The sequence below is a fragment of the Microcoleus sp. D3_18_C4 genome, assembly GCF_036702355.1.
Taxonomy (GTDB): domain Bacteria; phylum Cyanobacteriota; class Cyanobacteriia; order Cyanobacteriales; family Microcoleaceae; genus Microcoleus.
Genome location: NZ_JAUBTF010000001.1, coordinates 136,623 through 194,293, shown reverse-complemented (window position 1 = coordinate 194,293; position 57,671 = coordinate 136,623). Strand labels below are relative to the sequence as shown.

The following is a 57,671-nucleotide window of genomic DNA, read 5'->3' as shown; positions in this document are numbered from 1 at the left end:
TTAGCACCATAAAAGTTGCATTAATTGTGATGGAAAGCTGTCAAATTTGCATACCCTTTAACAAACTCCAGAGTTTATTTTAGGGGGCTGTGGTCATTTACACGCAATATTTGGGGAATTGTACCAAAAATTAACTGGATTCTTGATTGTGCAGATTTCTGTCTGGAGTTTTCTTTGTGAGTCCACAATAAGAGCCCCCCTAACCCCCTTTTTTAAGGGGGGAACCGGATTATTCTCAAAGTTCGCCTGATTAAGGGGGATTTAGGGGGATCGAGACTTCTCCTTTTTGACGATTAACTGCCACTTGGGTCGAGAAGTTTTAATATAGAAGGTGGCTTTAAATTTTCTGATGACCTATGTCTCCTACTTCCGTTTCTCAAGTGTACTCTTCTGGTAATTCCAAGGGTGCGAATCAGTCTCGCAAGACTGCTGCTTTGGCTGTTGAGTCGCATAAAATTCCGCCTCTGTTGGGGGCGAGTTTGGCTGAGTTAACGGAGTGGGTGCAGCAAAACGGGCAACCTGCTTATCGCGGAAAGCAGTTGTACCAATGGATTTACGAGAGAGGTGCGCGATCGATCTCTGACATTTCTGTATTCTCGAAACAGTGGCGCGAGACTGTTGCTAAAATCCCGATCGGGCGATCGACCATTCACTTTCGATCGGTCGCACCAGACGCCACCGTAAAGTATCTCTTAAAATTGGCAGACGGTCAAATCATTGAAACAGTAGGCATTCCCACCGATAAACGGCTGACTGTGTGCGTCTCAGCCCAAGTTGGCTGCGCGATGGGCTGCGACTTTTGCGCTACCGGAAAAGGTGGTTTCAAGCGCAATTTAGAAGTAAACGAAATCGTCGATCAAGTCTTGACAGTACAGCAAGATTTCGGCCGCCGAGTCAGCCACATCGTATTTATGGGAATGGGCGAACCCCTGCTGAATTTCGATAATGTTGTAGCTGCTGTCAAGTGTTTGAATCAAGACGTAGGAATTGGACAGCGAAACATCACCATTTCCACAGTCGGGATTCGCAATCGCATCAGCCAACTAGCTGAACATCAACTGCAAGTTACCCTCGCCGTCAGCCTCCACGCTTCCAATCAAAGATTGCGCGAAGAGTTGATTCCTAGCGCCCGCCCTTATCCTTTGGGTGAGTTAATCGCAGAATGCCGGGAATATGTGCGATCGACGGGGCGCAGATTAAGTTTTGAATACGTACTTTTAGCAGGTGTGAATGACTTACCAGAACACGCATCCGAGTTAGCTAGTCAGTTGCGCGGCTTTCAGTGTCACGTCAATTTGATTCCTTACAATCCGATTCAGGAAGCTGAATATAAGCGACCGACTCCCAATCGAATTAACAGTTTCGTTGCGACTTTGAAGGAAAAGAAAATTGCAGTTAGCGTGCGGTATTCTCGCGGCTTAGAAGCAGATGCCGCCTGCGGACAATTGCGGGCTTCCGAGGTTGAAAATTGAATTTTTAATCCCTAAAAATTGTCGTAGGGTGCGTTAGGATTGAGATGTTGCACCATTCTCAATTAGCCTTTTGCGGGCGGGCAGGATGCCCAACCCCTACTCCCCACAAGAAGAAAACTCCATCTTTGTGGAACAGGCATCTTGCCTGTTCTTAAGAATGGTGCAAGATGTGAGTTAGACCGCGTTATTTTATCAATCATGGATCAACTACATTGTGACGCACCCTACTAACTCTTTACAAGCGTTTAACAAGTATCCACCGCAACTCTAACGGCGGTGTTTGTTGCACAGAAAATAAATCGCGCCCGCTAGCCCAACTGACAAACCAAGGTGTCGGCGGCCACGCAGAGTCAGGCAAATGTTTCTGTTCGTATTCAATCACAGATTCATCAGAAATAATTTCTAACGGCAAACCCTCTATTGCTGCTTGCAATTCTTGTCTGGTAATCAGATAAGACCAACACAATTCAGACATTTGTTTTGCCATCTCGTCGGGTTCGTAACCCTCTACAGCTAAGAAAGCACTGAATAATATAAACCCGCCACTTAAAACGGCATCGGACATTTTGCCCAGGAACAAACGAATTTGTTCGGGGTAGCGGAAATGAGAGAGAACTTCGGTAGCAATGGCTAATTTGTACCGATAAGTTTTCATCCTCAATAATGGATCTAAAACGTCGCCTTGGGTGACATTTATCGGTAAGTCTTCGGCGGTTGCGGCGGATGATAGCTTCTCGGCAAATATCGGTGTTAGTTCGATCGCATCCACGGAATGGCCTAACCTTGCTAAGGGCAAACTATTGCGCCCTGGGCCCGCACCAACATCTAAAATAGGTGCTTTTCCCGGTTCGCCTAATTCGGCGGCAATGGCGATGACTTTGGCATCGGGATGGCTGCCGAATAAAGGTTCGGGGCGAATATCCGGCCAGCTATGATATTTCTGGGCCATTGATTCGATTTGAATCTTGGTATTCAGAGTAATGCCGCCAGCTAAACCGCTTTGGGAATTGGCGGGAAAGTATGAGACTATGAGATTAGCATGGGGGGAATTTTTGAATCCTTCTGCTAAGGCGTTGGCGATTAATGTTCGCAAGTTTTCGGCTTGGGCAGCGTCGATATTTTGTCCGAGAATGTTTAAGAAGTCTGAGAGTAATTTAAGATAGTCGTCTAGCATCGATGGCAAGCAAGGCAGATAGAATTCTCCCTTGAGGCCGATGCTCCTTTTGAGTCTTTCTTTGAGAATTAATTTCAGGCGATTGGAGTCTGTCAGCGGCGGGCCTGTTTCCGGTGATTCGCTGACAGGCAATTCGGGGATAGATGCGGCACTGGCAAGGTTTTTAGTCACAATATTTTCGATTAGATTCGGCAATAAGTGCGACCGCACCGAGCATAATCTTGTGCTCTTGCACCTGAATTCGAGCGTGCAGTGTTTCTGCGGTATCATCAGGCAATACCGGCACCGCAGCCTGCATTAAAATCGGCCCGCTGTCTACTTCTAAACGGGCGATATGCACCGTACATCCGGTGATTTTAACCTTGGCAGCTAGTGCTTGCTCGACGGCCCGAATTCCTGGGAAACTCGGCAGTAAGCTGGGGTGAATGTTAATAACGCGATCGGGAAAAGCATCAAACAAAACTTTGGTAACAATTCGCATCCAACCCGCCATCACGACCCATTCTACATCATAATCTTGGAAAGTTTTGACAATTTTTGTATCTAATTCTTCGCGGCTTTTGCAGTCGCGGTGATTGAGTAGAATCGCGGGAATGCCGTATTTTTCGGCTCTGGCTGCGGCTTTGGCTTCGGGGTTGTTGTAAATTAATACTGGGATTTGAGCGTTGAGTTGTTGGTTTTGGATGGCTTGGGCAATTACCTCGAAATTGCTGCCGCTTCCTGATGCCAAAACTCCTAATTTTAACGGAGTGTGAGCGGGAGCGATCCTCTTCGAGGGCTTCGCTAACGAACTTTTGCCAATCTCAGGAGAAATCAGGCAGGCATTGGAATTAACAGATACTGGATTAGCGGTCATTCGATTTTAGATTTTAGATTTTAGATTTTGGAGGCGACCCCACGCATCAATTCGGGGGCTTGAGGATTTTAGATGTTAGATTTTGGATTGATTCCACGGATAAATCACGTGGCGGGTACCATCAAGAAATTCGCTTGTCATAAAGATAAAAACTATTCACTCGTATTCTACTATAGAGGTAAAGGGTGCTTGGTCGCACTCTACATGGAGATATTGGCTAAGTCCTAAGTATATTTGGTTATGTGACTTACTGATTCAACCCTATTCTACAATATTACCAAAAAACTCTTCCCTGAGAATCGAATAAAGTTTTAGATCCCAATATCTGCCTTTTACAAATAGCTGCTGTCGCAATATCCCTTCCAATTGCATCCCCACTTTTTCCATCACCCTAGCTGAAGCAATATTGTTAACTTCACATCGAGCCACAATTCGATTCAGCAACATCTCCCGAAAACCGAATTCAATCACTGCATTGACAGCCTCGCTCATGTATCCTTCGCCCCAATATCTTCTAGAAAGTGCGTAGCCAATTTCCGCGCGGCTGTGCGTCATGCTCCATTCCACAAATCCGCAAGTGCCGATAAATTTTTTCTCGGCTTTGTGGACGATTCCCCAATCTACCAGCTCTCGTCTTTTGTACATTTTAGTAATGGATTTTAGAAAGTATTTAGTATCTTCTATCGATGTGTGAGTTGACCACATTGTGTATTCTGATACTTCCGGGTTGCAAGCATACTCAAACATATCGCTAGCATCGTTTAAAGTAATTTTCCTGAGCAGGAGCCTTTCAGTTTCTATAGTGGGTAAATGAGCTAATATATCGAGAAGATTCATTTTGACATTGACCTATATTGTGATACCATTTAAAACTAAAAGCTAAAATTTACAAGCCAATGGTTCGGATTAAATTTGGGCGTTTTAACTGGTTGGATAATGATGCGATCGCAGCTTGGACTTTCTTGGCCCCAGCTTTGCTGTTTTTGGGTACTTTTTTGATTTGGCCGATCGCCTATTTATTTTACCTCAGCTTTACCAGCGGCAGCTTTACCCAGTCGGGAGTGCGTTGGATTGGCTTCAACAACTACTGGCGTCTAGTCACAAACCCGGATTTCTGGCAAATTCTCCAAAACACGCTCTATTTTACTACTGCAACAGTCATTCCCAGTTTAGTGATTCCATTGGGTTTGGCAGTTTTGCTAAATCGCTCGTTTGCTTGGCGAGGAGCTCTCCGCACCGCTTATTTTATTCCTTCGATTACCTCTCTAGTTGCAGTTGGCTTGGGTTGGCGGTGGTTGTTTCAAACCGAAGGCCCGGTGAATAATGCCCTAAGTGCGATCGGCTTAAATCCAATTTCTTGGCTGAGTAGCACAGTTTGGGCAATGCCAGTGATCATTCTGCTCAGTGTTTGGAAACAATTAGGCTTTAATATGGTAGTCTTTTTAGCAGGATTACAAGCAATTCCGGTAAATCGTTACGAAGCCGCAGAATTGGATGGAGCTAATGCTTGGCAGCAATTTTTGTACATCACTTTACCCGGTTTGCGGCCGACTTTAGTATTTGCTACCGTCACTACTGCTATTTTTACCCTGCGGAGTTTCGAGCAAGTTTACGTCATCACAGGCGGCGGCCCTTTGAACTCTACTAATTTGCTAGTTTATTATATTTACGAGCAAGCTTTTTCGCAATTTGATTTTGGCTATGCAGCCGCTGCGGCAACTTTCCTGATGGCTATAGCTTTGATATTAGTCTATTTACAACTAAAAGTTTGGGGCGAAGATGCTTGATATCACGTCCAGTAGCATCCTTCGTGTATGGGCGGGGCTGGTTTACGAGATTGTTTGTTGTAGGCAATTATGGTTGGTAAAACCCGCCCCAACGCGCAAATTATACAATTAACCATGCCCAATGCCCAATTACTAATTTCCAATTTTATACTCCATGTGCTCTGCTGTTTGTTCAGCTTGTGCTGTACCCAAAAGTTTCCCGACAACGTGCAAAGACATATCAATTCCCGCAGCAATTCCCCCAGAAGTGATGATTTTGCCGTTATCTACAAATCGCTGATTTTCGATAATAGTTGTGTTGGGAGCTAATTCTTTCAATAAATCCAATACTTGATGGTGTGTAGTTGCTTCCAAACCTTCCAACAAGCCAGCTTTTGCCAAAAGCAGCGAACCCGTACAGACAGAAAGCACTAATTCTGCTGTTCGCGCACAATCTTTTATCCAATTAATAACTGCTGAATTCTCGATTAACTTTCTCGTACCTTGTCCTCCCGGTACAATTAAAATATCCGGTGGCGGACAATCGGAAATGGTGCAGTCGGGATTTACACTCAAACCATTGCGGGCGTTGACAGCACCAGGATGTTCGGCTACGGTAGAGACTGCAAAAGGTCGATGACCCTTACTTAATTCTGATGTCACCGAAAACACTTCAAAAGGGCCTGCAAAGTCTAGTACCTCGACATCATCGAACATTAAAATAGCTACGTTCCTAGTTGCCATAAGACATACTTCTGATAGAGGCCAAAATATCGGCGATTTGTTATCGTAGAACTGGTATAATTTAAATTATTAAAGCTATGCCGAAAAAAATTCGCCATCGCGCCATAAAAATCTGTCTTTTGTGTCTGGCTTGTGCCTTAGCAATTGCTGTTTCGCCAATTTTTACACCCGCTCAATCCACAACTCAATTAGAATTTCGCATTACTCAATTAGAACGTCAAATTTCTGAACTCAGAGGACAAATCTACAGTTTGCAGAATCAAGGTTCTAGAGTTAACCGGCCTCCGTCTTCTTCCCCTTCAGGTTCTGATCGCAAAAATTCTCGAACGCTGTCGGGAGACCCGATGTTTGACAATTTAGCAACTTTGGCAATTGAAACTAAGCAAGATGTTATTAAAATTCAAGAGCGGTTGTCAAAGCTAGAAGCGTCGAGAAATCGCTAGAGAAGGAAGAAGGAAGGCACGACACGGATTTGGACACGGATACACGGATTAATTATTGAGCAAAAGTCGGGAGTCAGGAGTCAGGAGTCAGAAGGAAGAGGGAAAAAGTCAGTAGTCATTCGTTAGAAGAATGAAGTCATATTCTCCCCTACTCACAACTCCAAACTCTTCCCCTCTCCCTCTCTGCCATTCTCCGACGTTGAGGTCGAGAAAAGCAGGGTCTGCTAAAAGTTAACTTGCAGAACTATTCAATGATATGGAAATAAAAGGCTGCAACCACAAAATTGATTGCTAACAGCAAGAGAAACCAGCCTGCGCGAAATGTGTAAGGGAATTTGCCCGTTTTCATCACGGAGTCGGATTTTAATTGGTTCTTCGCTATCTCTGCCATAGGTAAAGCTCCTAATTCATAATGTCACTCTATTTACAAATAGCAGAGAGCGTCGCACTTATGCACAATCCTCTAGAGTTATTTTTTGTAACAAGGAGTTTATACCGAGTTGAATTCAGATTAATTTCAATCGCTCTCTCCGGCGTGGTAGGAACTGCGGACGAGAGGCCCCGATCGCACGCGCTCAAACCCCATCTCCCGGGCGATCGACCCGAAACGGTCAAATTCGGCTGGCGTCCAGTATTTACGCACTGGGAGGTGATCTAGAGATGGTCTCATGTATTGACCGAGGGTGAGCCGATCGCACTTGGCATCCCGCAAATCTGTCATCGCTTCGACTATCTCGGCTTCGGTTTCCCCGTGTCCCAACATCAAACCCGATTTTGTGGGAATAGTTGGGTCATATTGCTTAACAATACGCAGAACGTCGATCGAGCGATCGTACTTCGCCCCCCTCCGCACCGACCCTTGCAAGCGACGCACCGTCTCAATATTGTGGTTGTAACAAGCCGGTTTAGCCTCCACCACCGTGCGAATCCGATCTCGCTGCAACTCATCGAGGCTGGAATTCTCCCCCTCTGAACTCCTGGCGATTCCCCCCCAAAAATCCGGCGTCAGCACCTCCACTTCAGTATGCGGGTTAAGAAGGCGGATTTGGGCGATCGTCCTGGCAAACCAACCCGCACCCCCATCCGGCAAATCATCCCTCGCCACCGAAGTCAGCACCGCATAGCGCAAACCCAACAACTGCACAGCCTCGGCCACCTTTTGCGGTTCCTCCGGGTCTAGCGGCATCGGAGAATGACCTTTATCTACTTGACAAAAAGCACAAGCGCGGGTGCAAGTCTGCCCCATCAACAAAAAAGTCGCCGTTTTTTGCGCGTAGCACTCGCCCCGGTTGGGGCATCTCCCCTCCTCACAAATCGTGTGAATTTGCCGCTGTTTGATAATTTTTTGCACTTGGGAAAGTTCGCTAGCTTTGCCAACGGGCCTACGCAACCATTCGGGCATCGCCTCGATTTCACCCCGCATTTGGGCGGCAACTGCTTTGACAGTAGGAGTTTTAGGAGTTTGGGGCGACATAAAATTAAGTGGCGATTGAGTTAATTCCTTCGATCGTATCCGAAATCAAAGCCCCTGAACTTGTAGAACTATCACCCGAAATCAGAATCGCGCCGACGTGCAACAAAACTAAACTCGCCCAGAATTATGGGTAGAATTCTGTTAGGGATATACTGAAGGTTGCAAATCATCACTCATTCATTACTGAAGGAGTCAGTCGTGGCTGGTCAAAAAATCTTGGTAATCGATGACAGTAAAGTCATCCGCCTCCGAGTCCGAGAGATGTTGCCTCAGGGTAACTTTGAAATTCTAGAAGCAAAAGACGGCGAAGAGGGACTCAAACTGATCCGTCAAGCCCGGCCAAATCTAATTATGTTAGATTTCCTACTGCCCAAAGTCAGCGGTTGGGAAGTGTATCAAAAAGTGCAAGCCCATCCTGAGCTTTCTAAGATACCTTTGGTGATCATGTCGGGCCGCGAAGAAGAGGTGATGGAAAAAATTCCGAAACCCTTTGAGAAGCATTTTTTTGCATTCATCGCCAAACCGTTTGAGAAAAAGCAGCTAACCGAGGCGATCAAATCGGCGATGGTACTGGCCAAAAAGAAACCAGTGCCGGAAGCCCCAGCAGCCGCCGCTGCACCCAGCTCTGGAGCGGGCGCCGCCGAAATTCAGGCGATGACTGCGAAAATGGCGAAAATGCAAGCGGAAATTGATGCACTCAAAAAACAAATGACTCAGGTGATTACGATTATCAAGCAGAAATTGAAATAATTCTGCTGTTTTTTGAAGGCACTTATGTAGAAGGAAACTTCCACACCGTGAAACTTTCAGTTGAGTCTCAAAGGCTGCGATTTTATCCGCATTTTTTTGCCAAATTGTTTGAGCGAGTGCGATCGCCAATAGCCTGCAACTGGTTTATCAAAATCCCAGTGAGAAAATCAATTAAAAGTTAAAAATAAAACAAGGGAGGAAATTAATTATTAATTAATATTAGGATTTTTAATTCCCGCTCGTTCCACACTCAATTATCAACTCCTCAGTCTCATTTTTTTGGTTAATGACTAACGACTATTCCGATTTTTTGCCTCAACTGCGTGCCTCAACAGAGCAATTATTGAAAAGATTAGACTGCTTCGATCAAGCGCAGGTATTAGCGATCGGAGATTTGACCTTGGACGAGTTTCTTACCGGACAAGTAGAGCGAATTTCCCGCGAAGCACCTGTGTTGATTTTGCGCTACGAAAATACTCAGCAAGTACCCGGAGGTGGCGCAAATGCTGTCTATAATTTAGCCAAACTGGGAGGCAAAGTAAAAGTTGCTGGTTTGGTGGGAAAAGACGACCAGGGAAAGGCTTTGTGCGGTATTTTTGAGGCGGCGGGAATTGATACGGGTGGGATTTTAATCGATTTGCAGCGTCCAACTGTCACCAAAACTCGAATTTCCGGGCACGCGCGGCAGTCGGTGACTCAGCAAATTGTTCGAGTCGATCGCAAATCGGACGAGTTGCCGGATTTAGATTTGCAGTTGCAACTGGCAGACTACATCCGGCAGCAAATACCGACAGTAGATGCCGTGGTTTGTTCCGACTACGGGGACGGAGTTTTGACGAATTTGGCGATCGCATCGGCAGTGGTTCCCGGCAAAACAATTGTAGACGCTCAAACCAATTTGCAGCGATATTGTGGAGCAATGTTATTTACTCCGAACTTGCCCGAAGCCGAGCAAGCCGTCGGATATGCTATCAAAAACCCTCAAACTTTAATGCAAGCAGGACGCGATTTATTGAACTTAACTCAAGCTCAAAAAATCCTGATTACTCGCGGCGAAGAAGGGATGACTTTGTTTGAAAGAGCCAACGGCGAAGAAATCAAAAATTCACCCCCTCCAACATCCATTTGTGAAAAGGGGGAATTTGCCATTCAAAGTTGGGACATTCCCCCTTTTAACAAGACTGATGTATTCGACGTAACCGGTGCTGGAGATACAGTTGTAGCAGCAATGACTTTAGCTTTGTGCGTCGGTGCATCGGGTTGGGAAGCGGCAGTTTTGGGCAATTTGGCGGCTAGTATTGTCGTGCGTCAATTCGGTACGGCAACGACGACTGTAGAGGAGATGAAAGAAGCTTTGAAAGCAATGATTGATGACTAATTATTGGTAATGGGAATCGGGAATTGGGAATGGGGAATGGGGAATTGGTTATGGGTTATTTGTGATTAGTTATTGGTTATGGGTTATTGATTATTAGTTACTCGTTACCCATGCCCCATGCCCCATGCCCCATGCCCCATGCCCCATGCCCAATTGCCAATAACTACTTACTTTTTTTCAAAATTTGCCCCTTGTCATCAATTGTCAAACCGCTATTGGGAAAATCGCTCTTGGTCAAACGGTTAATCAACCCCACAGTTCTAAATTTGTTATCAACAGCCGGAACACCTCGCCCGTCAAGTTGGACGGGGATAATCTTACCAGAAACAAAATCCCCTTGCGGAGTCATTTTCACATCCAAAATTAGAGATTGACCGAGTGCTCCTGCTGTAGACAAAGTGCGATAACCCAAAAAATTTCCCAGAGAGTAAGCAATCAATTTACCTTTATAAAGTTCCATTGCTCGCGGAACGTGCGGGCCATGTCCCAAAATCAAATCAGCTCCCGCATCAATCATCGTCCGCGAAAACAAAACCATATTTCCCCGGTTTTCTCCGTAAAAGAACTCAGTTTTATTTCTCACATTGATAGCTCCCGTTCCTTCAGCTCCAGCATGAACTGATATCACTACAATATCAGCGTTTTCCTTAGCTTTTTTGACAACTTCGGCTCCCGCTTTCAGTTCCAGCAAAGAATTGTGAACGTCGCCGTAGTTGCTGAAACCGATAAATGCAAAATTCACACCCTTGACATTTTGATAAACAATTTGATCTCTTTTACCGACAGCCTTCATGCCATTGCTGTCGATGTTTTTAATCGTGTCCTTAAATCCCTGCTCGTTAAAATCGTAAGAGTGATTGTTGGCAATACTCAAAATATCAAAACCAACATCTTTGAAAATTTTCGCATAACTCGGAGGCGTCCGAAAGGCAAACAGCATTCGTCCGCCGCCTGCTTTGGAACTGTAAGGATAATCGGTCATCGTGCTTTCAAAATTGCCAAACAGAATATCAGCTCCTTTGAGGTACGGTTTTACCGACTCTAATAACATCTCTTTTTTTGCCGGCAGTTTGTTGTAGGGATAATTTGTGCCGGGGATCATGTCGCCAACTGCTTTGATACTGACAGTTGCGGGCAAAATGGCAGGTTTTTTGGCAGCCGGGGAGGGCGATTTTGGAGCGGGAAGGGGTTTGGCTGCGGGTGTCGAACTCACTTCTTGTACCGCAGGCTTTGACGTGGGAGGGTTATTAGTAGCGGGGGGTGAGGATTTGTAAAGTTGAGAAGCCAGTACAAGGCCGGATATGGGTACGAGAATTAGACTCAGAGCACCGACTGACAGCCCTGATTTTTTAGTTTTAGTGCCTGCTAATGCTGGCTGCGGCGATGGCTTTTGCTGCCTTTGGTTTGGGGGTTTTGGAGTTGGGATTTGAGGGGGTTGGGGCGGAGATTTTTCTGGTGTTTGAGGGGGCGCCGTTGTGACATTTTGAGTTTTTTCTAGCTTGGGCAAAGTCACAGGAATGGGAGAAGCGGCTACACTAGCAGCTACTGCTGCACTCGCAGCTACTGCTGCATTCACGGCAACTAATGGACTCACGGGTACGGAAGTCAAGCGTTTTTTTAATTCTACTGTCTGAGTCCAAGCGGGCAATTGCTCGCCGTCGCGCCGCCCGTAAACTGTCACTGAGTAAAGGTTATTTGGTTGCAGCCGCTGCAACCCTTTGACTGCGACTCGGAGACAGGCTTCTTCTGCGGGTAAATGTTCTGCTTCCAGCAGCAGGTGCAGGGTGTCATTTTCCCGGCTGGCTTTAGCCGTGACGCCGAAGCTTTGGAGTGCTTGGCTGATCAGAAATGCGATCGCCCTGGCATCGCCTTCTTTTGCTAAATTTAAAATATCTTGTTGGCTCACAAACGCCTCTACTCTCACACTAAAAATTTAGCTCGATCTTATATCAAATTTGGCGGCACAGCATTAAATACCGATTGATTTAACTTAACTAAGTGGGTACAAATAAACAGAACGTGGGGACAGGGCGCGTGCGTGAAAGGGTATACTCGCTCTCACTATAGCAATCCTTGCAGGAGTCGTAAACTTTTTACCCTACCCCAACCCTCCCCTTATCAAGGGGAGGGAGTAAGAAATTCACAAATGATGCGAGGATTGCTATATAGCTCCTAACTAAATCCGACCCTACTTTTACCAGATAGTAGGATTTTTGGCGCTGGCTAGCTGAATACAATATTTCCTAACGGTTATCTTAGTCGATCGCCCAAACACTTCTATCCGGCATAATTGCCCCCTTCAAATTAACATCGGTCAAATCAGCGCTCTCTTTCTTACAGCATTTTTGGTAAATAAAACTGGTTTGTGAGCGTCGAGAGTGCGTCCTGGAATGTACGGAAAATATGCGGTTTAGCAGCGAAGAATTAACGAAAAAACCGGGTTTCTCGTTACCAGTGCCTATCTTCCTGTCCCACTTCCACCCAAATTCACACAAAAACGATCGACCTGCAGGCTCGGAAGCTTGTTAAACTCTTGGTCATGTCACGCTATTGGTGAGAAATCGACGGCTAGCCACAATCGTCTGCTAACGCCCCCGCAGTGCTGGGCTGCGGGGCCTGCATTGCACACTGCACGTAGGTGAGATTAGCTGCAATCAACTTTCGGGATGCCGCTGCTAAAGTCGCGGCCGCCAATGTAGTTGTTCGTTTTAAACTAATTAAACTAATTATTTAAAGGAGTTGCACGTCAATGACACAATTGTGCTTATAATATCTGGCTCGGTGCCCTCTCAAACCAGGGTTTTTCGCTAGTCTGGTGGTATTTGTGAGTTAGTTAAGCCCATAGCAGCTAGGATCGAGCTAACTCAAGGTTAAACTAAAGCTCGTCATGCGGCGTTGCCTCTCAAAACCCGGATTGAGTCTTATGGCGCATTACCGCTCCTCTGTATGTTTGTTCACCTGCATTGCCTGTCTGGGCGCTGCGTTCAGTCCAAGTGCCGACGGAGGGCAACAGGTACTCAATGCCTCTGCGCGTGCTGTTTCCCAAGAAATTGCTCAGGCGAACTCTCCCCCGGACGATCGCCAGGATTCCAAGCCTCCAAAACCGTCTCCAGCGCCCGATAAAAACAAATCTCAGCCGTCCAAAAGGTCCAAATCTAATTCTAAGATCCCGAAATCGGTATCCAATTTGATCGTCATTTTGTCTCGTCAGCGAGGGTTCTTAATGTTGGGTTTGGCAGCAGTTGTCGTCACGGCAGCGGCAGTATTTATCATGCTCAAATTAGTTAGTAGTGACGAGTCAAATTATTCTAAGCGAAGACGGGGACGATTTGAGCGCCACAACCCAAGAAACTCTCAATTTACTAATAATCCCGATTCTCCTACAAACTCCCACGCAATTACACAGCACAAGGCTTCTTTTGGGCTATCAAAACCGCTGTCAGCCTTGCCCTACCCTTTGGATTTGCCAAAAGACAACAGTATCGAGAACAGCGATCGACCTTTTCCGTTAAATATGGAATCCGGGGAACCAGAATCCCAGGATGCAGCAGTCGAGGGCGATCAAATTAATTCCGACACCTCGCCCTTGGAAACTCACAGCAACGGATACAGTAACACAGGTTTCAACATTCCCGAAACAACTAATCAAACCGATTCCCTAGCTAAGAAGAAAGGTATTGCCCTTCCCGAAACGGATGGTAGACCTAAAGTTGATATTATTGAAGCACTGATTGAAGATTTGCAGCAGCTAAATCCGGCAAAGAGAGGCAAAGCAATTTGGGAACTAGGTCAGCGGGGAGATTCCAGAGCAGTTGAGCCGTTGCTCGATTTGCTAGCAAATTCCGACTCCAAGCAGTACAGTTTAATTTTGGCAAGTCTCTCGGAAATTGGCATTCGCACCCTCAAACCCATGAATAATGCGTGGTCAATTTCGCTGCAAAATGAAAATCCTGAAGTGCGTAAAAATGCAATTCGCGACTTGACGCGGATTTACGAATTGGTGAATCAAATCAGTTACTTGTTGCACCGTGCAACGGACGATCCAGATCCAGAAGTTCAGGAAACTGCTCGCTGGGCAATCAATCAGTTGAATCGCATCCGTCCGCGTTCTGGGATGGATTAATAAACGTAGCAATTTTCAAATAATTTGAACTTGAGATTTGAAATGGGAAATTGATAATTTAGATTATGTTAAAATTAGTGAATGCTGATTAATGACTAATGACTAATGACTAATGACACTTTAAAACTATTGTTCCTGTCAACTTCGGTCGGTAAACTCGGTTCGGGGTTGGGTGGCGGAGTCGAACTTACAGTCCTTAACATCGCTAAAGAATTACAGAGTCGCGGTCATAAAATAGCAGTTGTAGCACCGATAGGTTCAATTTTAGAATCAATTCCAGTAATCGAAATAACGGGTGATTTGCAAGTAACCGCCCAAACACAAGATTACAATGATCCTATTGTGATGCCCGCCGATTCTGTGCTGGCGAATATGTGGGAATATGCTCGCCAAGTTCAGGATGAATGGGATGTCATTGTTAATTTTGCCTACGATTGGCTGCCGTTTTATTTGACACCATTTTTTAGGACTCCGATCGCACATTTGATCAGCATGGGCTCCCTTTCCGCCGCCCTCGATCGCATTGCCGGACAAACCGCCCTCCAGTTTCCTGGTACGATCGGAGTTCACACCGCTTCTCAAGCCAACACATTCGCCTTTGCCGATGAATGTCAGTTGTTGGGAAATGGCATAGATTTATCCCTGTACAAATTTTGCGACAAACCGCAGTCTAAATTAGCTTGGCTAGGCCGCATCGCCCCGGAAAAAGGCTTAGAAGATGCAGTAGCAGCAGCGAAAATTACAGGCATTCCCCTGAAAATTATGGGCAAAATGCAAGATGAGGATTATTGGCAAAAAATTTGTGCAGATTACCCGGATGCTCCGGTAGAATATTTAGGGTTTCTGACAACAACTCAAATGCAAGAGCAAGTCCGTCAGTGCCGAGCATTGTTGATGACACCGCGCTGGGTGGAAGCTTTTGGAAATGTCGCGATCGAGGCTTTAGCGTGCGGTGTACCTGTGATTGCTTACAAGCGCGGGGGGCCGGCGGAAATTGTTCGAGACGGGCTGACGGGCTTTTTAGTGGCTCCTGACAGTGTAAATGGCTTGGTAGGTGCGATCGCCCGCTTAGACCAAATTGACCGCAGCGCTTGCCGGCGACAAGTAGAGGTAGAATACTCTTTGGAAGCTTTGGGCGATCGTTGTGAACACTGGTTCAAATCTATCACTGCTAGTAGGGTGCGTCAGTAATAATACTGGCCAATTTTTAGAAAGATTCGCTGACTGACGCACCTTACAAGTTTATGGAACAGCAATTCAAATCTATTCTCAAAGTGAGTTAAATAAACTCTTAATTGACTGCCCAAAAAAGAAAACAGAAAAAACTATGGCAACCGAACGTTTAGTGCTTTTATCCAGTAGAGAAATCGAAAAAATGCGCCAAGCAGGCCGTTTAGCGGCCGAACTTCTGCTACATCTCGAACCGATGGTTAAACCGGGAGTAAGCACTCTAGAAATTAACGATGAAGCCGAACGCTGGACTTTGGCACACGGAGCAAAAAGCGCTCCGCTAGGCTATAAAGGATTTCCTAAATCTCTGTGTGCTAGCGTCAATGAAGTAGTCTGTCACGGCATCCCTAATGCTAAACAAATTCTTAAAGAAGGTGACATTATTAATATTGATGTAACACCTTTAGTTGATGGTTATCATGGCGATACTTCCAAAACTTTTTTTGTGGGCCAACCTTCACCTGTAGCGAAAAAGTTAGTTGAAGTAACCGAGGAATGTTTAAGAAGAGGAATTGCGGAAGTCAAACCGGGTGCCCGTACCGGCGACATCGGTGCAGCAATTCAAGAATATGCTGAAGCACAGGGTTTTTCGGTAGTGCGAAATTTTGCGGGGCACGGGATTCACCGAGTCTTTCACACTGAACCGGAAATTTTGCATTACGGCAAGCGGGGCACAGGAAAGAAGCTCAGACAAGGCATGGTTTTTACGATCGAGCCGATGATTAATGAGGGTACTTGGGAAGTGGAAATTCTCGCCGATGGTTGGACTTCTATCACCAAGGATGGAAAGCTTTCGGCTCAATTTGAGCACACTCTGGCTGTGACTGATTCTGGGGTGGAAATTCTGACTTTACCTTAATTGTTGACGGTTGACTGTTGACGGTTGACAGTCAATGGTTTGCCATCAACTATCGCTCGCAATCTTTTGACTCAAGAACAAATCGATCGAGTGCATCCTTTATTAAATGAACTTTCACCAACACTTAATGCCTATCTTAACTCACTAAAACAAAAAGCCAAAGGTTAACAATCAACCGCAAACAGTCAACAGTCAACAGTCAACAATCAACCTACTAATGACTAACATAAAATTTCTGCAACCAGGAGATTTGCTCAAAGTAATTGCCCCTAGTGGCACTTTGCGAGAATCAACCAACTTTGAAAAGGGTGTAGAAATTTGGAAATCTCGCGGCTATCGACTTGAATTAACACCGGGTTTTGACGATCGCTGGGGCTATTTGGCAGGTTCCGACGAAAACCGCGTCCGACAGTTGGCAGATGCCCTCAATGACCCGGATTGTCGGGGTATTCTCTGTGTTCGAGGTGGTTTCGGCAGCACTCGACTTTTGGAAAAAGGAAATGTGGGAAAGGCGGAAAATTCCCAATTTCCAACTCCCGATTCCCATTCGCCGAAATGGTTAATCGGCTTTTCCGACATTACTGCTTTGCTGTGGAATCACGACAAATTGGGGATTTGGGGTGTTCACGGGCCGATGCTGACAACTTTGGCGGATGAACCGGATTGGTCTGTCGATCGACTTTTTGACTGCATCGAAGGTCGTCCCTTACAATCTTTGCAAGGTAAAGGATGGGGCAGCGGAAAAGCCACGGGGCCGCTGTTTGCGGCGAATCTGACGGTGGCTTCTCATTTGCTCGGAACCCCGTATCAACCGGATTTGACCGGGGTTATTCTGGCATTTGAGGATGTTTCCGAGGCTCCTTACAGGGTCGATCGAATGCTGACTCTGTGGCGGATGGCGGGGGCTTTCGCAGGCGTGCGGGGCATTGCTTTGGGGCGCTTCAGTCGCTGCGAGATTGAGCCGAGTATTCCCAGTTTTAGCATTGAAGAGGTTTTGCGCGATCGGCTGGGGGACTTGAATATTCCCATTGTCTCGGATTTGCCCTTCGGCCACGAGGGGGTTAACGCTGCTTTACCTATGGGAATCATGGCTTGTCTCGACGCTGAATCGGGATTGCTGATTTGCGGCGATAAATCGCAACTTTAGATTACGGATTAACGTCTATAACTTTAACTTGAGATTTTGCACCCGCTAAATAGCCGGGTTGGGTGAGGTTTACACGGTGGGCAAAAATTACATTTAAAATGGATTGTGTATGCAAATGTCGGCGCCAAGAAAGCAAAAAGATTTTAGAATTTTCGAGAGGTTGATATGAGAACTCACAACTTGTTAAACAGTATTGCTACCGCTGTGCTAGTTGCAGGATTGGCACTCACTGGCATTTCGTCTAGTGCTATTGGCGAACAGATACGAAATAACGATCGCGTTGCCGGAGTAATTCGCCGCACTTCCCCCATCTACCGTTTTCGGAATATGTGGGTTCCAGGTTCTCCGACGGAAGAATTACGCGGTCAAGAATACACATTTAGCGCGAGGGAAGGCGACAACATTGAAGTGTTTTTAGATACAGATAGAAGTCGCGGTTTTACTCCCGTCATGGTGCTATTTTACGGGAACAACAAACAAGTCGCTTTTACGCAAGACCGTTCTTTTAATTATCAAATTCCCCGTAGTGGCGATTACAAGCTTTTAGTATTAGCAAAAGATGCTGCCAGGGGCGGTAACTACACGCTGGAAGTTGCGGGAATTGATGGGGGTGACAGACGATCTCAAAATTCGCGGGACGATTGGTACACAAGGCGAGATAACGATCGATATGACGGTCAATATGACAGAGCACAGCTTCTGCAAAATGATTTTGACTTGCGGTCAGTTGATTGTCGCGAGAGACGTTCTATGGTGAGAGTAAGATTTGACGATGGAAATCAAGACTCGACTTACTGCGCTGTCCCGAATAGAAGGTATCCGGCGGGAGATTATTACTACAATTCGCGGACTAGAGATTTAGACTCAGCGCGGCGGAATGATAGTAGATTCGATGCGGGCCCAGATCAATGTCGGGTAGTGGTGGGCGGAGTTTGCGTGACTAGGTAAGTTGTTTCTTGTCATTGCGAGGACTGTTTCTTGTCATTGCGAGGACTGTTTCTTGTCATTGCGAAGACTGTTTCTTGTCATTGCGAAGAACGAAGCAATCGCAGGATTTGTGCTTCATCGGTTCTATATTTTGGACTATAGCGCGGGTTCATCAACCCGGTTTCTTGGTAGAAATCGGGTTTCTTTGCCTCGCTAGTGTCCATTCAATTAGTTTCCTCAGCGAGTGGAGAGTATGTTCGTGGTGCCTCTGGATCATGTCCAGAGGCATCAATCCTGTTAGCACTATCCTGGTGAACAAGGAGATGATATGGTAGTCAAGTGCTTAGGTTTGTTTGTAGGTATAATCCTTGGCTTGTACCTTGCGTACTGGTTAAAGGTACGCCTGAATATCAATTTAAATGTAACAGGAAATGAACACTTCCCCTCCTTCATCGAAAGGAAGTCTCATGGGTTGGTTAAGTGTAGGTGGTTCCCCAACAGCCATCACTGTAAGTAGATAATGTTTCCATTCAATTAGTTTCCCCAGCGAGTGGGGAGTCTGTAGAGTAACACCTATACCACGCTCCATGAGGTGGTTTCCATTCAATTAGTTTCCCCAGCGATTGGGGAGTGATGATTTCGATGCTTCTACAATGGAAGCAGTCAGTTTCCATTCAATTAGTTTCCCCAGCGAGTGGGGAGAGAGAAGAAAATAACATTTACCCTTTAATATCCTCTAACGATTTTAAGTTTCCATTCAATTAGTTTCCCCAGCGAGTGGGGAGATTCATGTTTTGTGGGGCTGATTTCCTCTGCTGCTAGATATTCTTCAGGAGAAATGTAATTTTGGGTTTTATTGGCTATCATGGTTTGGGAAATATGGTATTCTATGATTATGTCATTGGCAATAACAAGAGGTCAAAAACGTGGAAGATGTAAACGTGGAATATGTTCATGTACAAAGTTTTATGATTACAGGTACTATCAAACATAACAAATCAGCAGCAGAGATAGAAGCAATCATCGAACACCTATATTATCTTTTACCGGGAAACTTCTGTTCCAACCAAAGTGGCAGAAACCTTGCTGTAAGTGGAACGTTTAGGGAAGAAAAAAAAAACCAAGTTGATGTGGTACTTAGGCACTTAGAAAAACTTTTACTAGAATACACCATCACCGCAGACTGGAGGGAGTAATCTCTTTTACAGCGGTTCCCGTTGTTATGAGGTACAGTAAAATCAGCTAGCAAAGAATCTATCAAATCTTGACAACTTATTAAAGTGTACCGCATTACAACGCGAGTTTCCATTCAATTAGTTTCCCCAGCGAGTGAGGAGACCTTTATCATACACCCCATACAGCGCAAAGTGTCCAGAGGCCGTTTGCGAGGGGGTCGAAAATTGTCTTGATAAACAGCGTAAATTCCCTGAAACAAATCGTTCAAACCCTTACCCAGCAATATATCGAGGGGGTCAACGACCGAATAGACATTTCAGCGATTTGCCTACCCCCTCGCAACCAACCAAATCCCCACTCCCCAAAATCGAACTCAGCCAATCCGTTCAGATAATCCCTCAACCTTCCTCCTTCTGACAACAGTCAACAGTCAACAGACAACTGACAACAGATGAATTTTCGATCAAAAAGGACGATCGCACAGTGGTAAGCTACCAAAGGCATTGAAATATCTAAGGTAGAGAAAAGTTAAAATGTCGGCATTAAATGAAGTTCCCTTGTTGTTGCGGGCGGCCCGCGGCGAAACCCTAGACCGCCCGCCCGTGTGGATGATGCGCCAAGCCGGTCGCTACATGAAAGCCTATCGAGATTTGCGAGAAAAGTATCCCTCGTTTCGCGAACGTTCCGAAATTCCCGAAGTTGCGATCGAAGTTTCCCTTCAGCCGTGGCGCGCGTTTCAACCCGACGGCGTAATTCTGTTTTCCGATATTGTCACCCCCATGCCCGGTTTGGGCATCGACATGGACATCGCCGAAGGCAAAGGCCCGATTATCCACTCACCCATCCGCACTCAGCAGCAAATCGACAACCTGCAACCGCTGAACCCGGAAGAAAGCTTGCCGTTTATCAAAACAATCCTGAAATCCCTGCGCGAGGAAGTCGGCAACAAATCCACCGTGCTCGGCTTTGTGGGCGCGCCGTGGACGCTGGCGGCCTATGCTGTTGAGGGCAAAGGTTCTAAGGATTATGCCATCATCAAAAACATGGCATTTTCCGATCCTACTTTACTGCATCAGTTGCTGTCGAAATTCGCAGATGCGATCGCCGTTTACGTGCGCTATCAAATCGACTGCGGCGCGCAAGTAGTGCAAATGTTCGACTCCTGGGCCGGCCAACTTTCCCCGCAGGACTACGACACCTTCGCTCTACCTTACCAGAAACAAGTATTCGAGCAAGTCAAAAAAACCCATCCCGACACACCGCTAATTCTGTTAGTCACTGGAAGTGCCGGCCTCCTCGAACGCATGACAACATCCGGCGCGGATATCATCAGCGTCGATTGGACAGTGGATATGGCCGACGCGCGCAAGCGTTTGGGCCCGAATATGAACGTTCAAGGAAATCTCGATCCGGGCGTGTTGTTTGGTTCTCAACCGTTTATTCGCGATCGAATTCTTGATACAATTCGCAAAGCCGGTCATCGCGGACACATCCTCAACTTGGGACACGGCGTGTTACCGGGAACTCCCGAAGATAACGTGCGTTTCTTCTTTGAAACCGCAAAACAAGCCGACAAATTGCTTGCAGTTGCTGCTTGAAATTGATTGCCAACTGGTTTTAACTGGTTCCCAGGCTCTGCCTGGTGAACCCATATCCAGAGGCTCTGCCTCGCGTAAAATGGAGGCAGAGCCTCCTGATCTGCCTTACCAGGTCAGAGCCTGGTAACGAGTAACAACCCCTGACAAATCTCGCTTATAACCGAGTAGAGATCCCCCTAAATCCCCCTTAAGAAGGGGGACTTTGACAATAATCTTGTCCCCCCCTTAAGAAGGGGGGCGAGGGGGATCTTAGCCTCAGCATCAAGTCAAAAAACCCTCTTCCCCTGCGGCAAAATGAACTCAAAAAAAATTTTTGTGACGGGTGCAAGTGGCTGTATCGGTCACTACATGGCCGAAACTTTGATTCAAGAAACAAACCACGAACTTTACTTATTAGTTCGCAACCCGGAAAAATTAAAATTTGACTGGAAAGCCCGCCCTGGCATCCATATATTACAAGGCGATATGCGAGATATCGAGCAACACGCCGAACTTTTGCAAACAATTAATGTCGCAATTTTAGCTGCCACTGCTTGGGGAGGAACTCAAGAAGTGTTTGACGTTAACGTAACGAAAACTCTCCAGCTAATTCAACTACTTTCGCCACAGACTTGCCAACAAGTAATTTATTTTTCAACGGCCAGTATTCTCGGTCGAGACAACAATTTGCTGAAAGAAGCCGGAGAACTGGGGACAGATTATATTAGCTCAAAATACAACTGCATGGTGCATTTGTCAGCTTTGACAAATGTGCCTCCAATTACGGCACTTTACCCGACATTAGTATTGGGAGGAGACGCCGAAAAACCAGTCTCTCACTTGTCCTCTGGCCTGCCCCTTGTGGCCAAATGGATTGGTTTGATTCGCTGGTTTAAGGCAGATGGCAGTTTTCACTTCATCCACGGCGCAGATATTGCTAAAGTAGTTAATTATTTAGTTCAACATCCGCCTGCTTCCGAGGAAACGCGACATTTTGTGCTAGGAAATCCCCCGATTACAGCTAACGAAGTGGTAGAACAAGCTTGCAAGTATTTGAATAAAAACATATTTTTTCGGATTACTCTGTCACCTTGGCTGGCCGATTTCTTTATTTGGCTGTTCCGAATTCAAGTGGCTGCTTGGGATAGATTTTGCATCAGCTACCGCCATTTTACCTATCAAAATCTTGTGAATCCCGAAAGCATAGGAATGCCGAGTTACTGCGGCACAGTTGCCGATATGTTAAGAACTAGCGGGATTCCCGGCAAAGATTCAAATTAGAAGGAAGAGGGAAGTTCGGCAGCGGATTTTATAACGGATGTAACGGATTTAACGGATTTAACGGATGAATGTTGAGGAAAAACGAAGAGGAAATGTGGATTAAACAACTAATGTAGGGTTCTTATGGCGCACCAAAGCAGTAATTTACTGTTTCCAGTTTTTTTTGCCTTAATCCCATGCTTTTTAAATGCGATTATCGTCAATTAAGGGTCAAATACGATAAGATATCAGCATTTGCAAACTTTAACAGGGAACTGCAAGCTAAAAATTGCGCTCATTGTGTGTGGCTTAGGGGGTGTGACCCCTCGCCCGATATTCGATCGAGTGCAAGATCGTAATTTTAGCATTAACATGAAGTCTTGAGAGTCGATCGAACTCTCACGCCCCGCCAGCCCGATCGCAAGTTGTTTACTGATGTGAGGTTTAACATATAATGCGAGTTCTTCTAGTTTACCCGCTGTTTCCGAAAACATTTTGGTCTTACGAGAAAATCTTAGAATTAGTTGATCGTAAAGTTCTGCTGCCACCGCTGGGTTTGGTAACAGTAGCAGCTATTTTACCCCAAGAATGGGAATTTAAGTTAGTCGATCGCAACATCAGACAAATCACCGAAGCCGAATGGGAATGGGCAGAGCTCGTTATTCTGTCCGCCATGATTGTCCAAAAAGAAGATTTGCTAGACATCATTCGCGAAGCAAAACGACGCGGTAAATCCGTAGCTTGCGGCGGCCCCTACCCCACTTCCGTACCCGAAGAACCTCAAGCAGCGGGCATAGATTACCTGATTCTCGACGAAGGCGAAATCACCTTGCCGATGTTCGTCGAAGCAATAGGGCGTGGCGAAAAAAGCGGAATTTATCGATCGGACGGCGTAAAACCCGATGTTACCACAACCCCCGTTCCCCGCTTCGACTTGCTGGAATTAGACGCCTACGACTCGATGTCGATTCAATTTTCGCGCGGCTGTCCTTTCCAGTGCGAATTCTGCGATATCATCGTCCTCTACGGCCGCAAACCTCGCACCAAAAACCCCCAACAATTGATAGCAGAATTAGACTATCTCTACAACTTGGGCTGGCGGCGCGGCGTGTTCATGGTAGACGACAACTTTATCGGCAACAAACGCAGCGTCAAACTGTTGCTAAAAGACTTAAAAGTCTGGCAAGAAGAACACAAATTCCCCTTTACTTTCAACACAGAAGCATCCATCGACTTAGCCCAAGATCAAGAATTGATGGACATGATGGTTGCTTGCAATTTCAATGCAGTGTTTCTAGGGATTGAAACCCCTGATGAAGAAAGCCTGCAAATGACCAAGAAATTCCAAAATACCCGCAATTCCCTGATCGAATCCGTAGAGTTAATTGCCAAATCCGGTTTGCGAGTAATGGCCGGATTTATCATTGGATTTGACGGCGAAAAACCCGGTGCCGGTCAGCGGATTGTCAAGTTTGCCGAAGCAGCAGCCATTCCGAGCACAACCTTTGGAATGCTGCAAGCTTTGCCACACACGGCATTGTCCCACAGACTAGCAAAAGAAGGGCGGTTGCGCGACAAATCTGGCAACCTCAACCAGACTACCTTGATGAACTTTATCCCGACGCGGCCTCTCGAAGATATTGCCCGCGAATATGTCGAGGCATTCTGCGAAGTGTACGATGCTGAGAAATATTTAGACCGGACTTATCGCCATTTCTTAATGTTGGGTGCACCTACAGCAAAGATACCTGCGAGAGTTCCCAGTTGGATCGATTTGCGAGCACTGCTAACTGTGGTTTGGCGGCAGGGAGTCAAGCGCAAAACTCGCTGGAAGTTTTGGCATCATTTGTTCAGCATTCTCAAGCGCAATCCTGCAGTTTGGGATCACTATTTGACAGTCTGCGCTCACAACGAGCATTTCCTGGAATATCGCCAGATTGTGCGGGATGAAATTGAAGCTCAATTGGCTGAGTTTTTGGCTAATGAGTCTCAAACTGTATATCAAGAACCTGTTGCTGTTGAGGAAAAGGAAGTGCAAGCGGTTTAGGGTTGGAGAATTCAACCGCAGATGAACGCAGGTAAACGCAGATAAAAGTAAGATTGTCTGCGTTTATTTTGTGGATTGGATCTGGTTTCCACTCAGAGCCTGGAAATGTCATATCCTGCGACTCTACCGCCTTGTGAGAGCAGGCGACAGAGCCTCCCGAGGCATTCCCAGTTTCTGACAGAAAACTTGAAATACTACTATTGGCTGTAGCAGTTATTTCGGCAGATAGAGGCGCGATCGCCCGCAACTATGAAAATCTAATTACAAGATAAAAAATATCAAAATAGCGATCGCCCTCAACCCGCCATGCTAGGAACAAATCAACTCAGAACAGCCGCTCTCTTAGGACTCCTAAGCGGCCTTCTCGTTTTAGGAAGTTATTATTTAATCGGCAACGAACAAGGACTTTACATCGGTTTAGCGCTAGCCGCCTTCTCAAGTTTTAGCTCTTGGTACTATTCCGACACGGCCGCGTTAATGGCTTACCGCGCTCAGCCGATCGCCCGCAGCGAAGCACCAGAAATCTACGATATGGTAGCATCGCTGAGCGAAAAAGCCCAAATTCCGGTGCCGAAAATATTTCTAGTTCCCACTCAATCTCCGAACGCCTTCGCAACAGGAAGAGACCCGGAACACGCAACAATAGCAGTTACTGAAGGCATCATCAAGCTGCTTTCCCGCGAAGAATTGGAAGGCGTTTTAGCGCACGAACTCACGCACATCCGCAACCGCGACACCCTCACTCAAGCAGTTGCAGGAACAATTGCCGGGGCTATTACATTTGTCGGGCGAATACTGACTTTTGGAGCGCTTTACGGCCCGGTAACGCGGGATAGCAGACAAGGCGCGAATCCGTTTGGTTTGCTGTTTTTAATCATTTTAGCACCGCTATCAGCAACCGTAATTCAATTGGCGATTTCTCGGACGAGGGAATTTGCAGCCGACAGCGGTGCGGTGGAAATCACAAATAACCCGATCGGCTTAGCAAACGCCCTGCAAAAATTAGAGAAAATGGGTCATGAAATTCCGATGCACGGCAATCCTGCGATGTCGCCGCTGCTAATTGTGAATCCTTTTTCGACTAAAGGTTTGCAGTCACTTTTCCGCACTCACCCGCCGACAGAGGATCGCATTCAACGCCTTTTGGAAATGGCGCAGCAGCAGCAAGGTACTCCAGTTATGGCTTACATAAACGGAGTTTGATCGGTCAAAAATGCAGCAACAATATGGAGAAACCCGGTGTTTTGAAGCAGCCGGGTTTCTGTATGTTTATTTTGTTTTTGGTTATTAATTAGGTAGGGGCGATCGCTAGTATAAAATTTTTGCCTTCTTTATGACCAAACTCGCTGAATTGGATAAGCATCAAAAGCCTCATCGCGACTAATCAAAACCAGCGAATGATTCATGGTCTGTGCTACCAGAATGCGATCGAAGGGATCTCGATGATGCAGAGGAAGACCTGCGTAAATCTCAGTGTCTTCCAGTGTAATTGGTAGAATTTGAGCGTTAATGTATTGCAATTCCTTCGGCAGGTCTTCAAATGGTCGATTCAGGTGAAGCTTACCGACATTAATTTTAATAGAGATTTCCCACAGGCTGGCAATACTAAAATATAAACCTGTTTTAGTATCGATCGCTTCTTTTGCTTTACTACCTAGATTGGAATCGCCAAGCAAATACCACAGAAAGGCATGAGTATCTAAAAGGGATTCCATGTTACATATATTCCTTTAAATCTTCCAGGGGTTCATCGAAATCATCAGACATAACGATCTGACCTGCCCAACTACCATAACCATGAGGTTGTTCAATTTGTTCGGGAGATGATTCTGTTTTGGCGTGTTTTTCAAGTAGATATTTTGCATAATGCAATATCTCTTGTTTGAGAGATTCTGGCATTTTGACGACCGTTTGAAAAATCTGTAGCTCGATAGTCATGATTTCTGTACAATTTTTACTATGTCATATTCACCAATTCTACTGTAATTGCAGTCAGAAGGTATTTGATGCGAAGGGAGAGCGCCCTGTGATTGTTCTCCCTTAATACGATTACTTGCGATCGCACAAACGCGGGTTTGTCAGTTTGCCGTTGTCTGTTTCCGTCGGCTCATCGTGGAGTGCGATCGCAAAACGCAGATGATTTGGAATCATCTGCGTTCATCTGCGGTTTAATTAAACCCTATTAAACTGAAGCCGCAACCTTATCTAAAGGCCGCACTTGACCGAGGAATTCGTGAAGTGCATCGCCTTCCACCACCTCAGTTTCCAACAGCTTCTGCGTAATTGTTTCCAACAATTCCCGATTGGCTTTCAGAATATCCAAAGCTTGCTGATGTGCAGTTTCGACAATTTCCTTCACTTCTTGGTCGATCGCCTCAGCAGTCTGAGCACTAACCGCACGGCGGGCATTTCCCATACCATCGTTGAGGAACATTGCTTGCTGACCTCGATCGTAAGCAAGAGGCCCCAACACCTTACTCATCCCGTAAGTTGTCACCATCCGTTCAGCTAAATCAGTCGCCCTTTGCAAGTCATTTGAAGCGCCAGTAGTAATGCTACCAAACACAACTTCCTCAGCCGATCGCCCTCCAAGCAGTGTAGCAATCTGACCGCGCAATTCCGATTCATCTAACAAGAAACGGTCTTCAGTCGGTACTTGCAACGTGTAACCCAATGCTGCCATACCGCGAGGGACGATCGAGATTTTCGCCACTTCGCCACCGCCAGTCATCGCGGCACCAACCATCGCGTGCCCGACTTCGTGGTAAGCCACAATCTTTTTCTCTTTTTCGTTGAGCACCCGGCTTTTCTTTTCCAAGCCAGCTACAACGCGCTCAAACGCCTCAAAAAAGTCTTCCTGCGCTACAGTTAGTCGTTTGTTGCGGGCCGCCAACAAAGCAGCTTCATTGACCAAATTTGCCAAATCTGCGCCCGAAAAACCGGGGGTACGAGTGGCGACGGCCTTCAAGTCAATATCCGGGCCCAACTTCACTTTTTGAGAGTGAATGTTCAAAATTGCTTCGCGGCCAGATAAGTCCGGGCGATCGACCAAAACTTGGCGATCGAAACGACCAGGACGCAACAAAGCAGCATCCAAACTTTCCGGGCGGTTAGTTGCAGCAAGCACAATTACCGTAGTATTGCCCGCAGCAAAACCATCCATTTCAGTTAACAATTGATTGAGAGTTTGTTCGCGTTCATCATTCCCACCGAAGCTAGCGTTACTGCTACGAGATTTGCCGATCGCGTCCAATTCATCAATGAAAATAATACAAGGAGCCTGTTTCTTAGCCTGCTCGAATAAATCTCTAACTCTGGCAGAACCAACACCTACAAACAGTTCCACAAACTCCGAACCGGAGATGCTAAAAAAGGGTACGCCAGCTTCACCAGCCACTGCTTTTGCTAACAGAGTTTTGCCAGTTCCCGGAGGCCCGACTAACAGCACGCCTTTGGGAATTCGTGCGCCTATTGCCGTAAATCTGTCGGGAGTTTTCAGGAATTCAACAACTTCGACTAATTCAGTTTTAGCCTCTTCTACTCCAGCCACATCAGCAAAAGTAATTTTCGCCGATTCGCCTTCTACATAGACCTTAGCTTTGCTTTTGCCGAGCGAGAGCGCACCCTGAGGCCCGCCACCCTGCCTGTTCATGAAAAATTGAAAAATCGCCACAAAAATCAGCGGCGGAACCACCCAGCTTAGAACACTGCCAATCCAGCCATTTTTGGCAGGGGGAGTTGCCGCAAATTCAACGCCTTTTTCTTGCAAAAGTTTAGGCAATTCCAGGTCAAAAATCGGCGTAGTTGACAGCACTTGACCTGGTTGATCGCCTTCGCCTTTGAGTTGGTAGCGAATTTCATTTTGACCTACCGAAGCTCGGACTACATCTTGTTCTTGTACTTGATGGACGAACAAGCTGTAAGGCACTTGCGGAATTTGCGGGCCGAACAAATTCGGTAAAAAGATGTTGGCCAGCAGAAACAAACTTGAGAGCAATAACAAGACATTGCTAATTTGTCGAAAACGAGGTGGTTGGGGCTGGTCTTTAATGGCCATTGATAGCTGTCATCCTTTGATTTAAAGCTGTTTTATTCATCTATTTTCTCATCAAATACCCACACACTGTTAAGCGGATTTCCTCACTTTTTCGGGTGGGTTAACCCGCTAGCACGGATTTGCTATTATTAACAATGTTTTTTACGAACCGCGAAGACGGTAAGGACACAAAGGAAGAGAAGAGAAGAGCGTTATAGTATGTAGGGTGCGCCGAAGATCACCGAATATTTATGCAGCTTCTGGGTTTAACTGAATCATTTCCCAAGTAGTATAAGTGCCGATCGCACCCCAAATCGCGTAAGGCAAAAGTAACAAAGCTGCGGTTTGAGAAATCGGCAAAACAGCCAACGTCAGCACAACTCCCAAAATCTCGCCAACCCCTCCCAAAATTGTCCCTACTTTCAGACTTTTGGCTCTGAGAGTAGCAGGAATATAAGCAACTGTGACAATTTCTAAAAGCAAGTATAAAGCCATCAACAGCCATGTTTTAAGGCTCCCTGGCTCCTGTTCCCACACGACAGCAGCGCTGCCGGCCCCGCAAGCAAAAATCGCCGTCCAAATTAACGGAATAGCAGGCTCAAAAAACATCCAATCCGGTCTTTGAAGTTTGACGGCCCAATTAATATCGCGCAGTTTAAAAAACAGAGTACCGAAGGCGACTAAGAAAGTCACGCCGCCGATAATCATCCAAGATTCAATCATGGTTTTCAACTTTCCAATTGCTCGATCGCTCATTAAGTTGATCGTCCCAACTTACAGCCGAACTTCCATCCGCCTTTAGCAATAACTTTTGTAAAGCCCGATGCAATTATTGCTAACCGCCCGACACATTTTTAGCAAACTCATCGCGTCCAGACACCAAATTAGCTGGAACGCCGTTAGGGTAATTTTGTGCGATTAAAGCTTGCAACTTTTGCACTCGGTTTTCAGGGTTGGGGTGAGAACTCAAAAACTCCGGCGGCGCTTCGCCCTTCCTAGCAGCACCGAGAATTTGCATCACCTCAACAATACCTCTAGGATCGTAACCAGCTTCGGTCATAAACCGAAAACCGAGCTGATCGCTCTCAAGTTCATCCGATCTACCGTACCGCAAACCGACAACTTGATTGACAGCTTGAGCAATTAATGCTGCCTGCTGACCACCCCCGCGATCGTCGCTAGTAGCCACCCCAACCGCCGTTACCAAAGACCTGCCGAACTGCTGTTTTGCCAAGTGTTCTGCACCGTGGCGCGCCACAACGTGACCGGCTTCGTGCCCCAGTATAGCGGCCAACTGAGCCTCCGAATTTAGCCGCCGCAGCAGCCCCGCAGTAATGAAAACTTGTCCCCCCGGTAAAGCAAAAGCATTGACAGTTTGGGGGTCTCGCAGCAGGTGGAATTGAAACGGATAACCCGCTTGTTTCGCCGCCGAACCGTTGACTATTCGTTCGCCGACTCGATCGACATACTGCTGAATACTCTCGCTGGGATAAAGCCCCCCGTGCTGAGCAGCCATTTTATCTCGCGCCTGCAATCCCAAAACTATCTCTTGGCGGGGAGAAAGCTGCACCCGCTGTCTCTCTCCTGTTACCGGATTTTGTACGTCGTTTGTAAAATAGGTAATTGCCCCAAAAAATGCCATTAATAGCCCGATCGCGGCTCGAAATAAAAATTTATTCACAGGCTTTATACCTAAAAAGTTTCGCGATTAGAATACTATGGTGACAGCTCTCTCGACATCTGTCTGAAGTATCAAGAAGGGAAAGTTGTTTGAGTTTTTTTGGATGATTGGCGAACAAGGCTTTTTTTAAACGAACCGCGAAGGCGCGTTAGCGAAGCGGCGCGTTCGCGCTAGGACACGAAGGAAGAGAAGAAGAGAAGAAGAAGGTTATAGTTATTAAATTGGTTAAACTGAGATGTTGCACCATTATCAGCAACAGGCTTTTCGGCCTGTTCCACAAAGAATAGATTTTCTTGTGGAACAGGCCGAAAAGCCTGTTCCGAAAAGGCTAATTGAGAATGGTGGAACCTATGAGTTAAATCAGTTGAATCCTTTACAAAATCAGTTGCCGAACTTCCTTCGCAATATGTTTCAAGCTACCCGCCGCCGCCTCGCTATTTGGTACACTGCCGTTACTGCTGTATTGTTACTTGTATTCGCCACAGGTTTCTATTTTTACGTCCGCACTACTTTGATTGATCGCATTGATGACACCCTCCATCACGTTGTCGAAGTAATAGAGCGAACTCTCGTTATCGAACCGCTAACTTTCCCTAGTACCACAGATAAAAATAAATTGCAAGTTAATATTCAAGCGAGTTTTCGAGATAGCACTGATGCAGTAGAAGACGACCACATTGATTTAGAATGGTTCAGTCCTACGGGCGAATTGCTGTGGTCTACTTTATCGGAACCGCTGAATATTCCCATTCACGCTAACCGTACTGGCGAAACAGTTTGGATAATTAATAATAAGTTACAGTCCGATCAAAACTATTCCCTCAGACAAGTAACGCAGCGAGTACAAAGTGGCCGCCAAGTTCTGGGATATTTGCGAGTCAGCCATCCTTGGTTTGAAGTGACAAAACCCATCCGCCAATTAATTCTTGATTTGATTTTGGGCGCGAGTTTAACTCTAATTTGCGTTGCAGCTATTGGCTGGCTGCTGTCGGGATTGGCTATGAAACCTGTGCGGGAGTCTTACGGGCGTCTCAAACAGTTTACTGCTGATGCTTCTCACGAACTCAGAAATCCGATCGCCACTATTCAAACTAACGTCCAAGTAGCTTTGGCGGAACCGGATATCGAACCGCAGCAACATCAACAGCTACAAGTTATCGAACGCCTCACCCGCCGCTTGGGGCGCTTGGTTGACGATTTGTTATTTTTAGCCAGACAAGATAGCGGTATCGTGCAGCAGCAGTGGATTGAAGTTCCCCTCGATGCTTTGCTGATGGAGGTAATTGAAGAACAACAGGCGATCGCCACTACCCAAAATCTCTCTCTTTCTTTGGAAATTGTCGATCTGCCCAACGCTGACGACAACTTTACACTGTTGGGAGACTGGGATCAACTAGCCCGACTTTTTACCAATATCGTCAGCAACGCCGTGCAGTACACGCCCTCTGGAGGTCAAATTCAAGTAGAGTTGGATGTGGCAGCTAAAAACAAAAGAAATTCGCCGATGTTAAATCCAGCGCTGCAAATAAAAGTAACAGACACCGGCATCGGAATTTCCACAGAAGCCCTGCCACATTTATTCGATCGATTCTACCGCGCAGATCCCGCCCGCACCCACCGCAGCGCCGCCGGTTCCGGTTTAGGATTAGCCATCGCCAAAGCAATTGTCGAAAATCACCGCGGCCAAATCCGCATAGACAGCCAAGTTGATCGAGGTACCGCCGTTACCGTCACCCTCCCCGCCCACCAATCAGAACAATTCCGCCTTTAAAACTTCCCGTCTTCCTCTCTTCCTCTGCGCCCTCTGGGCCCTCTGCGGTTTAAAAAAAATCTACCCCTCAAACCCTTATTCTTCCTACCTCGCGCCCAAACCCAGCTATTAAAATTCATTTACGCCATAGATTAACATAAACGTTGTTGGAAAACCTCGATCGAACTTGTGAGGAGTTATTTATGTTTCGCCACAATCTACCGTTTAAAAAAATCAGCTTGCTAGTAGCCACCTGCGGAGGTTTACTCGTTAGTCTCGCAACACTTTCCCAAGCCGGCGGCCCCCCGCCCCAACAAGGAAAACCCGTTTCCCAACCCGCAGAGACTCCCTCAGAGACTCCCGCAGCCACTGAAGAACCCGTCAGTGAACCAACTCCGGCTGCGAGTCCGAGCCCCAGCGGGATGCCATCTACACCCACAGACGCGCCTCCCCGCTTCCCACTGCCCAGTGCGCGAGTTACGCCTGCCGAAGGCGGGATAGTAATTAAACTGGTGAATACCACCAATGCTGTCATCAATTATCAAATCGTAGGCGTTACCCAGCCGCGCACTCTCGGCGAACAATCGGAAATTTTGCTTCAAACCCTCCCAGTACCAATAACCCTCACTTACCAGCGCCCAGACGGCGGATTGGTGCTGGTTCGCCCCCAAGCAACCGCGATGCCGGGAATGTTGCAAGTCAGTTTCGGCGCGACAACTGAGGTTGCCGCTGATACAAAATCTCTGGAAATTCAGGAAGATGGGAGGGTATTTTTGAATTAGGTTAATTGGTTAATTGGTTGACGGTTGACTGTTGACGGTTGACGGTTGACTGTTACCATTCGTGTCAACTTAAGACTAAAATCCCTAATAAATATCGTTTATCGTTGAGTTTCGATGCCCCCTAATCCCCTTATTAAGGGGGGGATAAGAGTATTCTTACTTCCCCTCTAACTCCCATTAATAAAGCGGGAAGAGCATTCAAAATCCCCTTTCTTAAGGGGGATTTAGGAGCGTCGAAACTTCGATACAAACGAGATATTATACACAGGGTTTTAGTATTATGTTGACACCGATGGGCTGTTACTAATTCCCAATTTCCAATTCCAAATTCCCAGTTAACCGTCAATCGCCGAGTAACAAAGGAGGTAACTTAGTAAAAGGTAAATCCTCGTTGACGGCATCAATTTCTTCTTGTTCTCTTTCGTTGATTTGACCGATATAAGACTTAAGAATTTGCGCCAGACGGTTGTTATAAAATCGGTGCAAACTATAATTGGGCGTAGCTGGAAAGCCGCGCCGTTTTTTGTGCCGCCCGCCCGCACCGGGATCGAAGCTTTGGATGCCCCGATCGATCGCCCATTCGATCGGCGTATAGTAACAAGCATCGAAGTGCAAGCAGTCTATTTCCTGCAAACTGCCCCAATAACGCCCGTACAGCCGATCGCCCTTATACAAACAAAAAGACATACCCACCGGCTGTCTCTCATCTTCCTTGTCGTAGGCGGCTACAAATAAAACTCGATCGCGATAATTGTGGTGCAACTGTTCAAAAAATCGCTTAGTCAAATACTTGCTTCCCCACCAACCAAATTTGTCGCAAGTATTCTCATAAAAAGTATACATTTGAGCAAACATGGCTTGGGGAATTTCATCACCTGTCAGCGTTTTTATCAACAAACCAGCTTGATCGACTGCTTTGCGTTCGCGTTTGATATTGCGGCGCTGGTTGGCATTAAATGCGCCTAAATAATTGTCAAAATTTTGATAGCCTTGATTTTGCCAAATATAGCTGTGGTGCAGCCAACTGCTGAAACCCTGGCGTTCCATTCTTTCGCGCCATTCTGGATCGACATAAAGGAAATTGCAACCGGAGATATTGTGCCGATCGCAAAAATGGTCGATCGCGCTTACCATTACTCCAGTTAACTCGTCTTCATCTTCTCCCTCGGCAATCAAAAACCGATAGCCTTCAGCCGGAGTAAACGGCGTCATTCCCATCAATTTGGGATAATATTGAACACCCAAACGTTGAGCTAAATCCGCCCACTGATTATCGAATACAAATTCGCCGTAACTGTGACTTTTGACATAAAGTGGCGCGCAAGCAATCAACTGTTTGTCTCGCCAGACTGTTAAGTGATGCGGTAGCCAACCGGTTTTACCTGTCGCACTGCCCGATACTTCGAGATTGTTAAGCCAATCCCATTCCAGAAATGGAGTTTTTAGTGGCATCGCCAAGGTATCCCACGACACTTGCGGGATTTCGCCTATTTTGCTAATCCAGGCTACAGAATATTCAGGTTTTGGCTGTTTCAGCATAGGGAGATTTGTGCGTAGAGCGATCGAACTTCATTTAAGTTAATACAATCTCCCCTGCTTGTGTAATTACTCGCCACAGGCAAGATGCCTGTGCCACACAAGTGTTGTGGGGTGGGTTTCTAGCCCGCCACAGGCAAGATGCCTGTGCCACACAAGTGTTGTGGGGTGGGCTTCTAGCCCGCCCCGAATCTATAATGCAAAAACACCTCTTGTCCCACCTGTTTAACCGCCAAAAGCTCCAATTTCGGAGCTAAATCCGCCAAAAAACCCTCTCCCTCCACAGGTGTCGGTGCATCCGCCCCGCCCAAAATTAACGGGCACACCGTCAGCCAAAGTTCGTCTACCAAGCCTGCAGCTAGCACAGAGGCTACCAGTTTTCCCCCGCCCAGAATCGCCAAACGTTTGATACCGATAGTTTCTAGCTGTTGAAACGCATCAATCCAATCAATCTCTCCACCTACGGTTTTTGCATAGATGATTCGATCGAACATCGAAGGAAGAAGGAAGAAGGAAGAAGGAAGAGGGAAGAGGGAAGAAGGAAGAGGAGACGGCAATGCCGTTTCCCTACTGTCTTGCCCTGTCAGCAGCCAGCGAGGCACCGGTTGCTGGAAAAACCGCAAGTTTGGTTCAAATTGAGACGATCGCGAACATACAATTTGCACCGGTTGTGGGGGCTTCCCTTGCAGTTCCCTCTGTTTGACCAATTCCGGCGAAATCACTCTCATCGTCGTCCCATAAGCCTGTAAAGTGCCGTTGCCGAACAAAACCGCGTCACTTGCTGCTACTTGCTGTTCGAGGTGGGCTTTGTCGTTGGCAGAACCGAATCTCGCGGGCGATCGCACTGCATCTGCAATTTTACCGTCGGCACTAATCGCGAGTATTACTGTGGCGTGAGGTTCAGTCATGACTTATCAGAATTTCCCAGAACATTTAACTGTAGCAATTCACAACTATTTGTAAAGTTTGTTTTCAACTCGCTCCCACGGGTTTTATTTGACGGATAATGTGGGTTTATTTATTTTGCAACCCCAGCGATCGCCCTAGCAAAGTATTTACTTTTCTTTACAAACAGCAGATCAAAAAACGGCGCGACAGGTAAAAATTTCGTTGCAGACTTCAAATGCGTCGCGCGATCGACTAGAGTAAAAAAAATGGCTTTATCCGTTTATTCATCGCAAAGGAAACAAAGCTCATGGTTCAACGCGGTTCTACAGTTCGGATTCTCCGCAAAGAATCCTTCTGGTATCAAGAAGTGGGCACCGTTGCTACGGTAGACCAAAGCGGCATTAAATACCCAGTTATCGTTCGCTTTGACAAAGTAAATTATGCCGGCGTCAACACCAACAACTTCGCCCAAAGCGAATTAGTGGAAGTAGCAGCACCCAAAGCAAAAGCGAAAACAGGGACTCCAGTAGCTTCCGGTGGCAAACAAACCACGCTGGACGAGAAAACGCGGAAAACCGGCAGCGGTGGCGCCCCCCAGCAGCCGAAAACTTCAACCGACAGCAAACCCGGTGCCGAAGTGGCCGGCAGCGTCGAAGGTTCGCCAAATCAAGGAACAGAACAACGCTAATTGTGCCAGAACTGCCAGAAGTTGAAACTATTTGCCGGGGTTTGAATCAAGCAACCCTCGATCGAGAAATGTTGGGCGGCGACGTGTTGTTAAACAGCACGATCGCCCGCTCAATCTCTGCGACCGATTTTTTGACAAAAGTCAAAGGAAAGTCGATCGCCCGCTGGTACAGACGCGGCAAATACCTCCTGGCAGAACTATCTCAATTCCCAGAAGGAGAAAGAGAGAGGGGGAGAGGGGGAGAGGGGGAGAGTGGGAGAGTGGGAGAATTTCTTGCCCAAACTCCAAACTCTTCCCCAACGCCTTCTTTCTACCCCTCCCTTTTGCCTTCAAAAGCCGGCTGGTTGGGCGTTCACCTGCGGATGACGGGACAACTGCTGTGGGTGAACCGATCCGAACCCCTGCAAAAACACGCGCGAGTGCGACTGTTTTTTGAAGGAAACCAAGAATTGCGGTTTGTAGACCAGCGCACCTTCGGGCAAATGTGGTACGTGCCCGCAGAAACCGAGGTTTCGAGCACAGTCATCGGTCTGAAACTCTTAGGGCCCGAACCGTTTTCCGACGAGTTTACAACAGAATATTTGGCCCGCAAGCTGCACCGGCGGGCGCGACCCATAAAAACAGCTTTGCTAGACCAGGCCCTGATAGCTGGTTTGGGCAATATTTACGCAGACGAAACTTTGTTTTTGTCGGGAGTGATGCCCACAACTCTGTGCGCGGATTTGACCGCAGAGCAAATTGGGCGCATCCATACAGCTATTATTCAAGTTTTACAGAAGGCGATCGCATCCGGGGGCACCACTTTTAGCAATTTTCTCAACGTCCAAGGTGTCAACGGCAACTACGGCGGCGTAGCTTGGGTGTACAATCGCGCCGGTCAACCCTGCCGCACTTGCTCCACAACCATCGAACGTATAAAATTAGCAGGGCGATCGACTCATTTTTGCCCCATTTGTCAGAAATAGGAAGCAGTCAATGGATTTTAGGCTTTAGATTGTAGATTTTAGATGTACTCCACGAATCGCACTCCTTTATTCCTTAGTCAGCTTGCAGTGGACTTCGTTTGTTTAGTAGCGATTTCAATCGCCGAGTGACTTTCGAGCCAAATCTAGATTAAAATTTGTATAGTTTTTTAAACTAAACAAAGCAAGTTATGGCAATCAAGAAAGGCAGTATAGTTCGCGCTGTACGCGAAAAATTGGAAAACAGTCTAGAAGCCCAAGCCAGCGACCAGCGCTTTTCCTCCTATATATTTGAAACAAAGGGCGAAGTGATGGATGTTCGCGGCGACTATGCCTTCGTCAAATTTGGCAAAGTTCCCACCCCGAATATTTGGCTGCGGGTAGACCAACTCGAAGATTTTCAGTAACTCACCAAAACTAAACATCACTGTTCTTAATGTAGCGAAGGGTGCACACCGCGCACCTTTCCCAATTAAGTTGATTGCTAAAATCTAAAATCTAAAATCTAAAATCTAAAATCTAAAACCCAATGAATTCTCCATCCAACCGCGTATCAATTATTGGTGCAGGCAGAGTCGGCAGTACATTAGCCCAGCGAATTGCTGAGAAAAATCTGGCAGATGTAGTATTGCTAGATATTGTGGAGGGTTGGCCACAAGGTATTGCTTTGGATTTGATGGAAGCCAGGGGAGTGGAACGCCACGATCGCCAAATTATCGGTACAAATGATTATACAGATACGGCAAACTCAAATATCATAGTAATTGCGGCCGGAGTGCCGCGCAAACCCGGTATCAATCGGGAAGATTTAATTAAAATCAATGCTCGAATTGTCACCGAAGCCACAAAACAGGCGATCGAGCATTCTCCCGAAGCAATCTTAATCACAGTCACAAATCCCCTAGATATCATGACTTATTTAGCTTGGGAAGCTGCGGATTTGCCAAAACACCGAGTCATGGGGATGGGAGGAGTTCTCGACTCCGCCCGCTTTCAAACTTTTATTGCTATGGAATTGGGCGTTTCAAATGCTGAAGTCAATGCAACTGTCATCGGTTCTCATGGCGATTTGATGGTTCCTTTGCCCCGCTATTCTACTGTCAACGGTATTCCCATCAATCAACTTATGGATGCTGGGGCGATCGATCGAATCGTACAGCGGACTCGCCACGGCGGCGCAGAAATTGTAGAATTGATGAAGACTGGTAGTGCTTATTTTGCACCCGCATCTGCTGTCTGCTTGATGGTAGAATCTATTTTATTTAATCAGTCGCGACTCTTGCCTTGCTGCGTTTATTTGCACGGCGAATACGGCGTGCAAGATATCTTTTTAGGAGTGCCCTGCCGCCTGGGATATCAGGGAGTCGAACAAATAGTGGAACTCGAACTCAGCGATACTGAAAGAACAGCCTTTATCGAGTCGGGCAAATTAGTTGCCCAAAATATTGAGGAAGCGAAGGCAATACTGAAAACTGCTTCTTAAGCTGTCGAGTATTTAAATTACATATTGTCTGTTCCCCGTTTCCCGTTTCCTGTTCCCTTTCACCAAATTCTCACACCCTATTTAAATGCACAACAGCTTAAGCTTGTAGCAATTCGTCGATCGCAGCAGCCGATCGCTCGTCGCTTCAATATAATAATTTATACTGAGTATGACAGTGTGATCGCTCTTTCGTAAGTTGGCTTCGAGGATTTAAACCTCGCTTTGATAAATATTTTAATCATGCTTGTTATGCTGTATTTAACAAGCAGAAAATGGGTAGCAAAAAACTGATAGATAAACACAACATTGTACTATCAAAAATGTGGTAATAGAGCAAAAAATTGCAAAAGCAATTAATTTTTTTTCGCGACAATGGCATCGAAATTTCTCTAAAAATTTCAGCAATAATCTTCCATTTTTTCTTTACTAAACCAACCAGCAGTTGGTTTTGGGTGATCTCTCACTCGCCATAGTATAGCCTTTCTCAGTAACATGAGGTGCACGCTTGATAAGCGGGCATAGGGCATAGGCCTCCGTCGGCATAGGCATCCGTCGGCATAGGGTATACCTCACCAAGATTGAGAACTGCTATATGCCAGAACCACACGGTTCACTTTAGAGGTAGAAAGCGAAATGCGAGTTTATACGAAATTTATTCTTTTGGCGGTAATAATAAAAAGGTGACAATCGCAACCGAAGGCGAGCCAAAAAAATGTCAAAATTAGTCAGAGACACTGGGAGCATCTCATATTTGTAAAAACACTTCTTCTGGCTTCTTCCTTCTTCCTCTTTCCCCGCAGCAAGAGAGCCTCAAAACTCCAATTTCTACCTTGCCTGCTTTCATTGAGATGCTCCCGATACGCTCCTCCCGATCGCGCAATGGAACCGGGTTTCTTGTTTCCACTTTCGGAGTTTCCCTGAGTTAATTACGTTAATAAACCGGGTTTATGTGTAAGTTTTGTTAGCATTATTATCAATAATTGACAATTAATCAAGTAGCAAAATATGCCACTTTTTCAGTAAATATACGGGAGCTAAGATGGTCGATTGACCTCCAAATCTCGAAAAAATACGGAAATGCAGTGTGAGTAGCTGCTAAGTGCTAGCAGAAGGAGGAGAATAGGTTCTTTGCCTTTTTGAGTTACCAGGCTCAACTTGCAGAGCGCTATTGAGATGCCATCAACCTCGATACCAAAACGCAAAATAACTAAATAAAAAGCATTATGTTTCATGAATACCTGTATCACGAAGTCTGCAACCTGCGCGAGAAACTAGCTCACCTAGAAAGAGAAACGCAGTCTCAAACCTGGTTCAAAAAGCTGCAAGCGCTGATGGGAGTTATTAGCAAAATTCGTGAATCCCTAGACTTAGAAACAATATTCAAAATCACAGCCACCGAAGTTCGGCAACTCCTAAATGCCGATCGAGTCGCCGTCTACCGCTTTCTTCCCGAATCCGAATGGAATGAAGGCGAAGTAGTGTCCGAAGACGTACTGCCCCAATACAGCCCATCTTTGGGAGCAAGAGTCCGCGACTACTGTTTCGGCGAACAATTTGCCGCCAACTATGCCAAAGGATACGTTCAAGCAGTCACGGACATTTACAAAGCCCGGTTGAGTCCTTGTCACCTCAAAATCCTCAAGCGATTTCAAATCCGAGCCAACTTAGTCGTACCCCTACTGCAAGGGCAACACCTGTGGGGATTGCTGTGCATTCACTCCTGCGGTCAACCCCGCCAGTGGCAAGAAGACGAAATCGAATTTGCCAGACAAGTAGGCGACCATTTAGCAGTTGCCATCCACCAAGCCGAACTGCACTTGCAAACCCAGAGGCAAATAGCACAAATCGAAGCGGCACAGCAGAAACTCCGCGACAGCGAGCAAAAATATCACCAAATTCTCGATTCGATCGCCGATATGGTATTAGTCAAAGGCCCCAAATCCAAAATTGTTTGGGCAAATCAAGCATTCCGCGACTATTACGGCATGACTCAAGAGGAGCTTCAAGACATCGTAGACGCACCTTTCGCCGATACCGACAATACTCTCCAGTACATCAAAGATGACGCCTTCGTCTTTGAAACCGGACAGACTCTGCAAATTTCCGAAGAACCGGTGACGCGCTACGACGGAGAAGTGCGGCTGTTCAGCACTGTCAAAACACCGATCCGCAACGCAGACGGCCAAATCGTCATGACTGTCGGCGTCTCCCGCGATATGACGGAACGCAAAAAAGCAGAAGAAGCCGTCCAAGCCAGCGAAAGCAAATACCGCAGCCTGGTAGAAACCTCCCAAGACATGATTTGGTCGGTCGATGCCATCGGGCGCTACACCTTCGTCAACCCAGCAGTTAAGTACATCTACGGTTACGAACCAGAAGAAATGATCGGTCGGCCGTTCTCCGACTTTGTGACACCAGAACAAAGCCAGAAAGATTTAGAAGTTTTCGCCCGGTTGTTTGCCGGAGAATCACTTTTCCAGTACGAAACCACCCAAATCGCCAAAGACGGCAGCATGAAACATTTAATGTTTAACGCCCTTGCCCTCTACGACGAAACCGGAAACTTCCTCGGCACCACCGGTACAGCCACCGACATTACCGATCGCAAGCGCGCAGAAGCAGCCTTACAACACGCCAACGCAGAACTAGAGCGCAGAGTAGAAGCACGCACGGCCGAACTGCGCCAGACTTTTGCCGCCCTCACGGCCAGCGAAACCAAGTTTCGGACGATCGCGGCCACCATGCCCGGAGCTCTGTTCCAATTTTGCAACCGTGACGGAGTTTGGCGCATTGACTACATGAGCGATCGCATCGAATATATCAGTGGCGTCACAGCAGCAGAAATGATGCGAGACATGAATACATTCATTTCCCGCGTCCACCCTGAAGACTTGGAAAGCTACATCGCCTCCGTCAACGAAGCCGTAGAAAACCTCTCCCTGTGGCACTACGAAGGGCGGTTAGTCAAGCCCGACGGTGAGATTCGCTGGTGGCAGGGCGACTCCATGCCCACCCGCAGCGAGAACGGCGAAATCGTATTTTGCGGGGTATTATTCGACATTACCGATCGCAAAGTTGCCGAAACCGCCATCCGCAATAGCCAGCGGCAGCTACAAGAAGCCCAGAGACTCGCCCACGTCGGCAATTGGGAACTCGACGCAGCCACCGAAACCCTCACTTGGTCGGAAGAACTTTTTCGCATCTTCGGACTCGAACCGGCCCCCATCGCGCCCAACCTAGCCGAACAGGTCGCTCTGATTCATCCAGAAGATTTGGAATTGTGGCAAACTCAAGTGCAGCGGGGACTCGCAACAGGCATCCCTTTTGATTTTGACTTTCGCCTTTACCGTCCCGACGGCATCTTGCGACACGTGAACGCCGTGGGCCAAGCGGAAACCGATGTGAACGGCAAGGTGGTAAAACTGTTCGGTACGGTGATCGATATTACCGATCGCAAAGCCGCCGAAGCAGCACTGCGGCAAGCAGCAGTCGAGTTAGAAGACAGAGTGAGCGAGCGCACGGCCGAACTTTCCCAAGCAGTCACCCAATTAGAACAAGAAATTGGCGATCGCAAACAGGCAGAAGCAGCGCTGCAAGTTTCCGAGCAAAACCTGCGAACCATATTTAACAATGTCTACGATGCTATCTTCATTCACGATTTAGAAGGAAATATTCTCGATGTCAATAATCGAATGTTAGAAATGTACGGAGTGAGCCAGGAACAAGCAACAAAATTATCAACTAAAAATGACTATTCAAGTGGCGACAATCCCATTGAACAAATGGAAGAACTTTGGGAAAGAGTATTAGCCGGCGAAACAGGTCGCGTGGAATGGAAAGCAAGGCGTCCCAACGACCGTTCAACTTTTGATGCAGAAATTGCCCTGTCCCGAATTCATCTCAACGGCAATCTCAGGGTCATTGCCAACGTCCGAGATATTAGCGATCGCAAACAGGCAGAAGCAGAACTGCAACAGGCTCAACAGTTTATGGAATCTGTGCTCAACACCATACCCGTAGGAGTATTTGCCAAAGAAGCAGAAGACTTGCGATTTGTACTGTGGAACCCGGCGGCCCAAGAGTTGCTCGGTTTCAGTGAAGCAGAAGTTAGGGGCAAAAATGATTACGACTTTTTCCCCAGAGAACAAGCCGAGTTTTTTACCGCCAAAGACCGGGAAGCCCTCGCCAGCGGGCAAATTGTAGACATTCCCGAAGAACTGATTCAAACAAGAGAAGGCGATACTCGCATATTTCATACGAAGAAAACCGCAATACTCGATGCTGATGGCAAACCGCAATATCTATTAGCTGTCACCGAAGACATTACCGATCGCAAGCGGGGAGAAATTGCCTTGAGGCGATCGGAAGCCCGACTCAGACAGCAGGCCGATCGAGAAAAATTGCTCAACAGTCTCACCGCTCAAATTCGCAATTCCCTCGATTTCGACAGCATCATTGCTGTCGCCGTCCAAGAAATTCGCGCTTTCCTGCAGATCGATCGCTGCAATTTTGCCTGGTATCGTGGCGACGGGGAGGATGCTTTCTGGGAAATTATTAAAGAATCTCGCCTCCCCGAACTTCCCGATTTAATAGGTTGCTATCAAGCTTCCGACTTAGGTTCTATGGGAGAAAAACTCTTGCATATGGAAATGCTGCTGGTGGATGATGTCGAAACAGTGCCAGATCATGTTTGGAGAAAGTCTCTTAACTCTCTGGGCTACCGATCTGTGTTGGCAATTCCGATACAGGCACTTTCGGGAGTAGTGAGCGTTGTTACCTGCGCCCACTCCGCTGCTGTGCGACCCTGGAGTGAGGGCGAAGTAGAATTATTGCAAGCAGTTACAGTTCAATTGGCGATCGCTCTCAACCAAGCCGATCTTTACGCCCAAACTCGCAATAAAGCTCGCGAATTAGAGAAAACTTTGCAGAAATTAACCAGCACTCAATCGCAGTTAATTCAAAATGAAAAAATGTCAAGTCTCGGTCAACTTGTGGCAGGAGTCGCCCACGAAATTAACAACCCAGTTAACTTTATTTACGGCAATCTCAGCCACGCCAACGACTATACCCAAGACTTGCTACACCTGATCGAACTTTACCAAAACTACTATCCCGATCCAGTCGCGGAAATTCAAGAGGAAGTAGACAATATTGAACTCGACTTTCTGATGAAAGACTTGCCAAAGTTGCTTTCTTCAATGAAAGTCGGTGCAGACAGAATTCAACAAATTGTTGCTTCTCTCCGCACATTTTCCCGCATGGACGAAGCCGAAATGAAAGCCGTCAACATCCACGAGGGCATAGATAGCACCCTGATGATTTTGCAGCACCGGCTCAAAGCTAAACACAATCATCCCGAAATTGAGGTGATTAAAGAATACGCTCAACTGCCCTTAGTAGAATGTTATGCCGGACAGTTAAATCAAGTATTTATGAACATCTTGAGCAATGCTTTGGATGCTTTGGAAGAACGGGATCTGCGCCGTTCTGCTGAGGAAATGCGGCAAAAGCCCAGCAACATCCGCATCCGCACTGAAATATCGCCAGCGGGCAAAGTAATCATTCGGATTGCTGACAACGGGCCGGGAATACCGGAGACTGTCGGCACTCGGCTTTTTGACCCGTTTTTTACCACTAAACCTGTCGGTAAAGGCACTGGGATGGGCTTGTCAATTAGCTATCAAATTGTTACAGACAGACACAACGGGTCGCTGAAATGCACTTCTTCGCCGGGACAGGGTACAGAATTGGCGATCGAGATTCCCCTCAAAGCTAATTGTTAATAGGGAATTGGTAAGTTGTAATTGGCAATTGGCAATTGCGAAAGCGTTACTGTGCGTCAGTTGTGTAATTTTAAACCAGATAAAATCCGGTAGCATAGTCGGGCGTAAAATCCACTCAATACTCAACAATCACGGACGCTACAAGCGGAATTGAACTCATACCAATTTACTATGAAGCTGCATTTAATATAACGCTAAGGATATAGTTCCCACCAAAAAGACATCAGCCTCATTTAGTGTATCTTCATAGTGAATTGGTATCACTCATCTGCGTTAATCTGTGTTAATCTGCCCTCATCTGCGGTTTAAAAAAGAGAATGTATTAACCGCCGATGACAAGGGATTAAGGCGGATTCACACAGAGGAAGAATTCCGATCCTAACAGATGTGATATCATCACCTAAAATCTAATTTGGATGCACCATTTATTCCCTGGTGCATCAGTTTTGAGATTAGGAGTTTGTAGCAAAAATGTCTTCACGGGGTGAGGCACCCTTTACCAATCTGTACCTCAATCAGTCCATAATTGCTATATTACCCAGATTTATCAAGATTTCTGTCACGGCAGAACTTTCCAAAGGTTTAGAAAACCAATATCCCTGAGCTAATTCGCAGTCGAGTTCTCGAAGCTGTGCTAACTGTTCGGCTGTCTCTACACCTTCGGCGATCGCATTTAATCCCAAATTGTGAGCCAAAGTTACGATCGCCCGCACAATCTGCAAAGGCTGACCCCCGTGGTCACCGTTTTCGACAGCCCCCAAGCGGCTCACAAAAGATCGATCGATCTTCAGTGTATCCAGCGGAAAACGGTGCAAGTAACTCAAAGACGAATAGCCAGTACCGAAATCGTCGATCGACAATCGAATATTTCTACCTTTTAATTCGGCTAGCACAATATTGGCTTTCTTGACATTTTCCACGATCGCACTTTCAGTAATCTCCAATTTTAAACAGCTCGGATCGCAGCCAGTTTCTGCTAAAATCTCATCGATTTCCTCGATTAAATTCGGCATACCTAACTGTTTAGGAGAGAGATTGACGCTCATTGTTAATTGCGAAGGAGCAATAATTGGTAATTTAAAATTTGGAATTGGTACCTGGGAAGTTGTACTGAACGTAGCCGAAGAGTTGGTAATTGGGAATTGGGAATTGGTAATAGATGAGTGGAAATCGCTAATCGGGAATTGGTAACTGGGAATTGGTAATTTTTTACTGATTCTTTCTTCCCTGTGACCGATACTGGGGGTACGGTCAGTAAAAGTTCCGTGTTCCTCATGCCCTGTATCTGTTACATCACTAAACTCCCCTACATTGCCCGTTGCCATCTTCCCTGTTGTTACCCTGAGCGAAATCGAAGCGCCTTCTTCCTTCTTGTTACCCTCAGCGACTTGCCCTGAGTGCAGCCGAAGCGAGTCGAAGGGCATTGTTCCAACTTCCATTGGACTTCTTCCCTGTTGCTCGGTTAACATTTCTTGCCAAATCCGCAATTGCTGACAAGCTTCCCGCAACACCCAGGCTCCCAGAGGCACGATCAAACCTGTTTCTTCAGCTACAGGGATAAAAGTAGACGGCGGAACTAGACCCCGAACAGGGTGGTGCCAGCGCACCAAGGCCTCAAAACCTTCGAGCGCACCGCTGGCGATCGAAACAATCGGTTGGTAGTGCACAATAAAGTGCGAACGTTGATCCTTGCTCTCTCCTAATTCCTCCTTGCCCAAAATAGCCAACCGCAGGTCAGTTTCTAACTGCAACAGCGACATAGTTTGGTCGTGCATTGCCAAATTAAACACTTCGTGACGGGCCTTACCCAAAGCTTTAGCGCGGTACATAGCGATGTCAGCATCGCGTAGGAATTCTTCCGGGTGAGTGTACTGATTCGATTCGCCACTGGCGGTGACTTCGCCTCGACTGAAAACAATGCCAATGCTAGCGGTGGTAAATACTTCGTGCCCTTCGAGATGAAACGGCTTCGTCAGTTCTTTTTGGATCTTTTTAGCTGCGAGGGTGGCGTCGCTGAGGCTCTGAATGTGATCTAGCAGGATGGTGAATTCGTCTCCCCCCAGTCGGGCGACGGTATCAGAAACCCGGACGCAGGTTTGCAGTCGCTGGGCGAGGGCGATTAGCAGTTTGTCTCCTAAAACGTGTCCTAAAGAATCATTAACTACTTTGAAGCGGTCTAAATCTAGGAAAAGTAAACCAAATTTGTAATCGGGGGACTGATTGGATCGGCGGATGGCTTGTCCTAGCCTGTCGATGAACAAAACCCGGTTGGGCAAACCCGTCAGCGCATCGTGAAAAGCGCCGTGCAGCAGTTGCCGTTCTACTCGCTTGCGCTCGGTGACATCTCGGATAATAATCTGGCCGGCCGTCGAGCCTTGATAAATAGCGGGGATGCCGGCCATTTCAACGTCTATTATTTGTCCGTCGAGCCGCATCAGTTTTTGTTCGGCAAGGTCGAGTGGCTGATTTTCTATCTCGACTAGCCGAATGCGCTCTGTGGCTATTTGCACATAGTTTGGATGGACGAAATGCAATATGGGAAAGCCAATCAGCGCTTCGGGAGAACTCGCACCGAGGAGTTTTGCGCCGGCAGCATTGATGTAGGCGATTTTCCCTTGACTGTGAACGGCGATCGCTTCGGGAGATAGTTCTACTAAACGGCGATAGCGTTCTTCACTTTCTTTGAGAGATACTATCAATTCGCATCGCTCTTTTTCAGCTTGCTGGCGTTCGACTTCCATTTGGTGAACCGCCAGAATTTTACCAATACTTTGAGCCATCAATTCTATAATTTCTATTTCCTCGTACTTGAACTTTCTTTTTTTTATTTCTGGCGAACTAAAACTTAACGTACCGTAAGTTTGATTGTTAACAAATATCGGCGTTCCGATGTAAGATTCCGACTGGCAGTTCCGATAAGCCGGATGTTCGCGCATCTCAATATCTGCTCCTATATGAGAATACGCAACTGTTTTGTTAAGTTTAATGACTGCGGCGCAGTAAGTATCGCCGAGGTTCAATTCTAAGCCTCGCACGAAGTATTCTAAATCGCTTTTCGCTGCTCGAACAATAAAAGTCTCGTTGTCAACTTCAGCCATGATGCCCATAGAAAGTCCAAACATCAAACAGCCCGCTGTTAGATAATCGTCAACCCGTTCTTCAAAGTTTTGATAATGATAAGTTGTAATCCGGTGCAAGTGTTTGAGATTAGCGCTAAAAGCTGCTAAAGCTTGAGAATTTAAAAATAATTCTTCTTCCGAACGCTGGCGGTCGGTAATGTCTGTTTGCACTCCAATAAAGTGGGTTAAGTGTCGCCGCGAGTTGTAAACCGGAGCGATCGACAGTTCGTGCCAAAAAGGGGTGCCGTCTTTCCGAAAGTTGCGTAATATAACTTGAGATTCTCTGCCTTCTTCAATCGCAATTCGCAATTCTTTGGCAGCGGGGCTGTCAGTGTCTGTACCCTGCAAAAAGCGGCAATTTTTGCCCATTAACTCGTCTCTGCTATAACCCGTAATCCGCTCAAAACTGGGATTGACATAAATAATCGGATTATCTGCAACGGTTGCGTCGGTGATTGCAATGCCGTTGCTGCAACTTTCGATCGCCCGTTCCATCATTTGTAAGCGCTCTTGCGATATAATTCGCTCGATCGCCGCAGCTAACACGTTGGCGATCGCTTCTACAAAATAAACGTCATCTTGACTGAAAACCCGCCCTTGACTGGTATGAACTCCCAAAATACCCCAGGCAGGGGAGGATGAACTGTTCGCTGGTTCTGCTTGTCCCCAGTTCCTCCCCAGTCCCCGATTGCCGGGAATAATTACAGTGACGCCGCTGACTGCCCGATGGTTATGCAGTAGCGGCAACTCGCTAAAGCGCGTTTCCACCCGCAAATCTTCGACGATCGTTGGTTCGCCCACTAGCAATGTGTAACCTGCTTGCGATCGGGCAGAAGCGGCAACAGTAGCGCTGCCGACGAGGCCCGGCTGCCAGCCAACCCCCGCTCGCAGCATAAAAGCATGACCAGAGGGCAACAGTTCTAACACCTGGCAATAATCAACGTCCAGGGTTTGAGCAATTAAAACCGCAGCTTTGTCCATCAGTGCGGACAAATCTGTTTCGGCCAGGGCCTGCTGCCCCAAGTAAGCGACGGCCGCTTGCTGGCGGGCCCGCGAGTGGATTGACGTGAGCAATTCTTGCTCCTTGGCGGCCACTCGCTTCCGATCCGTAATGTCGGTGAACACCGACAGAACAGCTTTCCCCGACACCAATGTCAGATACCGCATCGATACACTCGCCCAAAACAGGGTGCCGTCAGCTTTTTTAAGCCGGACTTCTGTCTCGCGGACGTGTCCGTTGCGGGCGAGCCGCAACAGCAATTCCTGGCGCTCTGCAGGTTTGTGGTAGAGCATTTCAGCTTTGTGGCGGTCGATCGACTTAAATCCTGTGAACCCGAAAGCCTGACGACATAAATCGTTACTATAAAGAATTGTGCCATCCGCCAGACTGCTGACGATCAGGGGTATGGGCATCGAGTTGGCGATCGTCAGCAGTAATTCTTTGGTTCCTTGCAGCTCTTTGTATAAGTCTGGCTTGGAGGCCCAGCCGTGACAGTTTTCAGAGTTTTCAGGGATAAAACTTTCCATTTTTTAATCGATCCATTAGCAGGACAACTTTTTTAAACTTGTGGTCAATCAATACTGCGGACGGTTTTTAATTAGCATTCGTAGAATAAAAGTTTCAAGTCGATTCGCCAATGGAGCTACCAACGGAAAATCAAGGGTTTCAAACTACGAACTAAAAACAGTCCAGATTATTGGTAAATGACGATTTCAGATGCAGAGGAGGATCTACAGTAGCCCACAACACATTAATCTTAACCAGAACTATGCAACTGAAGGCCCCTAAACTGCTCGGCTGAAGTTTGATACGCTGCTCTCCCGTTAAAGACCACATCTGTCTTTGGTATGAAAATCTACTGTTTTTAAAGTTGCGTTAAGTTTTTATAAGAGCGAGGTACTTTACCCAATGTGCAGCGGAAGCTCCTAATCTAAAAAGTAAAGTCACCTACAAACAACCACCGAATACTATCCGAGGAGAGAGGAGAAATGCTTGAATCTTACCGCCGTACCGCTGCCGAACGGGCCCATGAGGGAATTCCACCGCTGCCGCTAGACGCCCAGCAAACGTCGGAACTGTGTGAACTGCTGAAAAATCCGCCGGCTGGAGAAGAAGAAACCTTAATAGAATTATTGCGCGATCGCGTCCCGCCCGGAGTAGACAGCGCCGCCTACGTCAAAGCTGGTTTTTTAACTGGCATTGCTAAAGGCGAAATCCACAGCCCCCTAATTGCTCCCAAATGGGCAGTTTACCTGCTGGGGACAATGATGGGCGGTTACAACGTCCAATCTTTAATCGATTTGCTCAACCCCACTGCCGAAATCGCCATTCCCGCCACCGCCGCCCGGGCACTGAGCAAAACGTTGTTAGTATTCGACGCTTTCCACGACGTTATAGCTTTGTCTGATACCAATCCCTACGCCAAGCAGGTAGTCGATTCTTGGGCGGATGCCGAGTGGTTTACAGGCCGTCCTGTATTGCCAGAAGCGATTACCGTTACAGTCTTCAAAGTTCCTGGAGAAACCAATACTGACGACTTGTCGCCTGCACCTCATGCTACCACGCGGCCGGACATTCCCCTACACGCTTTGGCGATGCTGGAAAGTAAGATGCCTGGGGCTTTACAAACCATTGCAGAATTGAAGCAAAAAGGTCATCCCGTAGCCTATGTTGGTGATGTTGTCGGTACGGGTTCGTCACGGAAATCGGCGATTAATTCCGTGCTCTGGCACATTGGCAATGATATTCCGTTTGTGCCGAACAAACGCAGTGGCGGTTATATTTTAGGAGGTGCGATCGCCCCGATATTCTTCAATACCGCTGAAGATTCCGGTGCATTGCCGATCGAATGCGATGTCTCCAAAATGGAAACAGGAATGGTAATTACCATCCATCCCTACAAAGGCGAAATCACCAACGAAGCCGGAGAAATTATCTCCACATTCACCCTCAAACCTGACACAATTCTAGACGAAGTTCGCGCAGGTGGCCGAATTCCGCTATTAATTGGACGCACTTTAACCGACAAAACCCGCGCAGCTTTAGGACTAGCACCTAGCACTATTTTTACCCGTCCTACAATCCCAGTAGATACGGGCAAAGGCTTCACTTTAGCACAAAAAATGGTAGGCAAAGCTTGCGGTTTGTCAGGCGTTCGTCCCGGTACATCTTGCGAACCAGTAATGACAACAGTCGGCTCGCAAGATACCACCGGACCAATGACTCGGGACGAATTGAAAGAACTTGCTTGTTTGGGATTTAGCGCTGATTTGGTTATTCAAAGTTTCTGCCACACCGCCGCTTATCCAAAACCAGTTGATGTCAAAACTCACCATGAATTGCCCGATTTCATGGCAGAGCGCGCCGGCATAGCTTTGCGGCCGGGAGACGGCATTATTCACTCTTGGCTGAACCGAATGTTATTGCCAGATACAGTGGGAACTGGCGGCGATTCTCACACTCGTTTTCCCCTGGGAATTTCCTTTCCTGCAGGTTCGGGATTGGTGGCATTTGCTGCTGCCTTGGGCGTCATGCCTTTGGATATGCCGGAATCGGTATTAGTGCGGTTTAAAGGCGAATTGCAGCCGGGAGTAACGCTGCGGGATGTTGTGAATGCAATTCCCTATGTGGCAATTCAAAAAGGTTTGCTGACAGTCTCGAAACAGAACAAGAAAAACATCTTTTCTGGACGGATTATGGAGATTGAAGGTTTGCCCGATTTGAAGGTAGAGCAGGCTTTTGAATTGACCGATGCGTCGGCCGAGCGTTCTTGCGCCGGATGCACGATTAAATTGAGCGTGGAGACTGTTTCCGAGTACATTCGCTCCAATGTCGCGCTGCTGAAAAATATGGTGGCGCGGGGCTATCAAGATGCGCGGACGATGATGCGCCGGGTGGCGAAGATGGAGGAATGGCTGGCTAATCCGGTGCTGATGGAGGCGGATGCTGATGCGGAATACGTTGAAATCATCGAAATCGATCTGAACGAGATTAAAGAGCCAATTGTGGCTGCTCCGAATGACCCGGATAATGTTAAGTTGTTGAGTGAGGTTGCGGGCGATCGGGTTGACGAAGTATTTGTCGGTTCTTGCATGACAAATATCGGTCACTACCGCGCCACTGCGAAGGTGTTGGAAGGTGCAGGAGAGGTGAAAACTCGCCTGTGGATTTGTCCCCCAACTCGCATGGATGAACAGCAACTCAAAGAAGAAGGTTATTACAGCATTTTTGGAGCCGCTGGAGCGCGTACAGAAATGCCCGGTTGCAGTCTTTGTATGGGCAATCAAGCGCGGGTTAAAGATGCGACAACGGTTTTTTCCACTTCTACTCGTAACTTTAACAACCGCATGGGTAAAGATGCACAAGTTTATCTCGGTTCAGCAGAATTGGCGGCCGTTTGTTCGCTGTTAGGTCGCATTCCTACAGTCCAAGAATACAATGACATTGTGTCGAAGAGAATCGATCCTTTTGCTAGTGATTTGTATCGCTATTTGAATTTCGATCAAATTGCTGGTTTTGAGGATGAAGGCAGAGTCATTGCTTTGGAAGATATGCCTCGAATTGAGGATCTTTTGGGGATTCCCGATGGTGTATTGAGCAAGTAAAAAGTGTGGCGGGCAATTGCCCGCCCTTTGTTTATAATTGGAGTAAACGAGAGAAAGGAAAAAAGTAATTATGTCAGAACAAGTTTTAAGCAGCGAAAGCCAAGGGACAGTAAAGTCCGCGCCCGAAACTCCTATGGTTGAAGACAAAGAAAGCGATCGCCCCTTAAGCCAGCCGATCGCGGAATTTCTCCGCGTAATTCAGCAAACTCCCAGAGAATATTGGCCGAATTTACTTCAGATGATGCGCTTATTTATGGAAACGGTGACAGTAAAGCCCGTATTGTCCGAGCCTCCCCAGGCATCTGAGAAAATAGACATTACTAAACTGTCGCTGGAGGAACGGATACAAAGAAATCAAGGTGCAATTGAATTATTGCGATCGTGGCGAGAAGAGGATGACGAACAAGAGCAAAAAGAAACTGCGGAATATCTAGAACAAGTGATAAATGAAGATCGGATGTCTAATCGACCCTTGTTTCAATGAGCAGAATAATTATTTTGGATTCTGGCCCATTAGGGATGGTAACAAACCCTCAAGCCAAACCTCCTTATTTGGAATGCCAACTTTGGCTAGACTCCTTACTACAAAATGGCGAAATGGTAATCCTGCCTGAACTTGCTGACTATGAGGTGCGGCGAGAATTGATTAGAGCGGGAAAAGAGAGAGGTATCAGAAAACTTGACCTATTCAAGAATGTCCTTACCTACCGTCCTTTGACTACAGAAGTAATGCTTCTAGCGGCTCAGTTGTGGGCGCAAGCGAGAATGAGAGGAAGACCAACCGCAGAAGCCAATGCACTTGACGGGGATGTGATTTTGGCGGCTCAAGCAATATTGGAGGCAAGTGAAGGAAATCAGGTGGTAATTGCTACAACAAATGTGGGGCATTTGTCGCAATTTGTTGATGCTCGCGAGTGGCGACTAATTCAGTAATCTTTAAATCGATCGCACTTAGCCAATCCCTGCTATACTTTGAACTACAGATATTTTTACAAACACCGTTGGCGAGATAAACAGGATGGTGGACACAGTGGACACAAGCGAAAAAATTGACGATCGCACACAAACCCGCTACTGGGGCCAAGTGACAGTCATAGACGCGGGCGATCGTTATAAGATCAATCGCATTGAAGTCAAGCCGGGGCATCACATCAGCACCCAAATGCACTATCACCGCAGCGAGCACTGGGTTGTCGTCTCTGGTACCGCTAAAGTTATCTGCGACGACAAAGAGACGATTCTCATGCAGAAACAGTCAACCTACGTTCCCATGAATACTGCTCACCGCGTAGAAAATCCAGGCGTTATTCCCCTGGTGATGATTGAAATCCAAAATGGTGAATACCTCGGCGATGATGACATTATCCGCTTCGCCCAAGATGCTCACGAGGCAGATTGATCGTAGATACAAATATGAAGCAATCGCAGACGCCAGGGAAAAGCTTCCGCACACCGAAGAATGACCTACGCTACGCAGCGACCGGAAACAAGATAAATCCTACAATTAAAAATTTAGGGGCAATTTCAGAATTGCCCCTACCTTATTATATTAACTTTGTTAAGCACCAGAATTTGATATAGCAAGTGGCGATCGTCCTACGGCAAAGAAGCGTTTTTCAAATCTACATTTGCCATATTGGCATTCTTTAAATTAGCACCTGTCAAGTCCGAACCGTTCAAATTTGCACCGTTCAAATTTGCATTGGTCAAATTTGCATCCCGCAAGTTGACTCCCTGTACGTCTATTCCCGCCAAACTTCCCCCTCTGAGGCTGACATTAGCTAAATTCGCTACAGACTGGCGAGCATTTCTCAGGTTCGCACCCGCCAAATTGGCGCTTTCTAAATTAGCGCCGATTAAATTAGCGCTGGTGAGGTTGGTATTTTTCAAAGTGGCAATCACTAAACCCGCCAGACTCAGATTAGCGCGGCTCAAATCAGCACCCTCCAAATTAGCCCCGTGCATTTTAGCCCCAATTAAACTCGCACCTTGCAATTTAGCTTGTGTCAGATTTGCTTCGTTCAGCTTGGCTTCGTCCAAATTTGCACCGTTCAAATTTGCACCTCTGAGATTCGCACCGCTCAAATCTGCCCCGCTCAGATCCATACCAGCAAGCTGCGCTCCTGTCAAGTCACATTGGCTACATTTTTTAGTTTCTAATAGTTGCTTGACGTGGGATACGTTTTCTGCCTTTACTCCCGATGCCAAACCCATCGCAATCAGCAGCCCTGTTGTTGTTAAAATTCCAAGTTTCATATACCCACCCTCAGCAATATCTCTCTTTTAATAATATCCCACATCATTAAAGAGGTTAGGGTGATCAGTCTCTTTGATAAACTGTGACAATCATCACCCTATTGTGCACAAACTATGCAATAATTATTGACGTTTCAACTCCTAGAAATTCTTGTAAAGAATTATTGCTTTTTCAGGAACCAAAAAGGAAAAGATTGCGTCGGTTCGAGACGGACGCCGGTAATGCTGTTCTGAGCAAAAGTATAGTCCTTATCTTGCCAAAGAGGGATGAAAGGTACATCTTGACCCAGTATGTCTTGAATTTCGCCAAATAGGGCTTTGCGGGTTTCAGGGTTTGTTTCTTTGCGCTCCTTGTCGATCAGTTGATTTACCCGATCGCTATAATAAAACGAACCCTGACTTTGACTTTGACCCTTGGAGCAGCCCCCCGCCTCGGAACCTGTCGCACAATCTAAAAACGGGTGGATGTAATTGTCAGCGTCAAAAAAGTCGGCGGACCAATCCACTAAAACCGCAGGATAAATTCCCTTCTCTATGTTTTGGAACAAAGTCGGAGATTCCACGCTGTTAATTTCTACCTTCATTATCCCGTCCATTTTGAGTTTAGCTTGCGCCTCCATCATGCTCACCACTAAAGCTCGTTTTGTGGAAGCCGAAGCATACCAAATTGGCAGAACGAAAGGATTGGTGGCCGAGTATCCCGCTTTCGTTAAAAGTTCCTTAGCCTTTGTAGTGTTGGCATCACCGTAGAGTTCTTTAAAAACTGGTTTTTGAACGTCGAAGTTTGTGGGAATCAGACTGTAAAGCGGTTGTGCTTGTCCCCGCAGTACGCGCTCGTTAATCACCGGGCGATCCATCACTGCTGCGATAGCCTGTCTGACTTCTAACTTGTCCAGCGGTTTAGACTTGGTATTCAGCGTTATGTAATTAACCGTACTGCTTTCCCCCGCGATTTCCTGCCATTTCCCTTTTTTTGCTCCCTCGTCCAAGCTTTGAACTTGGTCTGCATCCAGAGACAAATAAGCCACATCAACGGCACCAGTCTGAAAAGTATTGAACAAATTTGACGAACTAGAAAGCAGCAAAATGTCAATTCCTTGATTAACCGGCTTTTCCCCCCAATACTTTTCAAACACGTCAAACTTGAGAGAATCGCTGCCGTACTTGGCCAGCTTGTAACGTCCAGTTCCCACGAACGTATCGGGTTTAAATTTACCCTGTCCAATCTCGTATGCTTTCGGAGAAACAGCACACATACCGGAAAATGTCAACAGGGAAGGAAAAGCAGAAAAAGGCTTTTTGAGTTGAAAAGTTAATTCGTATTCGCCCGTGGCTTTTACCGATTCTACTGCATCGCTCAACAACATAGCCGGACTGCCACCATTTTTGATAAACCGCTGCAAGGAAAATTCCATTGCTGCGGCGTTAAACGGTGTGTCGTCGTGAAAAATAACTCCTTGACGCAAGGGGATTGTATATGTCAATCCGTCTTGGCTAACTTTTGGCATTGCTGTCGCTAAATGCGGGATTAACTTTGTAGTTCCAGACTCGTAGGTGTAGAGAGTGTCGCCCAAATTTCGCAGCAATTGTCCTGATAAGGTTTCGTAACCGTCCGCAGGATCGATCGTCCGCAATTTCAAGGTTGTGCCAATAGTAACGCGGTTATTAGCATTTTCGCCGCTCGCAGTCACCGATCGACGTGATCCCTGTCCGCAACTTGCAGTTAACAAGCAGCACAGACAGAACAGAGCTATAGCTTTAATCACTGAAGGTTTTATAAATATTTTAGGCTGCAGCTTGTTGATTCTCATCGTCTTTTTTTGACACTCCAAATTACTGATTATATTATCAGGACTTACGCACTCTTAGACTAGAAACCGGATTTATTGATAGATTCTCCTTTAATGCAAATATCGCTGCCTAACCAGAGCAACTTAAAAGCTTGGTGATGTTCGATCGGCTTGAACTCGATCGCATCAATCCTTAGAGCTTGCTGGGCGATGACTGTTATTGCTAAGAAGCGCGGCGATCGTCTTAATTAATTTATCCGGTTCGATCGGCTTTGCCAGATGTCGGTGAAATCCAGCTTGCAAAGCTTGCTGTTGATTAAACTCACCCGCATAGGCAGTCAGGGCGATCGCGGGAATCTGCCCACCCCGTTCTGGCGGCAGGGCTCGCACTTGCCGCAACAGCATATAGCCATCCATCCCCGGCATTCCAATGTCGCTCAAAAGGACATCTGGCTGGAAATTAGTCAACGCTGTGACGGCTTCTTGAGGGACAGCAACAGTCAGTACCTCTGCACCTGCATCTTCTAGCAAAAAGGAAATCAACTCTCGCATATCCGGCTCATCATCTACCACAAGTATCCGCATCCCGGATAACGGTTCCTCCGCAGTCGATCGTTCCGAAAGTCTTGCAAGAGAGTTTTCTTGTCTTACCTTCCCTGATAGAGGCAGTCTTACGGTAAAGGTTGCCCCTAACCCTTCACCCTGGCTCTGGGCCCCAACGGTACCGCCGTGAAGTTCCACTAGATGCCGCACGATCGCCAGCCCCAATCCCAAGCCACCAAAGTTGCGGGTTGTAGCGCCATCTTTTTGCCGGAAGTAGTCAAACACGTAGGGTAAAAACTCCCGTGCGATGCCAATCCCTGTATCAGCCACAGTAATTTGAGCGTGATTGCCAACACGAGTCAAATTCACCTCAACGCGCCCCCCGGTTGAGGTGAATTTGACCGCATTGGAAACAAGATTCCAGACAATTTGCTGCAAACGGCCCGAATCCCCCAAAATCTGTCCAATCTGAGGATCTAACGCAGTCCGAATATCAATGGATTTAGCAACAGCAGCCAAATTAACAGTTTCGATCGCCGATTCCACAGTTAAAGCTAAATCGACTGGACGAATATTAAGACTGAGCTTGCCTTGGAGAATTTTCGAGACATCAAGTAAATCTTCAATCAATTCAGTTTGCAGCTTGGCATTGCGTTCGATCGTCGCTAACGCCTGTGCAGTTTTGGCCGCATCCAGCTTGCCAGTTTGCAGCAGCTTTGTCCACCCCAGGATGGGATTGAGGGGCGATCGCAATTCATGGGATAGTACCGCTAAAAACTCATCCTTGATCCGATTTGCCTGTCTTAGCTGTTCCGCTTGCTGCTGGAGTGAATCGTTCAGATTTGCCCGTTCCAGAGCGATCGCGATTTGGTCACAGGTCGATCGCAGCAGATCGATTTCAGCAGGCGTAAAGTCCGTCCGAGTCAAACTGCCAAATGAGAGCGTTCCTAATAACCGCCCTTGAGCGATTAACGGTTGACCCGCGTAAGCCGTGAGGCCCATTTCACAGACGGCTTTAGCATTCGGATGAGTGGAAAGTTGGGCTTGATTAAAGACAACTTGCTGCTGCGTTTGGGCAACCAGTCCACAGAGATATTCCCCTAATTCGATCCATGCCATCGCCTGCGCTGTTTCTTCAGAGATGCCATCGTAGTTTCTCAAATGCAGCATCGGGTGGTTGTCTTTTTCTTCCACCATGAAGTTGTAGTAACAGTGCAGATCGAGTTGCACTGCAAGTTTGCGGAATAGCGCGTGCATCAACGCCAGAGGCTGTTCTGTATTCAATAGATCGCGGGTAGTTTCATACAGCAATTGCAGTCGCTCACTTGCTTCCCGTTGTGCGGTCTTGTCCTGCATGATTTTGACA

At 46.8% G+C, this 57,671-nt stretch carries 47 protein-coding genes (2 of these 47 cut by a window edge); 27 read left to right on the top strand and 20 right to left on the bottom strand.

The genetic code is table 11. The features are described 5' to 3' along the window. Nucleotides 1-10, bottom strand: partial view of a prolipoprotein diacylglyceryl transferase gene (gene lgt, locus QUA90_RS00795; protein ID WP_333084423.1) — the beginning only. Its footprint begins 884 nt before the window's first position; the window shows 10 of its 894 coding nt (coding positions 1-10); it begins with the start codon at nucleotides 8-10; the stop codon falls past the left edge of the window. Nucleotides 11-356: 346 nt separating this feature from the next. On the opposite strand from lgt, the gene rlmN reads away from it, so the two are divergent. After that, nucleotides 357-1,472 (top strand): 23S rRNA (adenine(2503)-C(2))-methyltransferase RlmN, encoded by a 1,116-nt coding sequence (gene rlmN / locus QUA90_RS00790; protein WP_333443346.1) that lies wholly within the window; start codon nucleotides 357-359, stop codon nucleotides 1,470-1,472. Nucleotides 1,473-1,707: 235 nt separating this feature from the next. Here rlmN and QUA90_RS00785 read toward each other — a convergent pair whose 3' ends face one another. From QUA90_RS00785 to QUA90_RS00775, 3 genes are all read right to left on the bottom strand, one after another. After that, nucleotides 1,708-2,817, bottom strand: coding sequence for a class I SAM-dependent methyltransferase (locus QUA90_RS00785; RefSeq protein ID WP_333443344.1), 1,110 nt, complete (start codon nucleotides 2,815-2,817; stop codon nucleotides 1,708-1,710). Further along, the gene (gene purN, locus QUA90_RS00780; protein WP_333443342.1) at nucleotides 2,810-3,502 is read right to left on the bottom strand and encodes a phosphoribosylglycinamide formyltransferase; all 693 of its coding nucleotides are present in this window, start codon (nucleotides 3,500-3,502) and stop codon (nucleotides 2,810-2,812) included. The genes QUA90_RS00785 and purN overlap by 8 nt, the downstream gene beginning before the upstream one ends. Before the next feature lie 261 nt (nucleotides 3,503-3,763). Next, nucleotides 3,764-4,339 carry a GNAT family protein gene (locus QUA90_RS00775; RefSeq protein WP_333327652.1) on the bottom strand — a complete coding sequence of 192 codons (576 nt, stop codon included), beginning with the start codon at nucleotides 4,337-4,339 and terminating at the stop codon, nucleotides 3,764-3,766. A 59-nt stretch (nucleotides 4,340-4,398) separates the two neighbouring features. On the opposite strand from QUA90_RS00775, the gene QUA90_RS00770 reads away from it, so the two are divergent. Beyond that, nucleotides 4,399-5,289 (top strand): sugar ABC transporter permease, encoded by an 891-nt coding sequence (locus tag QUA90_RS00770; protein ID WP_333443340.1) that lies wholly within the window; start codon nucleotides 4,399-4,401, stop codon nucleotides 5,287-5,289. 132 nt (nucleotides 5,290-5,421) lie between these two features. Here the strand turns inward: QUA90_RS00770 and QUA90_RS00765 are convergent, their stop codons facing one another. Continuing rightward, a complete protein-coding gene (locus tag QUA90_RS00765) occupies nucleotides 5,422-6,012 on the bottom strand; it encodes a DJ-1/PfpI family protein (RefSeq protein WP_333443338.1) in 591 nt (196 codons plus the stop codon). Between the two features lie 77 nt (nucleotides 6,013-6,089). Here QUA90_RS00765 and QUA90_RS00760 point away from each other — a divergent pair, with 77 nt between their 5' ends. Then, entirely contained in the window at nucleotides 6,090-6,455 is a 366-nt protein-coding gene (locus QUA90_RS00760; protein ID WP_333443336.1) for a hypothetical protein, read from the top strand. A gap of 244 nt (nucleotides 6,456-6,699) precedes the next feature. Here the strand turns inward: QUA90_RS00760 and psaX are convergent, their stop codons facing one another. Continuing rightward, on the bottom strand, nucleotides 6,700-6,804 hold the full coding sequence (gene psaX, locus QUA90_RS00755; RefSeq protein ID WP_333214470.1) for a photosystem I protein PsaX: 105 nt from the start codon (nucleotides 6,802-6,804) through the stop codon (nucleotides 6,700-6,702). Between the two features lie 168 nt (nucleotides 6,805-6,972). Beyond that, nucleotides 6,973-7,929: a lipoyl synthase gene (gene lipA / locus QUA90_RS00750; protein WP_333443334.1), complete on the bottom strand. Its 957-nt coding sequence runs from the start codon at nucleotides 7,927-7,929 to the stop codon at nucleotides 6,973-6,975. A gap of 198 nt (nucleotides 7,930-8,127) precedes the next feature. Here lipA and QUA90_RS00745 point away from each other — a divergent pair, with 198 nt between their 5' ends. Then, nucleotides 8,128-8,679 carry a response regulator gene (locus QUA90_RS00745; RefSeq protein ID WP_333084435.1) on the top strand — a complete coding sequence of 184 codons (552 nt, stop codon included), beginning with the start codon at nucleotides 8,128-8,130 and terminating at the stop codon, nucleotides 8,677-8,679. A 286-nt stretch (nucleotides 8,680-8,965) separates the two neighbouring features. Beyond that, complete coding sequence (locus tag QUA90_RS00740; RefSeq protein WP_333443332.1) at nucleotides 8,966-10,057, top strand: PfkB family carbohydrate kinase; 1,092 nt, start codon at nucleotides 8,966-8,968, stop codon at nucleotides 10,055-10,057. Between the two features lie 163 nt (nucleotides 10,058-10,220). Here the strand turns inward: QUA90_RS00740 and QUA90_RS00735 are convergent, their stop codons facing one another. Continuing rightward, nucleotides 10,221-11,963 carry a CapA family protein gene (locus QUA90_RS00735; protein ID WP_333384570.1) on the bottom strand — a complete coding sequence of 581 codons (1,743 nt, stop codon included), beginning with the start codon at nucleotides 11,961-11,963 and terminating at the stop codon, nucleotides 10,221-10,223. 1,017 nt (nucleotides 11,964-12,980) lie between these two features. Here QUA90_RS00735 and QUA90_RS00730 point away from each other — a divergent pair. The 10 genes from QUA90_RS00730 to QUA90_RS00685 all read left to right on the top strand — a co-directional run bounded on the left by QUA90_RS00730 (nucleotide 12,981) and on the right by QUA90_RS00685 (nucleotide 25,606). Further along, nucleotides 12,981-14,180 (top strand): HEAT repeat domain-containing protein, encoded by a 1,200-nt coding sequence (locus QUA90_RS00730; protein WP_333384573.1) that lies wholly within the window; start codon nucleotides 12,981-12,983, stop codon nucleotides 14,178-14,180. 105 nt (nucleotides 14,181-14,285) lie between these two features. Further along, entirely contained in the window at nucleotides 14,286-15,371 is a 1,086-nt protein-coding gene (locus QUA90_RS00725; RefSeq protein ID WP_333384575.1) for a glycosyltransferase family 4 protein, read from the top strand. Nucleotides 15,372-15,507: 136 nt separating this feature from the next. Beyond that, nucleotides 15,508-16,269, top strand: a complete 762-nt coding sequence (map, locus tag QUA90_RS00720; RefSeq protein WP_006635181.1) for a type I methionyl aminopeptidase — start codon at nucleotides 15,508-15,510, stop codon at nucleotides 16,267-16,269. A 217-nt stretch (nucleotides 16,270-16,486) separates the two neighbouring features. Continuing rightward, nucleotides 16,487-17,416 carry an LD-carboxypeptidase gene (locus QUA90_RS00715; RefSeq protein WP_333443330.1) on the top strand — a complete coding sequence of 310 codons (930 nt, stop codon included), beginning with the start codon at nucleotides 16,487-16,489 and terminating at the stop codon, nucleotides 17,414-17,416. 165 nt (nucleotides 17,417-17,581) lie between these two features. Next, entirely contained in the window at nucleotides 17,582-18,364 is a 783-nt protein-coding gene (locus tag QUA90_RS00710) for a hypothetical protein (protein WP_333443328.1), read from the top strand. 905 nt (nucleotides 18,365-19,269) lie between these two features. Then, nucleotides 19,270-19,539 (top strand): hypothetical protein, encoded by a 270-nt coding sequence (locus QUA90_RS00705; protein WP_333443326.1) that lies wholly within the window; start codon nucleotides 19,270-19,272, stop codon nucleotides 19,537-19,539. Nucleotides 19,540-20,052: 513 nt separating this feature from the next. Further along, on the top strand, nucleotides 20,053-21,117 hold the full coding sequence (gene hemE / locus QUA90_RS00700; protein WP_333426411.1) for a uroporphyrinogen decarboxylase: 1,065 nt from the start codon (nucleotides 20,053-20,055) through the stop codon (nucleotides 21,115-21,117). Nucleotides 21,118-21,411: 294 nt separating this feature from the next. Further along, nucleotides 21,412-22,377, top strand: a complete 966-nt coding sequence (locus QUA90_RS00695) for an NAD(P)-dependent oxidoreductase (RefSeq protein ID WP_333327699.1) — start codon at nucleotides 21,412-21,414, stop codon at nucleotides 22,375-22,377. Between the two features lie 433 nt (nucleotides 22,378-22,810). Continuing rightward, nucleotides 22,811-24,403, top strand: a complete 1,593-nt coding sequence (locus QUA90_RS00690; protein WP_333327702.1) for a B12-binding domain-containing radical SAM protein — start codon at nucleotides 22,811-22,813, stop codon at nucleotides 24,401-24,403. Between the two features lie 306 nt (nucleotides 24,404-24,709). Beyond that, a complete protein-coding gene (locus tag QUA90_RS00685; protein WP_333327705.1) occupies nucleotides 24,710-25,606 on the top strand; it encodes a M48 family metalloprotease in 897 nt (298 codons plus the stop codon). A gap of 128 nt (nucleotides 25,607-25,734) precedes the next feature. Here the strand turns inward: QUA90_RS00685 and QUA90_RS00680 are convergent, their stop codons facing one another. The 5 genes from QUA90_RS00680 to QUA90_RS00660 form a co-directional block, all read right to left on the bottom strand. Beyond that, on the bottom strand, nucleotides 25,735-26,118 hold the full coding sequence (locus tag QUA90_RS00680; protein ID WP_190743312.1) for a type II toxin-antitoxin system VapC family toxin: 384 nt from the start codon (nucleotides 26,116-26,118) through the stop codon (nucleotides 25,735-25,737). Between the two features lies 1 nt (nucleotide 26,119). Then, nucleotides 26,120-26,341, bottom strand: coding sequence for a type II toxin-antitoxin system VapB family antitoxin (gene vapB / locus QUA90_RS00675; protein ID WP_333225032.1), 222 nt, complete (start codon nucleotides 26,339-26,341; stop codon nucleotides 26,120-26,122). Between the two features lie 244 nt (nucleotides 26,342-26,585). Continuing rightward, nucleotides 26,586-28,460: an ATP-dependent zinc metalloprotease FtsH4 gene (ftsH4, locus tag QUA90_RS00670; protein ID WP_333384586.1), complete on the bottom strand. Its 1,875-nt coding sequence runs from the start codon at nucleotides 28,458-28,460 to the stop codon at nucleotides 26,586-26,588. A 228-nt stretch (nucleotides 28,461-28,688) separates the two neighbouring features. Next, on the bottom strand, nucleotides 28,689-29,195 hold the full coding sequence (locus QUA90_RS00665) for a TspO/MBR family protein (RefSeq protein ID WP_445300082.1): 507 nt from the start codon (nucleotides 29,193-29,195) through the stop codon (nucleotides 28,689-28,691). Between the two features lie 79 nt (nucleotides 29,196-29,274). Beyond that, the gene (locus tag QUA90_RS00660; protein ID WP_333325050.1) at nucleotides 29,275-30,120 is read right to left on the bottom strand and encodes a M48 family metallopeptidase; all 846 of its coding nucleotides are present in this window, start codon (nucleotides 30,118-30,120) and stop codon (nucleotides 29,275-29,277) included. Between the two features lie 406 nt (nucleotides 30,121-30,526). Between QUA90_RS00660 and QUA90_RS00655 the strand changes: the two genes are divergently transcribed. Next, complete coding sequence (locus QUA90_RS00655) at nucleotides 30,527-31,891, top strand: ATP-binding protein (protein ID WP_333384723.1); 1,365 nt, start codon at nucleotides 30,527-30,529, stop codon at nucleotides 31,889-31,891. A 182-nt stretch (nucleotides 31,892-32,073) separates the two neighbouring features. Further along, a complete protein-coding gene (locus QUA90_RS00650) occupies nucleotides 32,074-32,652 on the top strand; it encodes a hypothetical protein (RefSeq protein WP_333384592.1) in 579 nt (192 codons plus the stop codon). A 342-nt stretch (nucleotides 32,653-32,994) separates the two neighbouring features. Here the strand turns inward: QUA90_RS00650 and QUA90_RS00645 are convergent, their stop codons facing one another. Both QUA90_RS00645 and QUA90_RS00640 read right to left on the bottom strand, forming a co-directional pair. Further along, nucleotides 32,995-34,191, bottom strand: a complete 1,197-nt coding sequence (locus tag QUA90_RS00645; RefSeq protein ID WP_333443324.1) for a GNAT family N-acetyltransferase — start codon at nucleotides 34,189-34,191, stop codon at nucleotides 32,995-32,997. Between the two features lie 173 nt (nucleotides 34,192-34,364). Continuing rightward, a complete protein-coding gene (locus QUA90_RS00640; RefSeq protein ID WP_333443322.1) occupies nucleotides 34,365-35,096 on the bottom strand; it encodes a RibD family protein in 732 nt (243 codons plus the stop codon). A 287-nt stretch (nucleotides 35,097-35,383) separates the two neighbouring features. Between QUA90_RS00640 and QUA90_RS00635 the strand changes: the two genes are divergently transcribed. The 5 genes from QUA90_RS00635 (at nucleotide 35,384) to QUA90_RS00615 (ending at nucleotide 38,404) form a co-directional block, all read left to right on the top strand. After that, the gene (locus QUA90_RS00635) at nucleotides 35,384-35,764 is read left to right on the top strand and encodes a photosystem I reaction center subunit IV (RefSeq protein ID WP_333384596.1); all 381 of its coding nucleotides are present in this window, start codon (nucleotides 35,384-35,386) and stop codon (nucleotides 35,762-35,764) included. A 2-nt stretch (nucleotides 35,765-35,766) separates the two neighbouring features. Continuing rightward, nucleotides 35,767-36,729 carry a DNA-formamidopyrimidine glycosylase gene (locus tag QUA90_RS00630; protein ID WP_333443320.1) on the top strand — a complete coding sequence of 321 codons (963 nt, stop codon included), beginning with the start codon at nucleotides 35,767-35,769 and terminating at the stop codon, nucleotides 36,727-36,729. A 188-nt stretch (nucleotides 36,730-36,917) separates the two neighbouring features. Continuing rightward, nucleotides 36,918-37,133, top strand: coding sequence for an NAD(P)H-quinone oxidoreductase subunit O (locus tag QUA90_RS00625; protein WP_333083047.1), 216 nt, complete (start codon nucleotides 36,918-36,920; stop codon nucleotides 37,131-37,133). 122 nt (nucleotides 37,134-37,255) lie between these two features. Beyond that, nucleotides 37,256-38,209: a malate dehydrogenase gene (mdh, locus tag QUA90_RS00620; protein ID WP_333443318.1), complete on the top strand. Its 954-nt coding sequence runs from the start codon at nucleotides 37,256-37,258 to the stop codon at nucleotides 38,207-38,209. Nucleotides 38,210-38,233: 24 nt separating this feature from the next. Next, the gene (locus QUA90_RS00615) at nucleotides 38,234-38,404 is read left to right on the top strand and encodes a hypothetical protein (RefSeq protein ID WP_333325064.1); all 171 of its coding nucleotides are present in this window, start codon (nucleotides 38,234-38,236) and stop codon (nucleotides 38,402-38,404) included. A 550-nt stretch (nucleotides 38,405-38,954) separates the two neighbouring features. Here the strand turns inward: QUA90_RS00615 and QUA90_RS00610 are convergent. Further along, nucleotides 38,955-39,113: a hypothetical protein gene (locus tag QUA90_RS00610; RefSeq protein WP_333086274.1), complete on the bottom strand. Its 159-nt coding sequence runs from the start codon at nucleotides 39,111-39,113 to the stop codon at nucleotides 38,955-38,957. A 319-nt stretch (nucleotides 39,114-39,432) separates the two neighbouring features. Between QUA90_RS00610 and QUA90_RS00605 the strand changes: the two genes are divergently transcribed. Beyond that, nucleotides 39,433-43,992 (top strand): PAS domain S-box protein, encoded by a 4,560-nt coding sequence (locus tag QUA90_RS00605; RefSeq protein WP_333325066.1) that lies wholly within the window; start codon nucleotides 39,433-39,435, stop codon nucleotides 43,990-43,992. A gap of 515 nt (nucleotides 43,993-44,507) precedes the next feature. Here QUA90_RS00605 and QUA90_RS00600 read toward each other — a convergent pair. After that, on the bottom strand, nucleotides 44,508-48,638 hold the full coding sequence (locus tag QUA90_RS00600; protein WP_333443316.1) for an EAL domain-containing protein: 4,131 nt from the start codon (nucleotides 48,636-48,638) through the stop codon (nucleotides 44,508-44,510). 462 nt (nucleotides 48,639-49,100) lie between these two features. On the opposite strand from QUA90_RS00600, the gene acnB reads away from it, so the two are divergent. The 4 genes from acnB to QUA90_RS00580 all read left to right on the top strand — a co-directional run bounded on the left by acnB (nucleotide 49,101) and on the right by QUA90_RS00580 (nucleotide 53,115). Further along, nucleotides 49,101-51,716 carry a bifunctional aconitate hydratase 2/2-methylisocitrate dehydratase gene (acnB, locus tag QUA90_RS00595; RefSeq protein WP_333443314.1) on the top strand — a complete coding sequence of 872 codons (2,616 nt, stop codon included), beginning with the start codon at nucleotides 49,101-49,103 and terminating at the stop codon, nucleotides 51,714-51,716. A 70-nt stretch (nucleotides 51,717-51,786) separates the two neighbouring features. Then, on the top strand, nucleotides 51,787-52,200 hold the full coding sequence (locus QUA90_RS00590) for a hypothetical protein (RefSeq protein WP_333443313.1): 414 nt from the start codon (nucleotides 51,787-51,789) through the stop codon (nucleotides 52,198-52,200). A gap of 35 nt (nucleotides 52,201-52,235) precedes the next feature. Further along, nucleotides 52,236-52,649, top strand: a complete 414-nt coding sequence (locus QUA90_RS00585) for a nucleic acid-binding protein (RefSeq protein WP_333443312.1) — start codon at nucleotides 52,236-52,238, stop codon at nucleotides 52,647-52,649. Between the two features lie 85 nt (nucleotides 52,650-52,734). Continuing rightward, entirely contained in the window at nucleotides 52,735-53,115 is a 381-nt protein-coding gene (locus QUA90_RS00580) for a cupin domain-containing protein (RefSeq protein ID WP_445300081.1), read from the top strand. 197 nt (nucleotides 53,116-53,312) lie between these two features. Here QUA90_RS00580 and QUA90_RS00575 read toward each other — a convergent pair whose 3' ends face one another. From QUA90_RS00575 to QUA90_RS00565, 3 genes are all read right to left on the bottom strand, one after another. Continuing rightward, the gene (locus tag QUA90_RS00575) at nucleotides 53,313-53,972 is read right to left on the bottom strand and encodes a pentapeptide repeat-containing protein (RefSeq protein ID WP_333443310.1); all 660 of its coding nucleotides are present in this window, start codon (nucleotides 53,970-53,972) and stop codon (nucleotides 53,313-53,315) included. A 161-nt stretch (nucleotides 53,973-54,133) separates the two neighbouring features. After that, on the bottom strand, nucleotides 54,134-55,783 hold the full coding sequence (locus QUA90_RS00570) for an ABC transporter substrate-binding protein (RefSeq protein ID WP_333325084.1): 1,650 nt from the start codon (nucleotides 55,781-55,783) through the stop codon (nucleotides 54,134-54,136). Between the two features lie 165 nt (nucleotides 55,784-55,948). Next, nucleotides 55,949-57,671 carry the end of a PAS domain S-box protein gene (locus tag QUA90_RS00565; RefSeq protein WP_445300080.1) on the bottom strand. 3,119 nt of this gene lie beyond the right edge of the window, so only the last 1,723 of its 4,842 coding nucleotides appear in the window; its start codon lies off the right edge, out of view; its stop codon occupies nucleotides 55,949-55,951.

Coding starts and splice junctions, on each gene's coding strand:
- QUA90_RS00570 (WP_333325084.1), bottom strand. CDS start 55,783: ATGAGAATCAACAAGCTGCAGCCTAAAATATTTATAAAACCTTCAGTG.
- rlmN (WP_333443346.1), top strand. CDS start 357: ATGTCTCCTACTTCCGTTTCTCAAGTGTACTCTTCTGGTAATTCCAAG.
- lipA (WP_333443334.1), bottom strand. CDS start 7,929: ATGTCGCCCCAAACTCCTAAAACTCCTACTGTCAAAGCAGTTGCCGCC.
- QUA90_RS00725 (WP_333384575.1), top strand. CDS start 14,286: ATGACTAATGACACTTTAAAACTATTGTTCCTGTCAACTTCGGTCGGT.
- QUA90_RS00715 (WP_333443330.1), top strand. CDS start 16,487: ATGACTAACATAAAATTTCTGCAACCAGGAGATTTGCTCAAAGTAATT.
- hemE (WP_333426411.1), top strand. CDS start 20,053: ATGTCGGCATTAAATGAAGTTCCCTTGTTGTTGCGGGCGGCCCGCGGC.
- QUA90_RS00680 (WP_190743312.1), bottom strand. CDS start 26,118: ATGGAATCCCTTTTAGATACTCATGCCTTTCTGTGGTATTTGCTTGGC.
- mdh (WP_333443318.1), top strand. CDS start 37,256: ATGAATTCTCCATCCAACCGCGTATCAATTATTGGTGCAGGCAGAGTC.
- QUA90_RS00740 (WP_333443332.1), top strand. CDS start 8,966: ATGACTAACGACTATTCCGATTTTTTGCCTCAACTGCGTGCCTCAACA.
- QUA90_RS00640 (WP_333443322.1), bottom strand. CDS start 35,096: ATGACTGAACCTCACGCCACAGTAATACTCGCGATTAGTGCCGACGGT.
- QUA90_RS00605 (WP_333325066.1), top strand. CDS start 39,433: ATGTTTCATGAATACCTGTATCACGAAGTCTGCAACCTGCGCGAGAAA.
- QUA90_RS00580 (WP_445300081.1), top strand. CDS start 52,735: ATGGTGGACACAGTGGACACAAGCGAAAAAATTGACGATCGCACACAA.
- QUA90_RS00585 (WP_333443312.1), top strand. CDS start 52,236: ATGGTAACAAACCCTCAAGCCAAACCTCCTTATTTGGAATGCCAACTT.
- QUA90_RS00655 (WP_333384723.1), top strand. CDS start 30,527: ATGTTTCAAGCTACCCGCCGCCGCCTCGCTATTTGGTACACTGCCGTT.
- QUA90_RS00690 (WP_333327702.1), top strand. CDS start 22,811: ATGCGAGTTCTTCTAGTTTACCCGCTGTTTCCGAAAACATTTTGGTCT.
- QUA90_RS00600 (WP_333443316.1), bottom strand. CDS start 48,638: ATGGAAAGTTTTATCCCTGAAAACTCTGAAAACTGTCACGGCTGGGCC.
- purN (WP_333443342.1), bottom strand. CDS start 3,502: ATGACCGCTAATCCAGTATCTGTTAATTCCAATGCCTGCCTGATTTCT.
- ftsH4 (WP_333384586.1), bottom strand. CDS start 28,460: ATGGCCATTAAAGACCAGCCCCAACCACCTCGTTTTCGACAAATTAGC.
- QUA90_RS00590 (WP_333443313.1), top strand. CDS start 51,787: ATGTCAGAACAAGTTTTAAGCAGCGAAAGCCAAGGGACAGTAAAGTCC.
- QUA90_RS00775 (WP_333327652.1), bottom strand. CDS start 4,339: ATGAATCTTCTCGATATATTAGCTCATTTACCCACTATAGAAACTGAA.
- QUA90_RS00770 (WP_333443340.1), top strand. CDS start 4,399: ATGGTTCGGATTAAATTTGGGCGTTTTAACTGGTTGGATAATGATGCG.
- QUA90_RS00650 (WP_333384592.1), top strand. CDS start 32,074: ATGTTTCGCCACAATCTACCGTTTAAAAAAATCAGCTTGCTAGTAGCC.
- QUA90_RS00665 (WP_445300082.1), bottom strand. CDS start 29,195: ATGAGCGATCGAGCAATTGGAAAGTTGAAAACCATGATTGAATCTTGG.
- QUA90_RS00645 (WP_333443324.1), bottom strand. CDS start 34,191: ATGCTGAAACAGCCAAAACCTGAATATTCTGTAGCCTGGATTAGCAAA.
- QUA90_RS00765 (WP_333443338.1), bottom strand. CDS start 6,012: ATGGCAACTAGGAACGTAGCTATTTTAATGTTCGATGATGTCGAGGTA.
- QUA90_RS00760 (WP_333443336.1), top strand. CDS start 6,090: ATGCCGAAAAAAATTCGCCATCGCGCCATAAAAATCTGTCTTTTGTGT.
- acnB (WP_333443314.1), top strand. CDS start 49,101: ATGCTTGAATCTTACCGCCGTACCGCTGCCGAACGGGCCCATGAGGGA.
- map (WP_006635181.1), top strand. CDS start 15,508: ATGGCAACCGAACGTTTAGTGCTTTTATCCAGTAGAGAAATCGAAAAA.
- QUA90_RS00575 (WP_333443310.1), bottom strand. CDS start 53,972: ATGAAACTTGGAATTTTAACAACAACAGGGCTGCTGATTGCGATGGGT.
- QUA90_RS00635 (WP_333384596.1), top strand. CDS start 35,384: ATGGTTCAACGCGGTTCTACAGTTCGGATTCTCCGCAAAGAATCCTTC.
- QUA90_RS00685 (WP_333327705.1), top strand. CDS start 24,710: ATGCTAGGAACAAATCAACTCAGAACAGCCGCTCTCTTAGGACTCCTA.
- QUA90_RS00695 (WP_333327699.1), top strand. CDS start 21,412: ATGAACTCAAAAAAAATTTTTGTGACGGGTGCAAGTGGCTGTATCGGT.
- QUA90_RS00710 (WP_333443328.1), top strand. CDS start 17,582: ATGAGAACTCACAACTTGTTAAACAGTATTGCTACCGCTGTGCTAGTT.
- QUA90_RS00730 (WP_333384573.1), top strand. CDS start 12,981: ATGGCGCATTACCGCTCCTCTGTATGTTTGTTCACCTGCATTGCCTGT.
- vapB (WP_333225032.1), bottom strand. CDS start 26,341: ATGACTATCGAGCTACAGATTTTTCAAACGGTCGTCAAAATGCCAGAA.
- QUA90_RS00625 (WP_333083047.1), top strand. CDS start 36,918: ATGGCAATCAAGAAAGGCAGTATAGTTCGCGCTGTACGCGAAAAATTG.
- psaX (WP_333214470.1), bottom strand. CDS start 6,804: ATGAAAACGGGCAAATTCCCTTACACATTTCGCGCAGGCTGGTTTCTC.